Genomic DNA, 55,085 nt, shown 5'->3' on the forward strand with positions numbered 1-55,085 from the left:
TCACGCTGTTCTCGTCGTCGGGCTACATCAACGATCTGGCCGGCGGCTCGCTTTGTCTGTCGATGGGCTTCTCGGGCGACATCAACATCGCGCGCCAGCGCGCCATCGACGCGAACAACGGCCAGAAGATCGAGGCACTCATCCCCAAGACCGGCGCGGTGCTGTTCTTCGACGTGATGGCGATTCCGGCCGACGCCGAGAACGTCGACAACGCCTACAAGTGGATCAACTACATCCTGCGGCCCGAGGTCGATGCCGGCCTGACCAACAAGGTGTTCTACGCCAACCCGAACAAGGAATCGCTCAAGTTCGTGGCGGCCAATGTGGCGAGCAACAAGACCGTCTTCCTCAGCGACGAGGACAAGGCAAAGATGGTGGCGCCCGACGCGGTCAACAACGACGTGCGCCGCACCGTCACGCGGCTTTACACCAGCTTCAAGACGGGGCGCTGACCGATGGCTGCCGTCCTCGCCACGCCGCCCGCCAGCAAGCCGGGCGACGAGCATTTCCTGCGCATCGATCACCTGACCAAGCGCTTCGACGACGTGGCCGCGGTCGACGATGTTTCGCTGTCGATCCGCAAGGGTGAAATCTTTGCGCTGCTCGGCTCCTCGGGCTGCGGCAAGAGCACGCTGCTGCGCATGCTCGCCGGCTTCGAGACGCCGACCAGCGGCCACATCCTGCTGGAGAACCGCGACATCTCGACCGAGCCGCCCTACGAGCGGCCGATCAACATGATGTTCCAGAGCTATGCGCTGTTCCCGCACCTGACGGTGTGGGAAAACATCGCCTTCGGCCTGCGCCGCGACGGCCTGCCCAAGGCCGAGATCGCCCAGCGCGTCGACGAGATGCTGGCGCTGGTGCAGCTCGGCAAGTTCGCCAGGCGCAAGCCGCATCAGCTTTCGGGCGGGCAGCAGCAGCGCGTGGCGCTGGTGCGCAGCCTGGCCAAGAAGCCGCGCGTGCTGCTGCTCGACGAGCCGCTCGGCGCGCTCGACAAGAAGCTGCGCGAGCAGACCCAGCTGGAGCTGGTCAACATCATCAAGCAGGTCGGCGTGACCTGCGTGATGGTCACGCACGACCAGGAAGAGGCCATGACCATGGCCGACCGCATCGCGATCATGAGCGCCGGCAGCTTTCTGCAAGTGGGCGCGCCGCACGAGATCTACGAGACGCCGGCCAACCGCTTCGTCGCCGACTTCATCGGCAACGTCAACCTGTTCGACGGCAGCCTCACGGTCGACGAGCCCGACCATGTCGTCATCGACACGCCGCAATGCCGCTTCTACGTGAGCCACGGCATCACCGGCACCGAAGGCATGCCGGTCACCGTGGCGCTGCGGCCCGAGAAGATCGCGCTCGCACGCGAGACGCCGGCCAGCACCGAGTTCAACGCCGCCCAGGTCACGGTCGCCGACTATGCCTACTTCGGCAGCTTCACGCTCTATGTGCTGGCCTTCCCGGGCGGCCTCAAGGTGAAGGTGAGCGTCGCCAATACCGACCGCCACGGCGAGTACTTCGCCATCGGCGACAAGCTCTGGGCCAGCTGGGCGGCCGAGGCGCTTGTGGTGCTCACCAGCTGACCGCCATGAGCGCCCTCCCCAACTCGTCGCCCGCGCCGGGCCGCGTCGCGCGCATTGCCGCCGCGCTCGGCAGCCGCACCGTCATCGGCATTCCGTTCGCGTGGCTGATCGCGTTCTTTGCCGTGCCCTTCCTCATCGTGCTGAAGATCAGCGTGTCCGATTCGGACGGCATCAACTTCATGCCGCTGTTCGGCTATGAGGACGGCGTGGCCCAGCTGCGCATCAAGCTGTCCAACTACCTGTTCATCGGCACCGACGAGCTGTACTTCGCGGCCTATCTGTCGTCGATCAAGTACGCCGCCATCACCACGGTCATCTGCCTGTTCATCGGCTATCCGTTCTCGTACTTCATGGCGCGCTCGCCGGCCTCGCGCCGGCCCGCGCTGCTGATGCTGGTGATGCTGCCGTTCTGGACCTCGTTCCTGCTGCGCATCTACGCCTGGAAGGGCCTGCTCGACGACAACGGCGTATTCAACAACATCCTGACGGGCCTCGGCATGATCCACGAGCCGATCCACATGATGCATACGCCGTTCTCGCTGGTGGTCGGCATGGTCTACGCCTATGTGCCGTTCATGATCCTGCCGCTCTACGCCAACCTGTCCAAGATGGACCTGCGGCTGCTGGAGGCCGCCGCCGACCTCGGCACCACGCCGTTCCGCGCGTTCTGGCTCATCACCGTGCCGCTGTCGCGCGCCGGGATCATCGCCGGCGCGATGCTGGTGTTCATCCCGTGCATCGGCGAGTTCGTCATCCCCGAACTGCTCGGCGGACCCGAGACGCTCATGATCGGCCGCGTGCTGTGGGACGAGTTCTTCAGCAACAACGACTGGGCCATGGCCTCGGCCGTGGCGGTGCTGATGATCCTGCTCATCATCGTGCCGATCGCGGTGTTCAACCACTACCAGGCCCAGGCCGAAGGAGCGGGCAAATGAGCAGCGCCAGCGAACGCGGCCGCCGCTTCGGCAACCTGTGGCTCACGGGCGGCTACGCCTTTCTCTACCTGCCCATCGTCACCCTGGTCGTCTTCAGCTTCAACGCTTCCAAGATGGCCTCGGTGTGGGGCGGCTTCAGCACCCACTGGTATGCGGAGCTGGCCAACGACACCGAGCTGATCGGCGGCTTCTGGCTGTCGCTGCGCATCGCGCTGATGACCGCGACCGCGTCGATCCTGCTCGGCACGCTCGCGGCGTTTGCGCTGGTGAAGTACCGGCGCTTCCCGGGCCGCACGGCATTCAGCGGCATGCTCAGCGCGCCGCTGGTCATGCCCGAGGTGATCGTGGGCCTGTCGCTGCTGCTCATGCTGGTGTCGGCGCAGCGCGCCTTCGGCTGGCCCGAGCGCGGCATGCTCACCATCTGGTTCGGCCACACGCTGCTGGGCATGGCCTATGCCACGGTGGTCATGCAATCGCGCCTGCTCGAGCTGGACAAGTCGCTGGAAGAAGCGGCGATGGACCTCGGCTGCCGGCCCTATCAGGTGTTCGGCCTCATCACGCTGCCGGCCATCGCGCAGTCGCTGCTGTCGGCCTGGCTGCTCACCTTCACCATCTCGCTCGACGATGTGGTGATCTCGGCCTTCCTCTCGGGGCCGGGCGCCACCACGCTGCCCATCGTCATCTTTTCGCGCGCGCGGCTGGGGCTCAATCCCACCGTCAACGCCGTCGCCACGCTGATGGTGGCGGTCGTGAGCGTGGGCGTCATCGCCGGCAGCCTGTGGCTGGCCCGGCAAGAGAAAAAACGTGCGGCCGAGCAGGCTGCTGCCTATCGCAACGCCGGCTGACCGGCGCCGCCACAAGCAGAACACCCATCCAAGGAGTGCAACGATGTCCCGACTCAACCCCGTCGTCCGCGCGCTGCGCATCGGCGCCGTCGCGCTGCCGCTGGCCTGCGCCGGATTGCCCGCGCAAGCCCAGAGCAGCAGCGATCTCATCAAGGAAATCCAGGCGCTGAAGAGCCGGCTGGAACAGCTCGAAAAGCAGGTGTCGGAGCAGAAGACGCAGATCGAGGCGCAGCAGGCCGCGCCCAAGGTCGATCCGGTCGAGTTCAACCGCATCGCGCTCAAGACCGAGGCGATGGAAGACGCCAGCACCGACTCGGGCTTCAAGGGCCTGAAGGTCAGCGGCTTCATCGACCCGACCTACATCTACAACCGCAACACCAACTCGGGCAGCTTCGTCTTCCTCAACAACTTCGACGCCCGCGACGCCAACAGCAACTACACCTACGACAACTCCTACTTCGGCATGGCCGGCCTCGACTTCCAGAAGGAACTCGACGACGGCACGGCCTTCCGGCTGACGCTGGTGCCGCACAAGAGCACCAGCTCGGGCTTCAACCTCGGCTCCATCGTTCATGAAGCCTCGGCCAGCATTCCGCTCGGCAACGACCTGAGCCTGCTTGCCGGCGCCATCCCCGACTGGAGCGGCTACGAAGCCTTCCTGCCGATCGACAACAAGTTCATCACCCACAACCTGCTGTTCGACTTTGCCGCGCCCACCTACTACACCGGCGCCGGCCTGCAATACGCCGTGGGCAAGTGGACCGCCAAGGCGCTGGTCGCCAACTTCAACTCGGCGCGCAATCCGTCCAACACCAAGTCGCCGGTGTTCACCTACCGCGTCGACCGCGAGATCAGCGAGTTCACCGGCTTCGGCTTTGCCGGCCAGCACGGCCGCGTGAACGGCCAGGGCCTGAACATGTTCGAGGTCGACGGCTTCTACACGCGCGGCGACCTTGACCTGAAGGGCCAGATCGGCGCCGGCGAATGGCAGCACAACGCCTTCAACGGCCGCCAGGCGCAGTGGTGGGGCGCGTCGCTGTTCGCGTCCTACCAGCTCACGCCCGCCTGGGAAGGGCTGGCGCGCTTCGACTACCTGAACAACCGGCGCAACGGCGGCGGCACCATCGGCGCCCTGCCCGCCAGCGGCTGCGATGTGCCGCTCGACGCCGACGGCACCTGCACCGGCAACGCCACCGTCATCGCCGACGGCCGCAACGGCTTCGGTCCCGGCATGACCTTCGACAGCACGACCGGCGTGTGGGCCGCCAGCAATGGCGACAAGGGCGCCAACCGCTGGGCCGCGAGCTTCGGCCTCGGCTACCTGTTCAGCGACAACGTGCGCTTCAAGCTCGAATACCGCTACGACCGCGCCAACCTGCCCGTCTTCATCGACACCCGCGACGGCAGCTACGGCAAGGACAACCATCTGCTCGGCCTGTCCAGCGTCATCAGCTTCTGATCGGAACACCGCCATGACCCAAGCCCGCCCCACCTTCGACGGCCGTGCCTTCATCGACGGCCAGCGCGTCGACGCCGCCAGCGGCGCCCGCTTCGACTGCATCTCGCCGGTGGACGGGCAGGTCATCGCGCAAGTCGCGCGCTGCGATGCGCAGGACGTGGACCGCGCCGTCGTCGCCGCGCGCCGCGCCTTCGACGACCGGCGCTGGGCCGGCCTCGCGCCGCGCAAGCGCAAGGAAACGCTGATCCGCTTCGCCGACCTGATGGTCCGCGAGCGCGACGCGCTGGCGCTGACCGAAACCCTCGACATGGGCAAGCCGCTGCGCAACGCCCGCAGCGCCGACGTGATGGGCGCGCAGAACTGCATCCGCTGGTACGGCGAAGCCATCGACAAGCTCTACGGCGAAATCGCGCCCACCGGCGACGACGCGCTCGCCCTCATCACCCACGAGCCGATCGGCGTGGTCGCGGCCATCGTGCCGTGGAACTACCCGATGCTCATGACCAGCTGGAAGATCGCGCCGGCGCTGGCGGCCGGCAACAGCGTGATCCTCAAGCCCAGCGAAAAGAGCCCGCTGAGCGCGCTGCGCATGGCCGAACTGGCGCTCGAAGCCGGCATTCCGCCCGGCGTGTTCAACGTGCTGCCCGGCTACGGCCACGAAGCCGGCGAAGCGCTGGCCATGCACATGGACGTGGATTGCATCGGCTTTACCGGCAGCACGCGCATCGGCAAGCGAATCGTCGAATGCTCGGGCCGCAGCAATCTCAAGCGCGCCTGGACCGAATTGGGCGGAAAGTCACCCAATATCGTCTGCGCCGATGTGGCCGATATCGACGCGGCGGTGGAAGCCTCGATCGGCTCGATCTTTTACAACCAGGGCGAAAGCTGCAATGCGCCGAGCCGGCTATTTGTCGAAAGCAGCATTCGCGACGACTTTCTGGAACGCGCACTCAAGCTGATTCCGCGCTACGAACCCGCCGACCCGCTCGACATGAGCACGACCATGGGCGCGCTGGTGGACGACATTCAAATGCGCTCGGTGCTCGGCTATATCGAGGCCGGCAAGGCCGAAGGCGCGGCGCTGATTGCCGGCGGCGAACAGGCGCGACTGGAATCGGGCGGCTATTACGTGCGACCGACCATTTTTGCCGGCGTGCGCAACGACATGAAGATTGCGCGCGAGGAGATTTTCGGGCCGGTGCTGAGTGTCATCAGTTTTGATGATGTGAACGAGGCGGTTCGGCAGGCGAACGACACGCCCTATGGCCTGCATGCGGCGATCTGGACGCGGGATATTTCGAAGGCGCATCGGATTGCGCGGGCGCTCAGGGCTGGGACGGTGCATGTCAATTCCTATGATGAGGATGACATCACGGTGCCGTTTGGCGGGTTCAAGCAAAGTGGCAACGGTAGGGACAAGTCGCTCCATGCGTTTGAGAAGTACATGGAAGTTAAGACGACGTGGGTGAGGCTTTAAGGAGAAACTATATGAACTGGAAAGTAACTGACATCAAGTCACAACTCAACGAACTTCTCGACTCAGGTGATATATCCGATCGCATACCTCTCTTACTCATCAAGGAAGGATTCTGTGCCCCAATCGAATGTGAAATACTGGACTACAAAGAAAATTTCGAAGAGGATGATAAAAGCTACGCAAAGCTTATCAAAAAGATCGCCAGCTTTTACAATTCCTATGGCGGCTACCTAATATACGGCGTTACTGAAGTCGAGAGCGAGACAGTATTCGCCGTCACGTCAAAACAGCACACCGCACCAAACATAGAAAAAGTTAAAGCCCTCTGCAAGTCATATCTAGATGAGCGCATCGCTGTAACCATGGCTCAACATACATGCAAGAACACCAGCGACCAAGAATCAACAGTAAGCGTTTTACACATTCCAAGACGAACAAGCCAACTACCAGTTGCCTTTATTAAAGATGGCCCCAAGGACACTTTTACAAAGAAGCAGATTTACCATCGAAGTCGCGACGAGTGCATCGAAGCAAAGGGTCATGAGATATTCGATCTCGCAGGGGAACGGCCTTCACCCTTCAGAATCAACGGCACGCCGTTTCGATACGGCATACTCGCAACCAGGCGCATTCAAACAAAACTCCCAGACAAGAATATCATCTGCCCAAATTTCATTGGACGAGCAGACCCCTTAAATCAACTTTGGAACTGGCTAGGAGATGACTTGAGCAGCATCAAACTACTTACCGGCGAAGGCGGACTTGGAAAGTCCAGCCTTGCGTACGAATTTGCTGTTCAAACATCAAAGCTCATCAAATCGCCATTCGAGCAAATTGTTTGGCTAACCGCAAAGCAGAGACAATTTGACGGCAGCAAAGACAGCTATACAGATCTAGCAAACGCAGACTTCGCGAGCTATAGAGAACTACTAGAGTCAATTGCAGAAAACCTACCAGAGCCACTTACCACTCCGCTCAAAGAAATCTCCGATCGAGATTTGAAGCGAATAATAAAGAGCGGACTCACTCAATACCCATCACTATTCATTCTCGATGACATTGACTCGTTGACAACAGAAGAACAAAAGCAAGCCAGCGAAATAGGTCTTATGCTTGGAGCGATGCAGTCAAAAATACTACTCACAAATCGCCACGATCAAACTTACTCACCAGATACCACTATCCGCCTACACGGATTCTCCAGCCCAACGACTGGAGATGAATATGCACAGTACGTTGACAGCCTTTTCTTGCGAGGAATTCTTAGGAAAGAACTTTCGAGCAAGCAGTTGAGAGAATTACATTCGACCACCGAAGGCAGCCCGTTATATACGGAATCACTCTGCCGTCTATTTCGCTTCTCATCATTTGAAGAAGCGCTTAACCGATGGAAAAAGGAAGGGGGAGAAGGTGCACGCCGAGCCGCACTAGATCGAGAAATTCAACAACTCTCGCCAGAGGCGAAGAGAATATTGCTCGCCGCCGCCTTAGTAGGAAGAGCGTCCGTACCAAATCTTTCGGAAATAACCGAATGCAGCCTTGAAAAAGTTGAACAAGCCATTCAGGAGTTAAGCACCCTCCATTTAGTTAGTGGCGATCCGATCGGCGACACACCAAACTTTATCGTTCCGTCAAACACCATCCGCTTAGTCAAGAACAGCGCCCAACTCTTAGCAACCGACCACAAGAAGATAGAGTTAAGAATAAAGGACTTAAGCCAACCCCTTAAGCATGGCAAAGGAAGAGATGATGTATCCCGACTTGCAATTACACAAGCACAAGCGCAAGTGCGCCAACACAAGCACATGGACGCGATTGCAACACTCACGGATGCAATTAAGCTCCGCCCCAAAAACGGGGATCTGAAGGGAGTAAAGGCAGAATTATTCATGCAAATACAACCACCGAGACATGAGGAAGCTCGCCGACTCGCAAGAGATGCAATTCAAATCGGATGCAATCGCCCAACAACATTTGACACATGGTTTGACGCAGAAATGCAAAGCGGCCATTATCCTGGCGCAATCGAAGCTGCAGAAATGGCACTGACCCGAGAAATTGGGCACAACCATGAGTGGCTCATGAAAAATGCAGCCGCACTTTTCACAAAAGCCACTAACAGTGGCATCGGAACCTCCCCCGCTGACAAATTATCGACACTCATACGAGCCAGCGAACTTATACACGAAGCAGTTAAGACAACCCGTGGAGAAACAAGCACAAAATATCAAAATGTCCGCTTCGATGTGCATGACCAAATTTGGTCAGTCATTATTGATGATGGATTGACCCGTCTAGATGAAATACGTATAGCGAGAGGGCAGCTCGAGAAATTTTGGCGCACTCAAGATGTGCGTTTGACGAACGCATCTCGCTGCATTGAAGTAGTCAACGCACTCATCAAGATTGCAAAATCGTCGGTGACGAATGAACGCGAAAACCGCATTGATCTGTATACAGAGGAGTTCAAGCTCTGCGAAAAACTCATTGATGCCAGACTCACTGAATACCCACAAGACACACGGCACCCGCAGTTAATCGAGCGTTGGGAAAAGGCAAAGAACAAATTTCACGACACCCTAACAACATCAGGACAGTGATAAACGTCGACGGCCACAAATACGCCGAGGCAATTAGTAGACGATTTGAAATTCCCAACATTTCACAGGACCCTACTGTTGCACAGGTACTTCTATGTACGTTTGGAGGAGCATCTTCACACCCCTTGCATCGTACTTCAGCCAATTAAATCAATTGGTAGCAGGCTTGCAGAAGATTAATAGCCTGTTTGAAAATGCCCCTCAAAAGCAAATGCGCCGCATGAGCATGCTGCTTATGGCGATCTGAATCATCGCCTCGGCGGTATCGATGCGGCGCTCGTAATCGCGCACGAGGCGGCGCCAATGCGCCATCCAGCCGAAGGTGCGCTCGACCACCCAGCGGCGCGGCAGCACTTCGAAGCCGATCTGGCCTTCGCGGCGGCGCACGACTTCAACGACGAAATCAAGCATTGCCGCCTTGTTCATCAGCGCGGTGCGGTCATACGCCCCATCGGCGAAGAAATGCTTGATGCCGGGCCAGCGCTTCTTGAGGGCATCGAGCACGGCAATCGCACCGGTGCTGTCGGCAATGTCGGCGGGCGTGAGATTGACCATCAGCAGGCGTCCGTCGCTATCGACGGCGATATGGCGCTTGCGACCGACGATTTTCTTGTTGGCGTCGTAGCCCTGTTTGCCTGCGTGCGGCGCCTTGACGCTCTGGCTGTCGAGCACGCCCGCCGTGGGCCAGTCGCGCCCGTTGGCCTGTCGGTCGATCATGAGGACAACTTCGTGCAGCGTCGCGAACAGGAAGCGCCGCAGTAGTTGCCGGAACCACCAGTAGATCGTCTGCCAGGGGCCGAAATCGTGCGGCAGCATTCGCCAGCCGCAGCCCGAGCGCACGAGATAGCGCAAGGCGTTGATGACTTCGCGAAGATCCATCCGGCGCTTGCGGCCCGTGCGCCCGACCGCCGGGAGCAGGGGCTGCAAGGCTGCCCATTCCGCGTCGGCCATGTCGCTCAGGCAGGGATTGGTGTTCTTCGCCGGATTGAATAGACCGCAACGCTCATCACGGCATATGCTGCTGCATATGCCACATCCACGACAGGTCGCATCATGACGCTCGAAGAACGCACCGTTTCCATCTTCCGCAATGGACGCAACCAAGCCATTCGCATTCCGCGCGAGTTCGAACTGTCGGGCACTCAGGCGCTCATGCGGCGCGAAGGCTCGAAGCTGATCATCGAGCCGCTGCAAACCGGCAATCGCCTGCTTGCCTTTCTCGACGCGGCCGAACCGCTCGACGAGTCCCTGCCCGAGATCGAGGACACGCCCGCCGCCGACGAGGACGTGCTGTGAGCGATGGTCACGCCTTCCTGCTCGACACCAACATCCTCTCGGCTCTCACCCGCGATCCGCACGGTGTGGTCCGCGACCGGCTTTGCGCCGCGCTGCCGCTGACCGCCTGCACGAGCATCGTCGTCGCGGCCGAACTGCGATACGGACTCAGCAAGGGCGTGTCCGCGCGCCTGCGCGAACGCGTCGAGGGTCTGCTGGCGAGCATCGATGTGCTGCCATTCGACGCCCCGGCCGACGAGCATTACGGCGACATCCGCGCGACGCTGCAACGGCTCGGTCAGCCGATCGGCCTGAACGACCTGCTCATCGCCGCGCATGCCCGCGCGCTCGGACTGACGCTCGTCACCCACAACACCCGCGAGTTCGAACGGGTGCCGGGACTGAAGGTCGAAGACTGGCTTTCGACCGGCGCAGGGGGATGATGGTCGGGCGCTACTCGCATCACGCCGCGCCGCCCGCGCGGCGCCGCCCGCCGCCGCCATGTACCTCCCCGCCCACTTCGCCGCCCCCTCCCCCGACGCCCTGCACGCGCTCATCCGCGCCCACCCGCTCGCGACCGTCATCCTCGCCGCCGCCGACGCGCCCGACGCCGACCACATCCCGCTCCACCTGCACCTGCCGCCCGACGGCCCGGCGCTGCTGCGCGGCCATGTCGCGCGCGCCAATCCGCTCTGGCGCCGGCTCGCCGACGCGCCGCGCGCGCTCGCCGTCTTCCACGGGCCGTCGGCCTATGTGTCGCCGGACTGGTATCCGTCCAAGCATGCGCACCACCGCGCGGTGCCGACGTGGAACTACGCGGTCGCGCATGCGCACGGGCGGCTGCGCGCTATCGATGACGCCGGCTGGCTGCGCGACTTCCTCGCCGGACTGACGGCCGACCACGAGGCGGCGCGCCCGCGTCCGTGGGCGCTCGGCGACGCGCCGGCCGACTACCTGGAGAAGATGCTCGCGGCCGTCGTCGGCATCGAGCTGACGGTCGAGCGGCTGACGGGCAAGTTCAAGCTGAGCCAGAACCGGCCGGCGGAAGATCGCGCGGGCGTGGCGGCCGGCCTGCGCGCCGAGACCGGCGCGGCGGGCGAGGCGATGGCGCGGCTTGTCGACGGAGAGCACGACTCCCCGACCTGACCGCCAACAACACGCCACGGCACAAGCCGGTCACGCACCGCGAGGAACACGCTTCATGTCAGACGCCAGCCCCACCACCTGCCCGCTCTGCCACCAGCCCAATCGCTGCGGCATTTCCGACTTCGCCAACTGCTGGTGCCGCGCCCTGCCCGTCCCGCCCGCGCTGCTCGCCACCCTCCCGCCCGAGCTGCGCGGCAAGGCCTGCCTTTGCCGCAACTGCATCGAATCCTGGCTCGCCGCCCATCCGCCCGCCGGGGATGAAAAAAAGGCGGCCCCGGGCAACCCCGGCTGACCGCCTTTCGCGTTCCGCGCCGCCGTCATGGCGCGCGGCCGTGTTCAGCGCGGCTTGCGCGCCCGTGCCGCCCGCTTCGGCGCGGCGGCAACGGCCTCCGCCGATACCGCGCCCGCATCCGCCACGGCCGGCGCCGACGCCGCGCCCTCCTCCGACGGCGCACCGATCGTCGCGGCGCCCACCGCCGGCAGCGGCTCCACATGCGCGGCCGACTTGCCGATCACGCCCACCGCGGGCTCGATGCCCGGCGCGGGCTGGGGTGCGACGGCCGCGTCGTCCTCCACGCCATCGACGCGCCCCGCCGCCGACAGCCGCTGCTCGGCCCAGTAGGCGTAGTTGACCTGCACGTTCTCGATCAGCTCGGCATAGCTCGCGGCCTGGGCCGCGACCAGCGCGCCGAACTGCGAGAACACGTTGTATTCCTGGAGCACGAACTTGGAGAGCGTCTTGGCCTGCTGGAGCTGCTCGTACTCGGCGGCGAGCGCCGAGCAGCCTTCGAGCCACAGCCGCTGCTGGTCTTGCAGCCGGCCGGCGATGGCGGTCTGCATCTGGAGCAGCTCGGCCCAGGTGCCGCGGTCGGCGTGGAAGGGCAGCACGCTGGCGCTCATCACGCCGTTCTGGAAGCTGCGCGCGCCGACCTGGCCGAGCATCTGGGCGAACTTGTAGGCGCGCCGCGCGGGCGACGGCAGCGTGCCTTCCAGCTCGGCTTGCAGGGAGGGCGGGGGATTGTCATGCGGCATGGGCTTCTCCTGAGGGGGCGCGGCGGTCAGCCGCCAAGGCGTTCGAGCATCCGCGCGATGGCGGCGATCTGGTAGGCGTTCTTGCTGAAGTAGTCGCCGCCGGTATAGCCCCACCAGTCCCAGCAGCCTTCGGGGTTGAGCGTGTTGACGTCGTCGAGCCCTTCGGCCTGCGGGTAGAGAACGATGATGTCGTTGGCGTCGGCGATTTCGTTGTAGCCGGTGGTGGTGATGTAGCGGTTGCCGTAGGGCGGCATGTTCTGCACGTCGGCGCGGCCGTTGACGTAGTTGGTGTAGTTGTAGCCCTGCTTGCAGCCGTGCAGCGCGATGTGCACCCGGGCCTGGGCGCCGGCCGCCACCGCCGCCGGGATGTAGGCATAGCCGAAGCTGCTCATGCTCGGGCCGGCCAGCCCGAAGAACTCGCTCTGGTCGAAGCGGATCAGCTTGCCGGTGAGCCGCTCCGACGCCGGCTTGAGCCAGGGATAGATGTGGTTGAGCACGTCGTGCGACTGGATGAAGTCGCCGCGGTTGATGTAGGGCGGCTGGTTCAGGCCGAGCGGCACGTCCTCGGGATTGGTGGTGATGATCGAATGGCCGGCCGGCACATGGTCGATGTAGCGCAGGCGCTCGCCGGTCACGCCGAGCAGCTCGTACAGCCGGCGGGTCTGGGCCACGACCGACGAGGCCACGACCGTGTCCTTGCTGCCGGTGAAGACATAGACGCGGTCGTCGGCAATGTTGGCGAGCGGATCGATCAGGCCCTCGGCGGCGGTGTTGCGCGCCAGGCGCAGCGAATGCTCGGCATCGGGCCCCACCGACGGCACCAGCGGGCTCATGCAGATGTAGAGCGCGTTCTGGGTGCGCGCGTCGTCGGGCGTGAAGGCGGCCTTGGGGAAGGATTCGGAGCAGCGGTAGGGGCCGCCGGCAATCACGCCGGCGCCGCAAAAGCGCGCCGAATGGGCCAGATGCAACTGCACGGTCATGAACGCGCCCGAGGACAGCCCCGAGACCGAGCTTTCGCCGGCCACGACGTTGTACTTGGACAGCTGTTCGACCTTGGGATCGATGCCGATCATGTTGACGCCCCTCCTGGCCCGCTGCGGGGCCGCTGACAGGTTTGGTGGATGTGCCGGTCGGGCCGGCCACGCCGGCTGCTGCGGCGCAGGACGATCATCGCGGCGCGGCATGGCAGCCATGTCGCGCGCTGCTTGCCCGAGCGGTAAAAAGTCGCGTGCTGCGACGCAACGCGGCGCGCCATTGGTGCGCCAAACCACGCCGGGTCGCCAGTAACAGGGCCAATTTGTCCGTGGCGCCCCCAACGTGGAACAGTCGCGCGCCTGCCTCTGCCGAAGAACGTCATGTCATTGCACAAATCCACCACCGAGCGCGTGCTTCAGGCGCTCGGCTTCGAAGCCCTGGCCATCCTCATCGCCACGCCGCTGTTTGCCTGGGCGATGGGCACGCCGCTGATGCAGATGGGTGTGCTCACGCTGGCCAATTGCGTGATCGCGATGCTGTGGAACGTGGGCTTCAACACCATATTCGACCGGGCCTTGCGCCGGGCCGGCCGGGCCAAGACGGTGCCGCTGCGGGTGCTGCATGCGGTGCTGTTCGAGGCCGGGCTGTTTGCCGCCACGCTGCCGCTGGCGATGTGGTGGCTGGGCGTCGGCCTGAGCGAGGCGTTTGCGCTGGAGGTGGGCATGGTGCTGTTCTTCATGCCCTACGCCTACGTCTACCACTGGGGCTATGACGTGGCGCGCGCCCGGCTGGTGGCGCGACGCGCCAGGCGATCGAGCGCGACCAGCGCATAGCCGGTGGCGGCAAACACGCCGAGCAGCACGCCGGCATTGAGCAGCGTGCGTTCGGTGCCGAGCGCCGGCAGCTCGATGAAGGGATACGGATACAGCCCGGTGATCGCGCCGCGCAGCAGCGTCAGCACGAAATAGCCGACCGGATAGACGCACCACATCGCCGCGTCGGCCCAGGCCAGCGGCTGGCTGCGCGCGGCCAGCCACCACCACAGCAGATAGGCCGGCGGCGTCACGTAGTGCAGCAGTTCATCGGCCAGCCATTGCGGCCCGTCCTGGGCCGACAGCTGGCGCAGCAGAAAGTGATGGCCGAGCCCGACCAGCACGATGCCGGCCGCGATGCCGCCCGACACGCGCGGCCGCAGCAGCCAGCGCCCGGCGCGCGAGACCGGCGCCAGCGCGGCAAAGCTGCACGCCAGCGCCACCAGCAGATTGGTCAGGATGGTGAAGTAGCCGAAATACACGCCGAGCGCCGCCACCAGCGTGCGACCGAGGCCAAAGCTGTAATCGAGCGCCAGCACCAGCTGGAACACGAGGCTGGTCCAGGTGAAGGCGGCGAGCAGCGCGGCGAAGGGCTTGAGGGGCATGACGGGGCCGGGGACGGTTGGCGCGCATCAGGGAGCGACGGCGCACGCCACGCTTAACGGCCGGTGGCTGCGCTTTCCGTAGCCGCCCGCCGCGTTCAGCCCGCCAGCAGCGAATAACCCGCGAGCCGCCCGAGGCTGTCGTCGACCCAGGCGGCGACGTGGGCGCGGCGCAGTCTGGCGTCGGCGGGCGTCTCGGCGGTTTGCGGCAGCGCGAGCCGGCCGGCGGCCACGTCGGCGTCGAGCGCATCGACGAGCTGGGCCCGGCTGCGCGTGCCGTCGAGCAGCAGCAGCAGCGCGCGGCTGAACGGCACCAGCTTGATGACCTCGTGGCGCAGATTGGTCACGAGGTCGAGCGTCTGCGCCTCATGCCGGGCCCAGGCGCTGGCCACGGGCTTGGCGGCGATTTCGGTGGCGCAGGGCGGCTGCCAGCTGCGCAGCTCGATCAGCCCCGAGACGAAGCATTGCAGCAGCTCCTGCATCAGCAGCCGCGCATGCACCGGCGCGAGCGCGGGCGGAACCCATTGCGCCACGCGCGCGCCGGCGGCGGCGGCCAGCTCGTCGAAGCGCCAGCCGAGCGGCCAGCGTTCGGCCAGCAGCGCCAGCGCGGCCTTGGTCAGCGGGTTCTGGCTGGCGCCCTGCCTGAGCACCTGCGCGCCCTGGCGCAGCGAGAAGCTGGCCGGCACGCCCGGGCGCAGGTCAGGGCCCTCGCCTTCCGCATCGGCGGTGGCGGCCGAGGCGATCCACAGCCCCGGCAGCACCGCCGGCGACAGTCCGCGCTGCGGCGCGAGCGCGGCCTTGCACAGCAGCGTCTGGCGGAAATGGCGGTTGCGGATGAAGTCGAGCTTCTGCTCGAAGGCGACGATGTCGGGGCTGGCCTCTTGCAGCCGCGCGACGATCTCCGGCGCGATGCCCGTGGGCAGCATGGTCTGGAAGTCGGCCTCGGCCAGGTATTGCAGGCCGTGCGCGGCGGCGCGCTCGACGAACTGGTGGAAGTACATCGGCGCGTTGTTCGGCTCCAGATGCTCGTGGAACAGATACCAGTCGGCGGCGCGGTTGAGCTGGTCGAGCTCGGCGTGGAGCTGGCGCGCGTGGGGGCTGCCGTCGGCCGGCACCGCGTCGAGCATCAGCGCGAGGGTGGCGCGCGCGGCGGCGACGCGCTCGGCCGGCGTGGCGCCGGCATCGCCGGTATAGCCGAGCAGGTGGCGCACGCTGCCGCGCAGATGCCAGCCCGGGAAGGTGTTGTAGCTGATGTAGGCGATGCCCTCGGGGCCGAGGCTGCGCGCCGCGAGGTCGAGCACCTTGTCCTGCACCTCGAGCGGAATCCAGCTGAACACGCCGTGGCAGATCAGGTAGTCGAACTCGCCCCAGCCGGCGTCGATGTCCATGATCGATGCGTGCTCAATGCGCACATTGGCAAGGCCGAGCGCGCGGATCGCGGCCTGCCCCTCCTCCACCTGGCGCAGCGACAAATCCACGCCGACGAACTGCGCCTCCGGCAGCGCGACCGCCATCGGGATGAGATTGCCGCCGGCGGCGCAACCCAGCTCCAGCACGCGGCAGCGCGCCAGCTCGGGCGGGTTGAGGCCGAACACCCGCGCGAGCGTGGCGAGCCGGTCGGGATGGGTCTGGACGAAGGCCTGACTGTTGTAGGGAACTTCGTCGTAGCCGTTGGGATCGACGGCGGGCGTGGCGGTGGCAGGCATGGCGGGCGGCTTGAGAGGAGGCCCGGCGATGATAGGCCGGGCCGGCGTGGGGGCTTTGCCGCGCGCGCGCCGACCCGGGCAGCCCGGGCCGGCGGCCGCCTCAGTTCTGCTTGACGACCTTGAGCGAGCCGGCGCTGCCGCCGGTGGCGAGGTACACGTCGCGCAGCGTGGCGGCGCCGCTGGCGCGCAGGCCCACCAGCGTGAACGGCTGGCCGACGCTGCCGGCGGCGCTCACCGCCAGCGTGCCGCCGGTCACGGTCGGCAGCGTGCCGAGCGCGGTGCTGACGGCGCTGGCCGGGTCGAGCTGGGTGAGCGCGGCGCCGGCGCAATCGGTACGGCCGGCGGCCGGCTGGCAGAACAGCACGGCGCCGAGCTGGCCGCCGAGCGAATGCGCGACATCGGGCGCGGCCGGAGCGCGGAAGCGCTCGTTCACGCCATAGCCGGGGCCGTCGATCGGCGTGTCGAGCGGGCTGGCGGCAAGCGGCCGCAGCACGCCGGCCGGCACCACGCCAGCGGCCAGCGTGCGCGGATTGCTGCCGTCGGCCTCGATCGCGACCACGTCGCTCAGGCCCGAGGCCAGCTTGCGCGTGGCGATGAGGGTGTCGCCGACCGCGTCGAGCGCGCGCGGATCGCTGCCGCCGTTGGCGGCAGTCCAGGGCAGATCGAGCTGCACCAGCTTGCCGCCGGCCTTGGGCAGCGACCACACCGTGTCGCTGCCGTCGGTGGCGCGGTAGCGCAGCACGATGTATTTGCTGGTCGCGCCCAGGTCGACGATGCTGCCGCCGCCGCTCAGCGTGGCCACGGCCGCCGCATTGGCGCCGCTGCGCAGCCGCAGCAGCTTGGCGCCGTCGGCAAACCAGGCGTAATCGCTGCCGCCCAGATGCGGCAGGCTCTCCGGATGCTTGCCGCTGGCAAAGTTGTAGACGCTGGCGCCGAGGCTGGCGCCGGTCGCCGTGTAGCTCAAGGCGCGCACCGAGGTGGTATTGCCGTTGACCAGCAGATAGACGAGGTTCTGCCCGGCCAGCTCGCCGAGCCACGAAAAGCCCCAGAAGCCGCCGCCGCTGCCGCCGTCCACATCGCCGATCAGCTGGGACGACCAGTTGTAGTACTTGAAGCTGCCCGACACCAGATCGACGAAGCCCAGCGCCTTGCCGGTGCCGTCGGTGACCGACTCGACATGCATGGTGCCGGTCGGGAAATAGCTCGGCGCGACGGTGGCGCTGTAGCTGTCGCGGACCACGGCAAACAGGTTGTCGGCGCTGGTGGCGCAGTTGCCGTCGGCGCCGGCCTGCACCACGCCGATCCAGTTGTCGAGGCCGGCCGCCGTGCCGCGGTACTGGTGCTCGACATAGCAGGCGTCGGTCACGCGCGACAGCTGCACCGGCGACTGGCTGGCGCTGCCGCGCAGGTCGGCGCGGTAGATGCGCCCGGCGTTGACGAAATAGGCGCGCGACTCGCCGAGGTAGCCGTAGACCGAGCTGGTCGGATCGAGGCTGTAGGCGGCGACGGTATGCACGCTGCCGGGCGCGCCCTGCAGGTCACTGAGGCTGGCGCTGAAGGCCGGCGCATCGGTGGCCAGCGGATTGACGCCGACCAGCGCGGCGACGGTGGCGGTGTTGGCGCTGGTCACTGCCGGCAGGTAGTAGTCGGGCACGGTGCCGGCGGGCGTGGGGCTGGGCGTGGCCGGCGTGGGCGTGGACGTCACCGGCTTGCCGCTGCTGTCGACCCAGACGCCGTTCGAGCCGCCGCCACCGCAGCCGGCCAGCCCGCCGCCGAGGGTCAGGCCGAGAGTGATCGCGGACCAGACTGCGCCGGTCTTGTGCTTGCGGAGGGTCATCGGAAAGCTCTTGAAAATCGGTTGCGCCGGGCAACGGGCCCGGTCGTGCGCGCCGCACTTGAGCCTGCGTTATCCCTTGCCCCGCCTTTCGACGCGCACGATGCCGTCACGCGCGGCGGCGAGTGCAACGCGCCGGGCGACGAACGGCACCGGCCGCCGCGACCGGCTCAGCCGAGCGGCGGGCTGGCGGGCGGGTCGGTCACCGGTGGCAGATCGCCGGGCACCGGCGGCTCCTGGATTGGCGGCGGCTGGTCGGGCGGGGTTTCCGGCTCGGTCTCCGGAATGGGCGGGATGTTGGGCGTGTGGGCCTTCATGGCGACGGTCTCCTGCGGGGCGGGAGCTTCCATGCTCGACCCGGCGCACGCCGGCGGCTGTCGGCCTCGTGGCCGTGCGGCTGTCGGCGCGGGCGCGGCTCAGCCCGCCTTGCGCAACCTGAACACCGCGATGGTGCCGAGCAGATTGGGCAGCCGCCGCACCGGCTTGCCGTGGTTGAGCGCCACGCAATCGAGGATCTCGAAGCCGGTCTTGCGCGCCAGCACTTCAAAGTCGCGGATGGTCGCGCAGCGCAGATTGGGCGTGTCGTACCACTCGTAGGGCAGGCTTTCGCTCACCGGCATGCGGCCCAGCGCCAGCGCCGTGCGATGCCGCCAGTGGCCGAAATTGGGAAAGCTGATGATCGCCTCGCGGCCCACGCGGCCGATCTCGCGGAGGTTCTTTTCCACCTGCACGATGGCTTGCAGGCTTTGCAGCTGCACCACGGTGTCGAAGCTGTCGTCGCCGAACAGGCCGAGCCCGTGGTTGAGGTTGAGCTGGATGACGTTGACGCCGTTGCGCACGCAGGCGGCGACCTTGGCGTCGTCGCGGTCCACGCCGTAGCCGGTGCAGCCGCGTTCGAGTTGCAGATGCGCGAGCAGCGTGCCGTCGCCGCAGCCCAGGTCGAGCACGCGCGAACCGGGCGCGATCCAGTCGGCGATGAAGGCGAGGTCGGTGCGCAGCGGGCGGAGCGCGGGCTTCATGCGGCGGCTCCGGCGAGCTTGGGATTGCGGTTCATACGGCCAGCCCGCGCAGGTCGACGGTGGCGGGCGCTGGCGGCCGGGCGCGGGCGGCGTCGGCGATGGCATCGGCGATCACCTCGAACCAGTTGCGCACCACCAGGTGATAGCGCGGGTCTTCGAGCAGGAAGGCGTCGTGGCCGTGCGGCGCGTCGATCTCTGCATAGCTGACGGCGCGGCCGTTGGCGACCAGCGCCTGCACGATCTCGCGGCTGCGCTGCGGCGAGAAGCGCCAGTCGGTGGTGAAGCTGGCCACCAGAAAGCTCGCGCGCGCCGGCGCCAGCGCTGCCGCCAGATCGCCGCCGTGGCGGCCGGCCGGATCGAAGTAGTCGAGCGCCTTGGTGATGAGCAGATAGGTGTTGGCGTCGAAGTAGCGGCTGAACTTCTCGCCCTGGTAGCGCAGATAGCTCTCGATCTCGAACTCGACGCCGAAGCTGTAGCCATAGCCGTCGGCCGGCGCGCCGCTGGCCAGCGCGCGCAGCTCGCGACCAAATTTTTCGGCCAGGCTGTCGTCGCTCAGGTAAGTGATGTGGCCGATCATCCGCGCCACCCGCAGGCCGCGCGCCGGCACCACGCCGTGGGCGTAGTAGTTGCCGCCGTGGAAGTCGGGGTCGGACAGGATGGCGGTGCGCGCCACGTCGTTGAAGGCGATGTTCTGCGCGCTCAGGCGCGGCGTGCTGGCGATGACGGCACAGTGCGCCACCCGCTGCGGATAGCGGATCGACCAGCTCAGCGCCTGCATGCCGCCGAGCGAGCCGCCCATCACCACCGCCAGCTTCTCGATGCCCATCGCGTCGAGCAGGCGGGCCTGGGCATCGACCCAGTCCTCGACCGTGACCAGCGGGAAGTCGGCGCCATAGGGCTTGCCGGTGGCGGGGTTGAGGCTGCGCGGCCCGGTCGAGCCGAAGCAGGAGCCGAGGTTGTTGACGCCGATGACGAAGAAGCGCCGCGTGTCCACCGCCTTGCCGGGGCCGACCATGTTGTCCCACCAGCCGCGTTCGCCGTTGGCGTCGATGCCGGCCACATGGTGCGAGGCGTTGAGCGCATGGCAGACCAGCACGGCGTTGGCGCGGTTGGCGTCGAGCTCGCCATAGGTTTCGACGACCAGCTCGTAATCGGCGAGCGCGGCGCCGCAGGCGAGCGGCAGCGGTTCGCTGAAGCGATAGGTGCGCGGCGTGCTGTGCAGGGTTTCGTCGGCGTCGAGGGCCGGTGCGGGCAGGGCTGACATGGGGCCGGATTCTAGCCCCGGCCTCCGGGCGGCTCGGCGGGCGGCGTGGCGTCAGGTGCAGCGCTTGCAGCCGGCGCCGCGTTGGGCGCGGTGACGGCGGGCGGCAGCGTGCTGTCGGGCGGCGGCGTCCAGCCGTCGAGCTTGGTCGGGCCGGCGGGCGCGGGCACCGCGTCGCCGGTCATGCAGACGCAGGCCTTGCCGGCGGCCTTGGCGGCATACATGGCGCCGTCGGCGCGTTGCAGCAGCTCGTCGGCGCCGCGCGCATGGGCCGGAAACAGCGCGATGCCGATCGACGGCGTGACGGCGACGCGGCGGCGCTGGAGCGTCATGGGCGGCGAGATGGCGGCCATGATCGCGGCGCCGAGCGAGCGCGCATGCGATTCGAGCGCGACGCTGCGCGGCAGATAGGCGATGGCGACGAACTCGTCGCCGCCGAAGCGCGCCGCCACATGGCGCGTGCCGGCCGCATCGAAGATCGGCGGGCCGCCGAGTGGATCGTGTGCCGGCGCCGGCGCCACCAGCCCGGCGCGCGCCAGCTTGCCGCCGGCGCTGTCGGCCGGCAGCGCGCGCTTGAGCCGGTTGGCCACGGTGCGCAGCAGCTCGTCGCCGGCGATGTGGCCGAGCGAATCGTTGATGCGCTTGAAGCCGTCGAGATCGAGGAACAGCGCGCAGACGCCGGCCTGCTCGCGCCGCGCGGTATCGATCATCGCGGCCAGCTCGACCCGCAGCGAGGCGCGGTTGGCCAGCCCGGTCAGCGCATCGAAGCGCGCGAGATAGCTGATGCGGCGCTCGGCGCGGCGGCGGTCGGTCACGTCGCGCACCACCGCCACCACCTCGCTGTCGGCGCTGCGGAACACCCGCGCCTCGAAGTCGAGCGTCTCGCCCCGGAGCACCAGGCTGTAGTTGCAGACCTCGGTCGCGCGGCTCTGGTGGGCGCGGTCGAAGCAGTCGAGCTGGGCGCGCCAGACCTCGGCCGGCAGGCCCGAGTCGCGGATGTTGCGGCCCAGCAGCAGCTCGGGCGCGGCGACCAGATGCTGCAAATTGCCCGAGATCTCGCGCAGCGTGCCGTCGAGGCCGTAGCGCAGGATCAGGTCGGGCAGCGCGGCCACCAGCGCGGCATTGCGCGCCGCCAGCAGGCTCAGCTCGATGCCGCGCCGCTCCAGCTCGGCGGTGCGCGCGGCGACGCGGCTTTCCAGCTCGGCATTGAGCCGCGTGAGCGCGGTCTCGGCCTCGTGGCGCGCGGTCACGTCGCGGAAGTTGAGCAGGATCGCGCCGATGTCGGGATTGCGCAGCAGGTTGCTGGCCGTGCCCTCAACCAGCGCATAGCCGCCGTCGCCGCGCCGCAGCCGCAGCCGGCCGGAGCTGCGCGCGCCGGGCTGGGCCAGCAGCTCGCTGGCCAGTTCGCGCGCCAGCCCCAGATCGTCGGGATGCAGCCGCGTCGCCAGCGACCGGCCGACCACCTCGGTCGCGCCCAGGCCCAGCAGCCGCTCATGCGAACCGCTCACGTAGAGCACCACGCCGTGGGCGTCGAGCACCATGAAGATGTCGTCCGACCATTCGACCATGGCCTGGAAGCGGTTCTGCACCGCCCGCATGCTGCGCGCGCGCTCCTTGTGCGCGCTGATGTCGGTGCAGATGCCCATCACGCGGGTGACGCGGCCGGCCTCGTCGAACAGCGGGAAGGCGCGGTCGCGCACCCAGCGCACCACGCCGTCGGGCGTGACGATGCGGTACTCGTCGTCGAAGCCGCCCTCGGGCGCGCGCAGCATGGCGGCGCCGACCCGGCCGCGATCCTCGTGATGCACCACGTCGAGCCAGTCGGTGCGGCCGGACAGCAGATCGGCGGCGCTGTGGCCGGCGATCGACTCGACCGTGTGCGACACGTAGAGCAGCCGGCGCGCATCGGCGGTCTTGACCCACAGCACATCGGGGAAGGCGCGCGCGAAGCCGACCAGCACGTCGGCATCGTCGGGGCCGGCGCCGAGGCCGGAAACGATGTAGCTGCCGGTTGCGCCTGGATCGAATGCCATGGTCGCCTTCCGAAGCGCGGCCCGGGATCAGGCGGCGGCGCGCAGGGCGGCGGGTCGGGCCGCCGCCAGCAGGTTGCGGATGACCCGCGAATCGGTCTCGGCCAGCACCGCCTCCGCAAGCTGGCGCGCATCGTCGTGGCGGGCCGCCAGCAGCGCCTGCTTCACATAGGGAATCTGCGCCGGATGCATCGAGAAATTGCGCAGCCCCATGCCGAGCAGCAGCGGCGCCAGCGCCGGATCGCCGGCCATCTCGCCGCAGACCGACACGCTCAGGCCGGCGCGCTCGCCCTCCTCGATGGTGTGGGCGATGAGCGCCAGCACCGCCGGATGCAGCGGATCGTAGTAGTCGGCCACGGTGGCGTCGGCGCGGTCGATGGCCAGCGTGTACTGGATCAGGTCGTTGGTGCCGATCGACAGGAAATCGAGCGTCTGCGTGAAGGCGCGCAGCGCGATGGCGGCCGCCGGAATCTCGATCATGCCGCCGACCGGCACGTCGTCGGGCACCGGCAGGCCGCGCTGCGTCAGCTCGGCGCGGGCGCGCGCGATCTGCTCCAGCGCCGCTTCGACCTCGCGCACCGAACTGATCATGGGCAGCAGGATGCGCACCGGCCCGTAGACCGCCGCGCGCAGGATGGCGCGCAGCTGGGCGCGGAACATCTTGGGCTCGGCCAGGCTGTAGCGGATGGCGCGCAGGCCGAGCGCCGGGTTCTCGGTGCCTTCCATGCGCCGGTCGGGCACGCGCAGCATCTTGTCCGAGCCGACGTCGATGGTGCGGATGGTGACCGGCCGGCCGGCCATCGCCGATACCGCGCGCCGGTAGGCGTCGAACTGCTCTTCCTCGTCGGGCAGGTCGTCGCGGTCGAGGAACAGGAACTCGGAGCGGAACAGGCCGACGCCCGAGGCGTTGACGTTCATCGCGGCGATCGCGTCCTCGGGCAGCTCGATGTTGGCGTGCAACTCGATGGTTCGGCCGTCGACCGTCACGCAGGCGCGCGAGCGCAGCGCGCCGAGCGCGGCCTTCTCGTCGGACTGGCGCAGCACGCGGGCGCGATACCAGTCGAGCACCTGGCGGTCGGGCTGCACCACGATCACGCCGGCCTCGCCATCGATGACGATGAGGTCGCCGTCCACCAGCCGATCGAGCACGCCGCGCACGCCGACCACCGCCGGCACGCCCATGCTGCGCGCGAGGATCGCGGTGTGCGAGGTCTGACCGCCCGCCTCGGTCACGAAGCCGGCGGCGCGCTGCTGGCCCTCGGCCATGTGGCGGTACTCGATCATGTCGGCCGGCGCCACGTCGCGCGCGATGACGATGGGCGGCAGATCGTCGAGCGGCGGCGCGGTGACGCGGCGATGCCCGGCCAACGCCTTGCGCACCCGCGCCACCACTTGCAGCACATCGTGCTTGCGCTCGCGCAGATAGGGGTCGTCCATGCGGTCGAACTGCTCGGCGAGCAGATCGGCGGTCTCGACCAGCGCCCACTCGGCATTCATGCCGCGCGCCTCGATCAGGCCGATGGCGGCATCGACCAGCGCCGGATCGTCGAGCAGCATCATGTGCACTTCGAGGATGGCGCGCAGTTCGTTGGGCGCCTTGCTCGGCACATGCAGGCGCAGATGCTGGAAGTCCTCGCGCACCGTCTCGAAGGCGCTGCGCAGCCGCTCGGATTCGCTGCCGCGTTCGGGCAGGCCGACCTGGCTGTGGGTAATGTCGTCGTGCGCGTCGTCGATGCACAGCACGCGGCCGATGGTCACGCCCCGCGACACGCCGTTGCCGTACAGCGCGAAGCTCATGCCGACCTCACTCGCCTTCGCCGAACTTGTCTTCGATCAGCGCCAGCAGCGCCGCCAGTGCCTCGGCCTCGTCGGGCCCCTTGGCTTCGAGCTGCACCTCGGTACCCTGGCCGGCCGCCAGCATCATCACGCCCATGATGCTCTTGCCGTTCACGCTGCGGCCGTTGCGCGCGATGGTGATTTCGCTGCGGAACCTGCCGGCGGTCTGCGTGAACTTGGCCGATGCACGCGCATGCAGGCCGAGCTTGTTGGGGATGACGGTGGTGGCGCTCGCCATGTCGAATCTCTCCCGTCCGGTGCCGGACTTATTGTTGTTGCTGCTGCTGTTGATGGTAACTGCGCAGCGAGTCGCGTGTCCCGTCGGGAACCATGGTCTGGCGCTGGGGCGCGCGCGAGCCCACCTGCACGATGCCGAGCGTGCCGCCGGTGACGACCTTCTCGGTCACGACCGCAAGCGGCTCGCGCCGATACGAGATGGCGCGCAGCAGCATCGGCAGATTGGCGCCCGAGATGACCTTGGTCTGGCTGTCGGCCACATGCGAAGCGATGTTGCAGGGCGTGGCGCCGAACAGATCGGTGAGCACGAGCACGCCATCGCCGTCGCCGACGGCTTCCACGCTGGCCGCGACGCGTTCGATCATCGGGCCGGGCGGCGCATCGGGCAGCACGTCGATGACGGCCAGCCGGGGCACCTCGCCAAACACATGGCGCGCCGCGCTGGCAAAGGCTTCGCCGAGCGGGGCGTGGGCGACGAGAACGATTCCGATCATGGATGGCCCTGGGAAAGTCCTTGGGTCGGCGCCGGTCGCTGCCGGCACCAGACAAGCCGTGCGGCTCAGCCGCCGACGGCGCGCTCGATCGCGTCGAGCATCGTCCCGGCAACGTCGAAGCCGGTCTGATCCATGATTTCACGGAAGCAGGTGGGCGAAGTCACGTTGATCTCGGTGAGGCTTGATCCGATCACGTCGAGGCCCACGAGCAGCAGCCCGCGCGACCACAGCGTGGGCGCGAGACCGGTGGCAATTTCGCGGTCGCGCGCGCTCAGCGGACGCGCCACGCCGGTGCCGCCGGCGGCCAGATTGCCGCGCGTCTCGCCGGCCATCGGAATGCGCGCGAGGCAGAACGGCACCGGCTCGCCGCCGATGAGCAGCACGCGCTTGTCGCCGTCGACGATCTCGGGCAGGTAGCGCTGAACCATGATCGTGCGGGCGCCGTCGCGCGTCAGCGTCTCGAAGATGCTGCCGAGATTCAGCCCATCGTCGCGCACCCGGAAGATGCCCATGCCGCCCATGCCGTCGAGCGGCTTGAGGATGACGTCGCGATGCTCGGCATGAAAGGCGCGCACGCGGTCGAGGCTGCGCGTGACGATGGTCGGCGCCGTGTACTGCGGAAACTCGGCGATCGCGAGCTTCTCGTTGTGGTCGCGGATGGCGCGCGGCTTGTTGAACACGCGCGCACCCTCGGCCTCGGCGCGTTCGAGCAGGAAGGTCGAGTAGACGTATTCCATGTCGAACGGCGGGTCCTTGCGCATGACCACCGCGTCGAAGTCGGCCAGCGCGATGTCGAGCGTCTCGACGGTGCGGAACCAGTCGGCGCGCGGGCCGTGCGGTTCGCTGTCGTGGGCCACGCCGGTCAGCTCGATGCGCCGCGCCGTCGCCACCACCCGCCCGCCGACGATGGCCATGTCGTGCTGGAGGATGACGTGCAGCGCATGGCCGCGCTTCGCGGCGGCCTCCATCATCGCGAAGGTCGAGTCCTTGTAGATGCGGAACTGTTCGGGCGGGTCGACGATGAAGGCAAGGCGCATGGCGGGCGTTCTTTGAGGGTTAGGCAGCTTCGGTGACGAGCGTGGGCACCAGCCCGCCGACATTGGCCGGATCGGTCATCTGCAACTCGACCGCCGCCGCCAGCAGCGCCAGCCGCGCCACCACGCCATACATGTAGAAGCGGTTGGGCGCCGCATCGCCGGGTCGCGCCAGACAGTCGGGCAGCGAACAGTCCGACGCAAACGGCAGCGGCACGAATTCCATGCCCGGCGCGTTGAGGTTCTCGTCGGTGCCGCGATCGGCATGCACGCGGTAGAAGCCGCCGACCACATAGCGGTCGATCATGTAGACCACCGGCTCGGCGACGCCGTCGTTGACGCGCTCGATGGTGTGCACGCCTTCCTGGATGATGACCTCGGTCACCTGCATGCCGTCCTTCACCACCGACATCTTGTTGCGCTGCTTGCGATTCAGCTCGCGCACCTCGGACGGGTCCTTCACGGTCATGATGCCCATGCCGTAGGTGCCGGCGTCGGCCTTGACGATGACGAAGGGCTTCTCGGTGATGCCGTACTCGCGGTACTTGAGCCGGATGCGGAACAGCAGCTCTTCCACATTGGCTTCGAGGCATTCGTTGGCCGTGGTCTTGTCCTGGAAGTTGACCTCGCCGCAGCGCCCGAAGTACGGATTGATGAGCCACGGGTCGATGCCCAGCAGCTGGGCGAACGACTCGACCACCACGTCGTAGGCCGCGAAATGCTTGCTCTTGCGGCGCTGGGTCCAGCCGGCATGCAATGCCGGCAGCACCAGCTGCTCGACGCCCTGCAGGATGGCCGGCGTGCCCGCCGACAGATCGTTGTTGAGCAGCACCGCGCAGGGATCGAAGCCGGCCACGCCAACGCGATTGCCGTGGCGCTGCACCGGCGCGATGTCGAGCGCGATGCCCTCGGGCAGCTCGACGCGGAAGGGCTCGGTCACGTCCTCGGCCATGGTGCCCAGGCGCACGTCGAGCCCGGTCTGGCGCAGGATCGCCAGCAGCCGCGCCACGCTGCGCAGGTAGAACTGGTTGCGCGTGTGGCGCTCGGGGATGAGCAGCAGCCGGCGCGCGTCGGGGCAGATCGAGTCGATCGCCGACTGGGCCGCATGCACGGCCAGCGGCAGCATCGCCTCGCTCAGATTGTTGAAGCCGCCCGGATACAGATTGGTATCGACGGGCGCGAGCTTGAAGCCGGCATTGCGCAGATCGACCGACGTATAGAACGGCGGTTGATGTTCCTGCCATTGCAGGCGAAACCAGCGCTCGATGGCCGCGTTTGAATCGAGCAGCTTCTTTTCGAGCTCCAGGATCGGTCCGGGATTGGCGGTGACGAGGTGGGGAACCATGGATCGCCTGGGTATGTAAGGAGGATCGATCCAGTGTAGCGCAGTCATTCCGGTGCTCCGGCGGCGCTGCCGGGCGGCCGAAAGGCCCTGCCGTCGGGCCGGAATTCGTTCCGCGCGCCCAGCAAAAAGGGGCGCCGAAGCGCCCCTCTTGCAGATGACGAGCGTGCCTTGCGGCAGTGCTCGTCAGCGCGACCGGGCCCTGGCGGGCGCCGGTCGCAGCCGATCACGAGTGATAGGCCGATTCGCCGTGCGTGGTCAGGTCGAGACCTTCGCGCTCTTCCTCTTCCGTCACGCGCAGACCGACGACGACCTTGACGATCGAGTAGCCGATGATCGACACGACGCCCGAGACGATGATCGTCGTGAGCACGCCCTGGGCCTGGATCCAGACCTGGCCGGCGATCGAGTAGTCGGGGTTCACGGCATTGGCGACGTAGTCGTACACGCCGGTGCCGCCGAGCGACGGGGCAGCGAACACGCCGGTCAGCAGCGCGCCGACGATGCCGCCGACGCCATGCACGCCGAACACGTCGAGCGAGTCGTCGGCGCCGAGCAGGCGCTTGAGACCGTTGACGCCCCACAGGCAGATGAAGCCGGCGACGAGGCCGATGATGAGCGCGCCGTTGATGCCGACGAAGCCGCAGGCCGGGGTGATCGCCACCAGACCGGCGACGGCACCCGAAGCGGCACCGACCATCGAGGGCTTGCCCTTGCCGAGCCATTCACCGACGGTCCAGGCGACGCAGGCGGCAGCGGTGGCGAACAGCGTGTTGCTGAAGGCCAGCGCGGCAACGCCGGTGGCTTCGAGGTTGGAACCGGCGTTGAAGCCGAACCAGCCCACCCACAGCAGCGCGGCGCCGATCATGGTCATGGTGACCGAGTGCGGAGCCATCGATTCACGGCCGAGGCCGACGCGCTTGCCCAGGAAGTAGGCACCGACCAGACCGGCGATACCGGCGTTGATGTGAACGACCGTGCCGCCGGCAAAGTCGAGCGCGCCCTTGGCCCACATGAAGCCGGCGTTGGCCGTCACGGCTTCGAGCGTGGTGGCGTCGGTGATGGCGTCGGGGCCGTCCCAGTACCAGACCATGTGCGCGACCGGGATGTAGGCGAACGTGAACCAGATGACGATGAACAGCAGCACGCCCGAGAACTTCACGCGCTCGGCCAGCGAGCCGAGGATCAGGCAGGGCGTGATCGCGGCGAAGGTGCCCTGGAACACGATGAACGTGAGTTCGGGGATGCCGACGCCCTTGCTGAACGTGGCGGCGATCGAATCCGGCGTCACGCCCTTCAGGAACAGCTTGTCGAGACCGCCGAAGAACGGGTTGCCCGGCGTGAACGCCAGCGAGTAGCCGTAGATGGCCCACAGCACCAGGATCAGCGAAGCGCCGACGAAGACCTGCATCAGCACCGACAGCATGTTCTTGGTACGGACCAGGCCGCCGTAGAACAGCGCCAGACCGGGGACGATCATCATCAGCACGAGCAGCGTCGAGACCATCATCCAGGCGGTGTCGCCCTTGTTGACGGTGAGGACGGGCGCGGCGGCAGCCGGGGCTTCGGCAGCGGCGGCGGCGGCGGGCGCTTCGGCCGCCGGAGCGGCCGGCGCTTCGGCGGCAGGCGCCGTGACGGCGGGAGCGTCAGCCGGCTTGTCCTGCGCCTGCACCGACGAGAAACCGAGGCCGGCGGTGAGGACCGCGGCAGCGAGGAGTGAACTCAGGGTTCGGGTCATTTTGGATTTCCTCGGTCAGAGCGCGTCTTTGCCGGTTTCGCCGGTTCGGATGCGCACCACCTGTTCAAGGTCGTAAACGAAAATCTTGCCGTCGCCGATCTTCCCGGTGCGGGCCGCACCTTCGATCGACTCGATCGCGCGTTCGACGAGGCTGTCGTCCACCGCTGCCTCGATCTTGACCTTGGGCAGGAAATCGACGACGTACTCGGCCCCGCGATACAGCTCGGTGTGGCCTTTCTGGCGACCGAAGCCCTTGACCTCGGTCACGGTGATGCCTTGCACACCGATGGTCGAGAGGGCTTCACGGACTTCGTCAAGCTTGAAGGGCTTGATGATGGCAGTGATGAGTTTCATGAGAAGCCTCGGGAGAAAGCGCGCCGAGAAGACCGGCGCGCGGGAAATCAGAACGTCTTGGAAACCGACGCGACGACACCGGTCTTGCCACCGTTCTTGCCGGTTTCGCCGGTCACGAACAGGGCCTTTTCGGAGGTGCCGATGACCGACAGGCCGAGCAGCCAGCCGCTCACGTCCTTGGTCGCGCCGACCTTCCAGTCGGTCACGTTGTCGGCGATCAGGCCGACCTTCTTGCCGTCGCTGATCTTCTGGTAGCCGACATGGCCCAGGACATTGACGCCTTCGATGACTTCGTAGGCGCCGTTCAGCTCGCCGTACCACGAACCCTTGGTGTCGGCGCCGTTGCCCTTGAGCGAGAAGAAGTCGGTCGTGGCGTACCAGAACTTGGCGGCGATGGGGCCATAGCTGCCGCCCACGTAGAACTCGCCGTTCTTGTAGTGCGTGGCGCCGTTGGCGCCGGTGCCCGGGTAGGCGTAGTAGTAGTAGCCCACGTCGTAGCCGAAATCGCCGAGCGTGGCCTTGTAGCCGCCGTAGAAGTCCATTTCGAGCGAGGCGCCGGAATACAGCTTCTGCTCGACATTCGAATTCCAGTTGCCGATGTAGAAGCCGCTGGCATGGCCCAGATCGAAGCCGCCCTGGAAGGCCGGCTTGTAATTGGTTTGCGTAAACCCGCGGAAACGGTAGTCGCTGACGAGGCCTGCATTACCGGCAAAGGTCCATTCCGGGGTTTCTTCGGCATGGGCAATGCTGGCGATACCGCCAAAAGCGGCGGCCATGGCGACAGCGAGGACGATTTTCTTCACGTGTTTTTTCTCCGTATGTGATGGGGACAGCCGCGGCGGCCGCCCCTGGGCGAGCCCGGCAACAAGTCGCAAGAGCTGTGCCAAGAAAGTCACGACTAACCGTCTCCATCGGGTAACAGGGTACAACTTTGTGTCAATGCACTTTTCTTGTGCGCGCACACAAACGGAGTTCCGGATTGGTGCGCAAGTCTGATTCGCACCAATTGAATGCAAAAGCTGAATGAAAGCCGTCATAAAAGCCCGTGCTGGCGCGCCGTTACACTGCAAATCCCCGAATTCGTTCAAGAAAGTCACTCATGTCGAAGCCCGCATTCCTCGACGACTTCCAGCAGAAGCTCGCCGATTTCATGCGCAATTCACCGGTTGCCGAGGTCGATCGCAATCTGCGCGCAACGCTCACGCAAGGCCTCGCCAAGCTGGATGTGGTGACGCGCGAGGAATTCGACGTGCAGGCGGAAATCCTGGCCCGCACCCGCGCCAAGGTCGCCGAGCTGGAAGCGCGCATCGCGGCGCTCGAAGCGGAGCGCACGCCGCCTGCCGCCTGACCGGAGCCGCCCGATGAGCCTCGCCGTGGTCCGCAGCCGCACCCTGCTCGGGATGACGGCGCCGGAAGTGCTGGTCGAGGTTCATCTGGCCAACGGCCTGCCGGGCATGACGCTGGTCGGCCTGCCCGAAGCCGAGGTGCGCGAGGCGAAGGATCGCGTGCGCGCCGCCCTGCTCAATGCGGGTTTCGAATTTCCGGCGCGCCGCATCACGGTCAATCTGGCGCCGGCCGATCTGCCCAAGGAAAGCGCGCGGCTCGATCTGCCGATCGCGCTCGGCATCCTGGCCGCGAGCGGTCAGGTGCGCGGCGACGATCTCGACCGTTTTGAATTTGCCGGCGAGCTGTCGCTGTCGGGCGAGCTGCGGCCGATTCGCGGCGCGCTGGCCATCGCCCTGGCCCGCCGCGAGGCGCACGCCACGCGCCGGCTGGTGCTGCCCGAAGCCAGCGCGCGCGAAGCCTGCCTCGTCGCCGACGGCAGCGTGCATGCGGCGCGCACGCTGGCCGAGGTCTGCGCCGCGCTCGACGGCAAGGGCGGCCTCGAACGGCTGGAGCCGACGTTTGCGCCTGCGCCCGCCAACGGCCCCGATCTGGCCGACGTGAAAGGTCAGGCCCAGGCCCGGCGCGCGCTGGAAATCGCCGCCACCGGCGCGCACAGCCTGCTGCTGGCCGGGCCGCCCGGTACCGGCAAGAGCATGCTGGCCGCGCGGCTGGCGTCGATCCTGCCGCCGCTCGACGAGCGCGCCGCGCTCGAATCGGCGGCGCTGCTGAGTCTGGCCGGCCAGTTCGACGCCAGCGCCTTCGGCCGGGTGGTGGTGCGACGGCCGCATCACAGCGCGTCAAGCGTGGCGCTGGTCGGCGGCGGCAATCCGCCGCGGCCGGGCGAGATTTCGCTCGCGCATCGCGGCGTGCTGTTCCTCGACGAGCTGCCGGAATTCGCGCGCAACGTGCTGGAGGCGCTGCGCGAGCCGCTCGAAGCCGGTCGCATCACCATCTCGCGCGCGGCGCGCCAGGCCGAGTTTCCGGCGCGCTTCCAGCTGGTGGCGGCGATGAACCCCTGCCCTTGCGGCCAGCGCGGCAATCCGCGCGCCGCCTGCCGCTGCACGCCCGAGGCGGTGCTGCGCTATCAGGGCCGCATCTCGGGGCCGCTGGCCGACCGGCTCGACCTGCATGTGGAAGTGCCGGCCGTGCCCGAGGGCGAGCTGATCGCGCCCGGCGCCGGCGAACCGAGCGCTGCGGTGGCGGCGCGCGTCGCCATCGGCCGCGATCGCGCGCTGCAACGCCAGGCCAAGCCCAATGCCGACCTCGAACCCGGCGAAGTCGAGCGCCATTGCCGCGCCGGCAGCGCCGCGCTCGAACGGCTGCAAGCGGTGAGCGCGCGGCTCGGCTGGTCGGCGCGCAGCTTTCATCGCGTGTTGAAGATCGCGCGCACGGTGGCCGATCTTTCGGGCGATGCCGACGTGGCGGCAACCCACATCAACGAGGCGGTGCAGTATCGTCGGGGCCTGTTCGCCTCGGCCTGACGGCCGCCCTCACTCCCCCAAGAAACATCATGCTCAGCCGCGACAATCCCCCCGTCTTCGACCCCGCCGCGCTCGACCGGCTGCGCATTCCGGTCGGCTCGGGGCAGGTGCCGCTGGTGGTGACCACGCTGCGGCTGTTCATCGAGACCACGCCCAAGCTGGCCAACGACGTGGTGCGCGGACTGCGCGAGGGCGAGGTAGAACTGGTGCGGATCGCGGCGCACACGCTCAAGTCCAACAGCGCCATCGTCGGCGCCGAAGCGCTGGCCCAGCTGGCGCGCGAGATCGAGGAAAAGGCGCGCGACGGCAAGCTCGAAGCCGCCGCCGGCAGCCGCTTCGAACGGCTGTATGCCGAGAGCGTGGCCAAGCTGGTCGGCGCGCTCGCCGACGAATCGCGCAAGGCCGGCATCGCCTGAGCGGCGGCCTGACCCGGGCCCGGCGCGCGGCCCGACCGGCCGGCTCAGGCCACCGGATACCAGCGCGACATCAGCTCGAAGGACCGCGCCAGCAGATCGCTGCCGGCATTCACCGCCACCGTGCGGCCGTCGTTCAGCCGCAGCAGCAGCCGCGCGCCGCCGTTGATGCGCACCAGCCGCACCGCCTCGATCTCGTCCCAGCTCACCTGGCGCTTGGCCATCCAGGTCTGGCGCAGGCCCTCGCCGTCGATGGTCATGGTCGAGCGCAGCAGCGCGTAATAGCTCGCCAGCAGCAGCACGCCGGCCACGCCGAGCCCGGCGCGCACATTGCCGTCGAGCAGGCCGGCGGTCTGGTCGAAGGCCCGCGCGGCGGTGAAGGCGATGCCGATCATCACCGCCGTGGCGAGGCCTTTCATCATCGGACCGTAGGCCGGCCCGGTGATGGGCTGGCGCGCAAAGCGTTCACGCGGATGGCCGGTGGGTTTGCCCGGATCGAAGGACTTCATGGGGTCTTCCTTGCTCGTGCGCGCGCCAGGGCGGCCTGCGCGATGGCGTCGACTTCCTCGGCGGCACGACGCAGTTCGGCCTCGTGTTCGCGCGCAAGCCGGTCGAAGCGCAGCGGCAGCTGGGCCCAGAGCGCGCGCTTGGCCGCCGGCGACAGCGCCGACCAGCCGGCGATCTCGTCGAGCGTGCGCAGGCAGCCTTCGCACAGGCCCGAGGCGGCATCGATGCGGCAGACCGCGCGGCAGGGGCTGGGCAGGCGATTGCCCTCGTCATAGCAGTTGCGCAGCTCGAGCCAGCGCCGCTCCAGACCGAAGACCTGCCCGTGCACGGCCGGCGCCCGTCAGCGGAAGACCACGGTGCGCCGCCCGTTGAGCAGCACGCGGTCTTCGAGGTGGTACTTGAGCGCGCGCGACAGCACGTTCTTTTCAACGTCGCGGCCGTAGCGCACTAGGTCTTCGGCGGTATCGCCGTGGTCGATGCGCACCACGTCCTGCTCGATGATCGGACCGGCATCGAGCTCGGCGGTCACGTAATGGCTGGTCGCGCCGATCAGCTTGACGCCGCGCTCGAAGGCCTGGTGATAGGGCCGCGCGCCGATGAAACTGGGCAGAAAGCTGTGGTGGATGTTGATGACGCGGCCCGAGTACTTGTCGCAGAGCTGCGGCGACAACACCTGCATGTAGCGCGCAAGCACCATCACGTCGCCACGATGTTCCTCAAACAGCCGGTCCACCTCCTGATAGGCCGCCGCCTTGGTGTCGGGCGTGACCGGCACATGGAAATAGGGCACGCCGTGCCATTCAACGTAGCCGCGCAGGTCGTCGTGATTGCTGATGACGCAGGCGATGTCGCAGGCCAGATCGCCCGAGCGCCAGCGGTACATCAGGTCGACGAGGCAGTGATCCTGCTTGCTCACCAGCAGCACCACGCGCTTCTTCTGGCGCGAGTCGGACAGGCGCCAGTTCATCTCGTAGCCGGACGCGATCTGGCCGAAGGCGGTCACGAAGGACTCGATGCTGCCCTCCAGCGAATCGGCCTTGATGACGTTGCGCATGAAGAAGCGCCCGGTGTCCTGGTCGGCGTGATGGTTGGCTTCGACGATCGAGCCCTGGCGGTCGGCGATGAAGCGGCTGACCGCCGCGACGATGCCGACCCGGTCGGGGCAGGACAGCGCGAGCGTGTAGGTGTGTTCGTTGTTCATGATGGCCGGGCGATGCGGGAAGCGGCGCAGTTTACCGGCCGCCCCCGCGCCGCTTCAGCGCAGCGGCAGCCCGGCCTTCTCGCGGTACACCGCCGCACGCCGCCGCACCGCCGCGTCGCGCAGCGCGAGCAGATCCTCGGGCGGACGGTCGATGGTGAATTCCATGTCGTGCGCCAGCCCGTCGCGGATGCCGTAGCACCAGCCGTGGATGACCAGCCGCTGGCCGCGCGCCCAGGCCGCGCGCACGAAGGTCGTGCGGCAGACGTTGCGCGCCTGCTCGATCACATTCAGCTCGCAGAGCAGGTCGTGCGCGGCCGGCTCGTCAAGGCCGTCGAAATGCTTGGTGTGGCGGAACAGCACGTCCTGCACATGGCGCAGCCAGTTGTCGGCCAGCCCGTCCATGCCGCCGCGCAGCGTGGTCAGCACGCCGCCGCAGCCGTAGTGGCCGACCACCATGATGTGTTCCACCTTCAGCACGTCGATCGCGTATTCGAGCGTGGACAGGCAGTTCATGTCGGTGTGCACGACCACATTGGCCACGTTGCGATGCACGAACAGCTCGCCCGGCGCCAGATCGACGATGTCGTTGGCCGGCACCCGGCTGTCGGCGCAGCCGATCCACATGTACTTGGGCTTCTGCTGCGCCACCAGGCGCGAGAAGAATTCGGGATCGCGGTCGGTCTGGCGCCTGGACCAGCGGCGGTTGTTGGCAAACAGCTCGCCCAGGTAGGTGTCGTAGCTGTCGTAGGCGTCGTCGTTGCTGTCGGTCATGGTCTTCTTCTTCGGTTGACGGGGGGAGGATCGGCCGGCGTCAGCGCGCCGCTTCGGCCTGGAGCATGCGGATCAGATCGAGCTCGGGCGCCGGCCGGCCAAAGCCGGTGAGCGCCGCGCTGATCTGGCCGCGATGATGGGTGCCATGGTTGAACACATGGGCCAGCGTCGCGCCGAACGGCGTCCGCATGGCCTCGCCATTGACGCGCGTGTAGACGAGGACGGCGTCGAGCCGCGCCGGATCGAGGTCGGCAAGCCAGCCGCTCCAGCCGGCGCTGGAGGTCAGTAGCGCGCGCGCCAGCGCCTCACGGTCGGGCTCGACTTCGGCGTCGAGCGCCAGCACGGGCAGCTCGGCGCCGGCAAAGCGCGCGAACCACAGCCGCTCGGCCACCAGCAGATGGTTGAGCGTGCCGTGGACGCTGCCGAACACCAGCCCGCGCTCGGCGCGGTACTGCGGCTCGGGCATGGGCGCCACATGGCGCTCGATCAGCTCGCGCGTGGCCCAGGCGTGATAGCGGGCCAGCGTGATGTAGGGCTCGGGGATCATTCGGTCCACCTTCGATGCGGTGCAATGCGCGCCGGCGGGCGGTGCAGCGGCTCCGGGCCGGCGCGGGTACCGGAGCTTCGGGCCGCCGAGGTCAGCCCTGCTCGAACAAGTCGCCATCCACATAGAACCAGCGCCCGCCATCCTTCACGAAGCGGCTGCGTTCGTGCAAGCGGTGCGCGCGGCCGGCGCCCTCGCCCGGCCCGGCGGCGCGCCAGCGGGCGATGAATTCCACCGTGCCCCACTCCGGCGACGACTGCGCCGCGGCCTTCACCGTGAGCCCGAGCCAGCGCGTGCTGCCGTCGAGGTCGAGCGTGGCCGGGCGGGTGCTGGCATGCCAGGTGTCGCGCAGCCAGTCGGCGCGGCCGAGCGTGTAGGCGCTGTAGCGCGAGCGCATGAGCTGCTCGGGCGTGGCGGGCAGTTCGCCAGCGTCGAGGAAGCGGCCGCAGCAGCGCGCGAAGGCGCCGCCGCCGCAGGGGCAGGCTGCGGGCGCCATCAGAAACCGCCGCGTTCGAGCCAGGTTTCGAGCATGCCGAGCCGGTCCCAGCCCCAGAACGGCTCGCCGTCGACGACGAAGTAGGGCGAGCCGAACACGCCGCGCGCCTCGGCCTGCCCCACCACATGGCGCAGCTCGTCCTTGACCGTGGGATCGGTCATCGCGGCCGCGATCCCGGCCGCGTCGAGGCCTTGCTCGGCCGCCACCGCCGCGACCACCTCGGCCTCGCCGATGTTGCGGCCCGCGGCGAAATAGGCCGCATAGAGCGCGAGCGCGAAGCGCCGCGCGCCGCCCTCGTCGCGGCGCGCCAGCCACAGGAAGGCGCGCGACGGATTGGCCGCCGAAATCGGGAACAGCGCCGGCAGCCTGAACGGAATCCCGGTAAGCCGCGCGATGCGGGCCCAGTCGTGGCGGCTGTAGTCGCCCTTGTAGGGCACTTCGGCGAGCGGCCGCGCGCCCGTGGTCTTGAAGATGGCGCCGAGCAGCACCGGATGCCAGTCGACGCCGCGGCCGAAGCGCGCCGCGAGCGCATCGATGCCCTGGGCGGCGAAATATCCGTAGGGCGACGAGAAGTCGAAATAGAAGTCGATCGATGCAGTCATGCTTTCTCCGTCGGGCCGGGCGCCGTCACACGCCCCATTGCGCCGCTGGCTCCATGCCGGCCAGCACCGCGAGCGTCTGCTGCATCAGCGCCACCGACTTCTCGACGCCGTCCTTGACCGAGACGATGTCGACCGTGGTGACGATGAGCTGGCGGCCGGCGCGCGCCACCTCGGCGCGGCCGATCAGCTTGTCGCCGACCGCCGGCGCGAGGAAGTTGATCTTGAATTCGACCGCGACGATGCCGTCGTCGATGCCGGCGCGGGTGCAGCCGGCCGCGCCGCCGGCGGCGTCGCCCAGGGTGGCGATGACGCCGCCGTGGTAGTAGCCGTGATGCTGGGTGACGGCGTCGGAGAACGGCAGCTCCAGCACGGCGCGGCCGGGCGCAAGCTCGACGATCGTCAGGCCCAGCGCGCGGGCCGGGCCCTGGTTGCCGTAGGCGATGCGGATCTTGGCTTCGAGGCGGGAATCGAGTTCGGTCATGACGGGCAGACAATGGTTGGGCCGCAGCGGCGGCCGGGATTGAAGCAGGCGCGCGCGGCTGCCGCGCCGTTGGCCGCACAGGTTACAAGGGCGTTCCGGCGCTGATCTATGCTCCGTACTCCCCCGCACGTCAAAGCCCCATGAGCCACGCCGTCCTCGACTATCCGTTCTCCGAACCGCCGCCGCCCGCCACGCTCCAGCAGGTGGCGCCCGGCATCCACTGGTTGCGCATGCCGCTGCCGGTGGCGCTCGATCACATCAATCTGTGGCTGGTCGAGGACGAGATCGACGGGCGCCAGGGCTGGACCGTGATCGACACCGGCATCGGCAACGACGCCACCCGCGCGCTGTGGGAGGAAATCTTCGCCGGCTATTTCGACGGCCATCCGCTGCTGCGCGTGATCTGCACCCACATGCATCCCGACCATGCCGGTCTGGCCGGCTGGCTCTGCGAGCGCTGGGACGCGCCGCTGTGGATGAGTGCCGCCGAATACCTCACGGCCTTCATCGCCTCGCACGGCGCCGGCATGAACGACGGCGCGAGCATGGTCGAGCACTTTCGCGCCCACGGCCTGCCGCCGGCCGACCACGAAACCATCCGCCATCGCGGCGGCTTCTACGGCCGCATGACGGCGCCGCTGCCGGCGCGCTACCGCCGCGTGATGGCGGGCGAGGCGATCCGGCTGGGCGGCCACGACTGGCGCGTGATCGTGGGCGTGGGCCACTCGCCCGAGCATGTGTCGCTGTACTGCGCCGGGCTGGATGTGCTGATCGCCGGCGACATGCTGCTCCCGCGCATCTCGGCCAACGTGATGGTGGCGGCGCATGAGCCCGAGTCGAATCCGCTCGCCGATTACCTCGCCAGCCTGCGCGGCTTTCTGAGTCTGCCAGCCGGCGTGCGCGTGCTGCCGTCGCACGGGCTGCCGTTTGGCAATGCGCACGGCCGGGTGCACGACCTGCTCGATCACCATGCCGAGCGGCTCGATGAAACCCGCGCCGCCTGCGCCGCCCGGGCCGAGGGCATCACCGCCACCGAGCTGGTGCCGGTGCTGTTCCGGCGTCAGCTCGACATGCATCAGATGACCTTCGCGCTCGGCGAGGCGCTCGCGCATCTGCACTGGCTGTGGTTTGCCGGCGAGCTGACCCGAGTGCAGGCCGACGGTGTCTGGCGCTTCAAGGCCGTGGCCGGCTGAGCCGACGACGGCGCATGCCGCGCTGTCACGCGACAGTGCGCGGCGCCGTCGGTGTCGCCGCGGCGGCTAGCTCGCCGCCGGCGCAACGGTCGCGCCACACGCCGGGCAGAAGCGCGCGCCGGCCGGCAGCGGCGCCGCGCAGTGCGCACAGGCCGGCGCCGCCTCGACGACGGCGGCATTCGCGGTCGCCGCGCGCAATTGCGCATGCAGGCTCGCCGCGCTCGCCTCCGACAAGGCCGTCGCGGCCAGCGCCGACGGATCGATCATCGCCCGCTCGCCGGCCTGCAAGACCGCCAGCCGTTCGGCATCGGCGGCCGCGCCCGGCGCGACGAACACGCTCTGCGCCTGACCGAAGCCGGCCAGATGGTCGACCAGCGCGCGCGCCTCCTTCTGCGTGGAGAACATCGCCACCACCTGGCGCGCATCGTCCTTCGCAAACGTCACCGACTCGATCCGCGCGCGCCACACGCGCAGCGTCATCGCCTCGGTGCGCACGACCTGGTTCTGGGTGTTGAGCCTGCTGTTCCACGCATTGCCGGTGCCGATGCTCGACGCGGTCCAGCTGCCGATCATCTCGACCCAGGTCAGCGTCGATTCGAAGTCGAAGCGCCCCCACACCGCCGCCGACGCGCGCGTGCAGAACGCCGCCACCAGCCCGAAGATGAGCGCCAGCCCGACCGGCACATGCCCCGGCGCCAGCGCGAAGAAACCGCTCGCGCCCTCGCCGTCCGCCTGCGCCCGGACCCAGCCCAGCGCCAGCAGCACCGCCGCCAGCGTCAGCAGCAGCGCATAGGCGTCGAGCGCCGCCAGCCAGCGATGGCGCGGATGCGAGAACGCGCCGTGAAACCCCGGCGCGGTGGTCGAGGCCACCGGCATCGGCTGCGTCTCCTCGAACAGCTCGGCCGCGAACTGGCCGGCGCCGCGCGCAAGATCGATCTGCGGCTCCAGCCGGATGTAGCGGCGATTGGGAATGCCCTCGGTCCAGCGCGACTGGAAATGCCGGTCGAGTTCGTCGAGCAGCGCGCCGGGCGGCGCATTGAGCGCCAGCGTCGCCTGCTCGCGGCTGCGCTCGGTGCTCGGCTGGGCGCCGGTCTGGGCCAGCAGCGCAGCCAGGATGAGCAGCACCGCCACCAGCGCCGTGCCCAGCAGCGCGAAGGTCTGCACATGCAGGCTCAGCGGCAGCGGCGGCAGAGTGGGGCCGGCCAGCGCCACCAGCACCGGCGCCAGGATGGCCAGCGCGATCAGCGCCACGAAGGTGGCCGTGCTCATGCGCGCGCGGTCCTCGGTCACCAGCGGCCGCAGCACAAACCAGGCGCCAAAGGCGCAATAGCCGGCCGCCACCCAGGGCCGGCTTTGTGCCGTGCCGAACAGGAACCAGCTGGTGCCAAAGCTCGCCAGCGTGGCCAGCAGCGCGATGGCGTTGAAGAACTGCTTCTGCATCTGGTTCTGCACGCCGAGCGGCGCGGTAATCAGGCGCGGCAGCAGGTGATAGAGCACGCCGTTGAAGGCGCCGCGCGGCTCGGGATATTCGATGCCGCCCTGGCGCAGCATCTCGCGCAGCGCGTCGGCCTTCTTCGAGCTGCCGGTCACGCCGGCGCCGATCTCGGGCGCGAGCGACGCCGGCCGGCCCCGGCCAAAGAAAAAGCGCAGCCGGCGCGCCGCGATCGCCGCCGCTGCCAGCCCGCTGGCCAGCAAAGCCAGCCCGACGACGAGCGGCGCCAGCGCGCGCGGCCCGGCGCTGCCGAGCGCGCCGCCTTGCAGCACGTCGCGCGCGAGCAGCAGCGCCAGCACGCCACCGCCGATCAGCGCCGCCGCGCCGAGGAACAGGAACAGGTTCTGCACCCGGTAGGGATTGGGCAGCTCCAGCCGCCGGCTTTCGGAACTGTAGTCGTAGCTCATCGCGCTGCTCCCGGGGCGCTGGGCCCGTCGGTCAAGGGCTCGCGCGGGCGGCTGCCGGCGAGTGCGGCCGATTGTGGTCAGGGCAGGCGCGCAATCCCAAGCGGCTTGGGATTTGGTTTCGCGTTGGTCGCCGGGCGGCGGGGGATGGCGCGGCCCGCGGGGCGGCACCCACCGGCTGAGTCAGTCGCGCAAGGGCTGGGTATCGCCGCTGCGCCGGGTCGGACTGCGCGCCGGCCGGGTGTCGGCTTCGGCGGCATCGATGGCTTCGCGCACGGTGTCGGGCGTGGCGGTATCGCGCATCGCGCCGTGGCGCGTGGCCGGGCCGCGCGGCGTCAGGCGCGGATGGCGGATCTTGCGCAGGTCGATGCGCGGCTTGCGCGGCGCATTGGCGAACAGCAGGTCGTAGAGCGCATTGGGCAGCAGCCGCAGCAGCGTCGCCACCACGCCCATGCGCCACGGAATCACCTGGAAGCTCGCGCCACGCGCGATGGCCTTGGCGGCCGCCTCGGCGAAGTCGTCGGGCTGCATCAGGAAGGGCATGGGATAGGGGTTGTCGCGCGTCATCGGCGTGGCGACATAACCCGGCGCCAGCGTGACCACGCGCACGTTGTAGTGGCGCATCTCCAGCCGCAGGCTTTCGGCATAGGCGATGGCCGCCGCCTTCGATGCGCTGTAGGCGCCGGCGCCGGGCAGGCCGCGCACGCCGGCCACGCTGGCCATCGCCACCAGGGTGCCGCGCCGCTTGGCCTTCATGGCTTCCAGAAACGGCTGGAAGGTGGCGACCAGGCCGACCACATTGGTCTGGAGGATGTGCTCGAACACGCCCAGGTCTTCCTGCAACTCGGTCAGCGTGCCGGCCGAGATGCCGGCATTGGCGATGACGATGTCGGGGCAGCCGAAATTGCGCATGTGGGCCAGCGCCGCCTCGCGCAGCGCCGCCGCGTCGTTCACGTCGGCGATGTGGATGCCGTAGCGCGAGCGCGTGAACGGCGCATGCGTGGGCAGCGACGCGACCAGGGTGTTGAGCTTGTCCTCGCGCCGCGCCACCAGGCCGATGACCGCGCCCTCGCGCGCATAACGCCGCACCAGCGCCGCGCCGATGCCGCTCGACGCCCCGGTGATGAAGACGTTGAGCGGCCGTCCACCCCGGCCGAAGTCGGCAGACATGTCGAGGAAGGGGATCAGCGACCGGAACGAAGCTGGGCGACGAGGAAGTCCATGACCTTGATCGTGGCCTCGCGTGAGCCCGCCATCGAGGGTGCCGTCAAGTACCGGCCACCGAGGCCGACCGAAGGCGTGCCCTCGATCTTCCAGGCGTCGACCACGCGGCGCTGGTTCTGCGTCTTTGCCTGAACGCCGAAGGAATTGAAGGTATCGGTCCATTTCTTCCTGTCGATCCCCTGCTTCGCGACGAAATCGGCGATCGCCTCGGGACTGTTGAGCACGACATGGTCGCGGTGCATGGCGTTGAACACCACGTCATGCAGCCGGTCGGCCTCGCCGAGCGCTTCGAGCGAGTAGTAGAGCCGCGTGTGGATCTCGGCGCGCGGGTCGAAGGCCACCGGGGCACGCTTGATGACCACGTCGGCGGGCTTGTGCGCGATCCAGGCGTCGAGCGCCGGCAGAAAGTCGTAGCAGTGCGGGCAGCCATACCAGAAGAAGTCCATCAGCTCGATCTTGCCGGCCGGCGTGCCGACCGGCTGCTGCGGATCGACGCGGCGGTAATCGCGCCCCTCGACCGGCGCCGGCTGGGCCAGCGCAGGCAGGCTGGCGGCCAGCGGCAGCGCGGCGGCGCTGGCCAGCAGACGGCGGCGGGCGGTTCCGGAAACGGACAGGCTGATGACTTGGTGTGCGGGCATGAGAGCGTGACCGCGCGAGGCGGCATCGATTGAAGTTAGAGGACAAGCGACGGCGGAGTTCATGCCGCGTCGCCAGGACGGTCGCGCGGTCAGCGCAGCCCGACAAGCGTAGAAGCCGCCCGGGACGGACGGTGCCATGTCGCGCCTGACGGGCGGCTGTCGCCGCGCAAGCCGGGCGCCGGCATCACTGCGCGCGCACCACCGAGGCGTCGATGCCGTTCTGCGCCAGCGTCTGGCGCATGCGGTTGAGATCGTCGAGCTTGACGACCGGGCCGATGCGCACGCGGTAGATCGGGTCGCCGGCGCCTTCGCGCGGGCTGACGCGGGCGTCGTAGCCCAGCAGCGCGAGCCGGGCGCGCATCGCGTCGGCATCGGCCTCGTTGCGGAAGGCGCCGGCCTGGAGCAGGTAGCGCGATTCGGGCGCGGCGGCCGGCGCGGGCGCGGCGGCGCTGCCGGTGGGGGCGGCGGGCGTCTCGCCGGGCTTGCGGCCGGGCATCAGGTCGTAGAACGAGAACTGGCGATCGCCCTGGGGCTGGCCGGCGGCCGGCGGCGCGGCGGGCGTAGCTGCGGCGGGCGCCGGGGCCGGCGCAGTGACGGTCGCCGACCCCGGCGGCTGGGCCGGCATCGGTGTTTCGCGCGAATAGAAGGGCTTGTTCGGATCGGGCGGCGCGCTGCCGATGGGCTCGCTGTCGGCCTTCACGCTCGGCCGGTTGACGAAGGGCACTGGCGCCTTGGTGATGAACAGCGCCACGCCGACGGCGACCGCCAGCCCGGTCACGAGCCCGAGGACGAAGCCGAGGAAGGTGCCGCCACGCTGGCTGCGCGGCGATGCGGAGGGGATTCGTTTCATGGCTTTCCTTCTGGGCCGGGGCGCCGCGAACGGGCGCCCGCCGCGCGGCTTTTTCAGGCCGCGCAGCTGGGCATCACATCTTGTCGGGCGCGCTCACGCCAAGCACCGCGAGCGCATTGCGCAGCACCGTGCGCGTCGCCAGCAGCAGCGCGAGGCGCGCGGTCTTGAGCGCCGCATCGTCCACCAGCACCCGCTCGGCGTTGTAGAAGCTGTGGAAGTCGGCGGCCAGCTCGCGCAGATAGAAGGCCACCAGATGCGGCGCGAAATCGGCCGCGCCGGCAGCCAGCGTGTCGGGGTATTCGGCCAGCCGCTGCATCAGCGCCAGCGCCTTCTCGTTGCCCGCGCCGGCCAGCGGCGAAATGTCGGCCGACGCCAGCACCGCTTCATCCACGCCACCGGCCTTGAGCACCGAGCAGATGCGCGCATGCGCGTACTGCACGTAGAACACCGGGTTCTCGTCGCTCTGCTTCACGGCCAGATCGACGTCGAAGATGAATTCGGTATCCGCCTTCCGGCTGGCCAGAAAGAAGCGCACCGCGTCGCGGCCGGTCCAGTCGATCAGGTCGCGCACCGTCACATAGCTGCCGGCGCGCTTGGAGATCTTCACCTCCTCGCCGCCCTTCATCACCGTGACCATCTTGTGCAGCACGTAGTCCGGAAAGCCCTCGGCGATGCCGATGCCGAGCGCCTGCAGGCCGGCGCGCACCCGGGCGATCGTGCCGTGATGGTCGCTGCCCTGGATGTTGACCGCCTTGGTGAAGCCGCGCTCCCACTTGGTGACGTGATAGGCCACGTCGGGCACGAAGTAGGTGTAGGTGCCGTCGGACTTGCGCATCACGCGGTCCTTGTCGTCCTTCACCTTGCTGCCGGCAAGCGCGCCCAGCTCGGCAAAGTCGGTGGTGCGCAGCCACAGCGCGCCTTCGGCCTCGTAGGTCTTGCCCGAGGCGATCAGCGCATCGACCGCCGCCTTCACCTTGCCGTCGGTGTAGAGGCTCGACTCCAGGTAGTAGTTGTCGAAGCGCACGCCGAAGGCTTGCAGGTCCAGGTCCTGCTCATGGCGCAGATAGGCCACGGCGAACTGGCGGATCGAGTCCAGGTCCTCGGCATTGCCGCTGCCGGTGAATTCGCGGTCGTCGGCCTGCACCGTCTTGCCGGCGAGGAAGTCGGCGGCGATCTCGGCGATGTAGTCGCCGTTGTAGGCCGACTCGGGCCAGCTTGCATCGCCGGGCTTGTGGCCGCGCGCGCGCGCCTGCACCGACAGCGCCAGATTGCCGATCTGCACGCCGGCGTCGTTGTAATAGAACTCGCGGTGCACCTGCCAGCCCTGGGTCTTGAGCAGCGTGCAGATGGCATCGCCGAGCGCCGCCTGACGGCCGTGGCCCACATGCAGCGGACCGGTCGGATTGGCCGACACGAACTCGACGATCACCCGGCCCGGGCTGGCCGCGGCCGGCGCCAGACCGAAGCCCGCGCCCTGCTCCAGCACCTGCCGCACCACGCGCTGCTTGGCGCTCGCGCGCAGCCGCAGATTGACGAAGCCCGGGCCGGCCAGCTCGGCCGATTCGATCAGCGCAGCGCTCTCGGCGTCTTCCTGAAGCGCCTTGACGATGTTTTCTGCCAGTTCGCGCGGGTTTTTCCTGAGCGGTTTCGCGATTTGGAGCGCGACGTTGGTGGCAATGTCGCCGTGCGCGGCGACCTTCGGGCGTTCGAGCGCGATGTCGGGGGTGGCACCGGGGGCTGCAACCGTCACCGCGCGGCCGAGGGCGGCGATGAGGGCCTGTCTGAGTTCGGGAAGCATGGGCAATCGCGGAGGTCGGCGCGCAAGGGCGGCGCCGGGCCGTGGATTGTAGCGAAGGGGTTGGGCCGAATCGGCCGGCAGCTTCGCCCCTTATCGCGGCTTTGCCGGCCGCGCATCGCCCCGATGATTCGTCTCACGGCAGCGGCGTCGCCAAGTCCACCCGTCCGCGCCAGCAACGCAACCCGTTTTTTTCGCCCAGCAGGGGGCCAGCCATGATCGAAGAACATTTCCCGTATGCCGTCGGCGCCATCGTGTTCGCGCTTGCCGCGAATGGCATGTGGGTGCCGGCCATCTTCGTCGGCGCGCTGGCACTGATGGCCTCGCCGCTCATCTACGCCCGCGATCCCGACGCCGAGTACGAAGTCGAGGACCGGCTGCGCCGCGAAGACCGCCTGCGCCGTCAGCACCGCGAGGACTGAGGCCGCACCGCAAGCCGACACATCCGCGCCGCAGCGCGCATTGCACGCGGGCGCACAATCGCCGCCATCCGGCAACCAGGAGGCGGCGATGTCTTTAGTCAGGTTTTCCAGCAAGGCAGCGGCCGAGGTCTTCATGCTCGAAGACCATGCGGCCCGGCTGATCCAGGCCATCGGCAAGACGGCCGACGCCCGCGGCGTCATCACCGCGGCACAGATTCCGGGCGCCCTCGCCGCCCTGCGCGGCGCGATCCGCGCCGAACAGCAGGCCGAAGCCGAAGCCGCCGCACGCGGCCTGCCGCTGGCCGACGAAGACAACGACGAGGCGAAGGAACGCCGCGCCAATCACGTCAGCCTCGACCGCCGCGCCTTCCCGCTCATCGAGATGCTCGAAAAGTCGGGCGCCAAGGGCGTCGACGTGCTCTGGGGCGTCTGAGCCGCCCGCTTCCAACGACAAGAACATCGCACCGCAAACGACAAAGGCCCGGCCCCGCTGCGAGGCGGGAGCCGGGCCTTGTCTTGCTGCGGTCCTGCGTGGTGACCGACCGCGCCGCAACTGCGTGTTCCGGGCGCCTGCGCGCCGGACGCTCAGCGCACGCTGCCGCGCCGGAACAGATTGATGATGGCCAGCAGAATCACCGCGCCGAGCAGCGACACCACCAGGCTGGCGAGACTGAAATCGCCGGCATTGATGGTGCCCGCGCCCAGCATCGGGCTGAGCAGCCAGCCACCGAGCAGCGCGCCGATGATGCCGACGATGATGTTGAGGAAGATGCCCTGCTGCGCATCGGTGCGCATGATGAGCGAGGCGATCCAGCCGAGAACGCCGCCGACGATGATCCAAGCGATGAAGCCCATGCGTCTCTCCAGAGGTTTGCAAGGTTGAGGGGGATGTCGCTGCCTGGCGGCGTCGACGTGCAGGCAGTGTGGTCGCCGCGCCGCTTCGCACCTGTAGGAATGGCTGCCGTCGCGCTGTCGGGCGCGCGGCCTGCGATGCCGACGATTTGCCCGACGCCCACCGCATCCGTTGTCGAGGTCGTTGCATGAACCCGCCCCGCCCGCCCTGTCCCGACGCCGAGCGCGCCGACGCCGATCCACTCGACGCCTCGCTGCCCGAACTCGATCTGCCGCCGGCCCTGGCGCGCGGCGAACGCCGGCTCGCCGGACTGCTCGGCGCGCTGCGCCAGCTGGTCGCCGGCGTGGCGTTGCAGGGACTGCGCACGCTGTTCTTCGAGCAGCACGGCGACCGTCTGCCGACGCGAGACGGCCCGGCCATCACCCTGCTGTTCGTGGCCGCCGCCTATGCCGCCGCGCTGCGCTGGGTGCCCGAATACGGACTCGCCGCCGGCAGCGGCTATGCCGCCTTCTCGCTGCTGGTGGTGGCCTGCGTCAGCGCCAGCCAGCGTCAACGCTTTCGCGTCGCCGCCGCGCTGTGCAGCGGCCTGCTGGTGCTGGACCTGTTCGCGGCCACGCTTTACGCGCTGTTTGCCGGCCAGGACTGGACCGTGCTCAACCTCGCCACGCTCGGCTGGGAACTGCTGGCCGCCACGCTGGCCGCAAGACGCATCGCGAAGCACCAGCCGCAACGCGCCAACTGAGCCCCAGCACATTCACCGAGGGGCGGCGCGGGGTTCGGCCGGGGCGGGACGTCTGGCGCGCCGAGCGAAGGCGACGGGCGCCGGTGAACGCCGCAGGCGTTCAGGTCCGCATGTTTGAGGCCGAAGGCCGAGTTGGCGGACCGGGCCGGCGCCCGTCACCGCAGCGAGGGAAGCCTTGCGCAACGCGCAAGGCCGCGCCAGTCGTCCCGCCCCGGCCGAACTCCGCGCCGCGCCGCCATCAGGCCAAAGCAGCCAGACCGCCGCTCACCCGTTCGCCGCATGAATCGTGTCGCGCACGATCGGATAAATCCCGCTCGTCCACTTGCGCCCGCTGAACACGCCGTAATGCCCGACGCCGGTCTGGATGTGATGCGTGCGCAGATACGGCCGCACGCTGCGGCACAGCTCCTGCGCCGCCATCGTCTGGCCGATCGAGCAGATGTCGTCGCGCTCGCCTTCCACCGTCAGCAGCGCGCTGCGGCGGATGGCGCCCGGATTGATGCGCCGGTCGCGCCAGTTCATCAGCCCGCGCGGCAGCAGATGCTCCTGGAACACGTCGCGCACCGTCTCCAGATAGAACTCGGCCGGCAGGTCGGCGACCGCCAGATATTCCTCGTAGAAGTCGGCCACCTGCTTCGCCGCCGCCTCGTCACCCGCCACCAGATGCTCGTAGAGCGACTTGAAGCTCTGCATGTGGCGATCGAGATTCATGCTCATGAAGGCCGTGAGCTGCACGAAGCCCGGATACACGCGCCGGCCAAAACCCTTGTGCGGCGCCGGCACCGTGCTGATGAGCTTGGTCTCGAACCAGTGCATCGGCTTGCTCATTGCAAGCTCGTTGACCTTGGTGGGATTGATGCGCGTATCGACCGGCCCGGCCATCAGCGTGAGGCTGAGCGGCTGGGCCGGATCGTCGTCCTCGGCCATGAGCGCCGCCGCCGCGAGCGACGCCGGACAGGGCTGGCAGATGCTCATCAGATGGCTGCCCGCGCCCATCTCGCGCAGGAACCAGATGATGTGCTCCACATACTCGTCGAAGCCGAAGCGGCCGGCCGTGAGCGGCACGTCGCGCGCGTTTTGCCAGTCGGTGATGTAGACCTCGTGGTCGGTGAGCATGGTGCGCACCGTCTCGCGCAGCAGCGTGGCGAAGTGGCCCGACATCGGCGCCGACAGCAGCACGCGCGGCTCGCCCGTCACGCCCTCCTTGCGGAAGCGCACCAGACTGGCGAAGGGCGTGGTCATCACCACCTCCTCCACCACCGCAAACCGGCCGCGCGGCGTGTCGACCGCCGTCAGGTTGAACGGCGGCCGCTTGTGCGTGAGCCGGGCCCGGTTGAACACCTCGCAGGCCGCGCCAAAGCGCCGCAACTGCGATGGCTGCTCGACCGGAAAGCCGCTTTCCTCAAGGCTGCGTTCCAGCACCTGGGCCCAGGCGGCGCCGGCCTGGGCCAGCATGCGCCACGGCGCGAGAAGGTCGGTCTGAAGCTGGTAGGCGGTGTAGGACATCGTTGAGCTTTCTGACGCGACGCGCGTGCTTGCGCGCCGTTTGCGGAAGGTCAGCAAATACTGCGCCACTCACCCCGAATGGCGCGATGTTTGCGAGGCCGTCCGTCGGCAGATACGCGCGAGCAATGCCGGTGCAGATGCCGATGCCCGGCTTCATTTCCCGCGCGTAAGCTCGATTTGCCCACCCGGAACCCCCGGGCCGGACCCGGCGCGACGCCACCCGCACCATCCGCGCCACGACTCAAACGGAGACCCCCAATGCCCCAGGCCATTTCCCCTGCCGTGCTCACGATCAGCAGTCGCAACTATTCGTCGTGGTCGCTGCGCGGCTGGCTGCTCGCGCGCCTTGCCGGCATCGAGTTCACCGAGAACGTCATCTCGCCCGACGACCCGTCGGCGCGCGCCGAACTGCTGCTGCTGTCGTCGTCCATCCTGGTGCCCAGCCTCAAGCACGACGACGTGCTGGTGTGGGACACGCTGGCCATCGCCGAATACCTCAACGAGCTCAAGCCCAAGGCCGGTCTGCTGCCGGCCGACCGCGTGGCGCGCGCGCATTGCCGCGCCATCAGCGGCGAGATGCATTCGGGCTTCACCGCGCTGCGCTCGGCGCTGCCGATGAACCTGCGCGGCCACTTCCCCGGCTTCAAGGTGTGGACGCGCGCCCAGGCCGACATCGACCGCATCTGCTCGATCTGGAACGACTGCCTGAGCAAGTACGGCGGCCCCTTCCTGTTCGGCGCCAAGCCCACCGTGGCCGATGCGATGTACGCGCCGGTGACCACGCGCTTTCGCACCTACGACGTGAAGCTCGACCGCGCGAGCTATGCCTATTGCGACACCATCCTGGCGCTGCCCGAGATGCAGGAATGGATCCACGCCGCCAAGACCGAGCCGCTCGAATTCGACGAGCTGGAAGCGGAATTCTGAATACGGGTTCGGGACGGCCGGCGCCGCCCGGCGCGGCCGACGACACGCTGCCGCGCGAGGCGCTGTGGCGGCGCGACGAGCTGGTCAATCTGCTGACCGCCGCCGGCACCCTGGCCGGCCTGTGCATCACCGTGGTGGCGCTGATGAAGACGCTGGTCAACGCCGCCCACGCGGCGACCATCGTCGACGACCTGTTCGCACTCGGCGCCCTGCTGTTCCTGCTCTGCGTCTACGTGATCTTCTGGGCCCTGCGCACGCGCCGGCCCGGGCTCACGCTGCGGCTCACGGCGGTGGCCGACACGCTGTTCCTGGCCGCGCTCACGCTGATGACGGGCGCGGCCTTCGTGCTGGTCTACACGGTGTGGTGAGCGCGGCGCGGCGGGCGAACCGCGCGCCGCGCCGCCACTCGGGCGCCAGCCGCTGGGCCGCTCCGCCACCTAGCCGCGCGCGAGCGCGCGCAGCCGGTCGGCCAGCCCGGAATGGCGCCGCGTCGCGCGCCTGACGCAGCTCTCCAGCACCGGCCGCGCGGCCCACAGCCGCAGCTCGCGCCGGCTGCGGGTGATGGCGGTGTAGAGCAACTCGCGCGTGAGCAGGCGCTGGGTCGTCGAGCCGTCGGCGGCATCGGGCAGCACGATTTCCACGCGGTCGAATTCCGAGCCCTGCGACTTGTGGATGCTGAGCGCCCAGGCGGTTTCGCAGGCCGGCAGCCGCGCGACCGGAAATGCGCGCAGGCCGTCGCCAAGCCGGAACCAGGCGCGCGCGCCATCGGCGTCGTGCAGCACCAGACCCACGTCGCCATTGGCCAGCCCGGTGCCGGGATCGTTGCGGGTGATGAGCAGCGGCCGGCCGTGCGGCCAGTCGCCGTTGCCGGTGGCGTCGGGCCGGCCGGCGGCGGCCAGCCGGGCGGCGGCGAGCCGGGCCAGCGCCGCATTGAGCGCGCGGGTGCCGCGCGGGCCGTCATGCACCGCGCAGAGCACGCGGGCGCGCTCGAAGGCGGCGAGCGCGGCATCGGGGTCCACGGCCGGCTCGGCGAGGCAGGCCAGCACCGGATCGAACAGCGGCAGCAGCTCGCGCGCGAGCGCCTGGGCGCCGAGCGGGCGGCTGTCGAGGCTGACGCTGGCGGCGGGCGCGGCAGCGGCAGGCGCATCGGCGGGTGCATCGGAGGCGGATGCGGCGGAGGACGGCGCGCCGTTCGTCGGCTGGCTGGCGGGGGCGGCGCCGAACAGGTCGCCCTGGGCGCTGGGCGCTGCTGGTGCCGGCCTGCGCCGCGACGGTGCGGCGCGTCGCGCTGCGTCGGATGCGGCGGTTGCCGCGTGGGACGCCACGCCGCTGGCAGCCGCGCCAGCCGCGTCCGCCACGCCGCCCGCATCGAGCGCCGCGAACACCGCCGCCACATCGGCCCGCCCCACCTCGGCGGCGAGCCGGCCGACCGGGCTGTCGGCGGCAAAACGTTCGCCGGCGCGCAGCCGGGCGATGGCCTGCGGCAGCGGCGGATCGTCGCCGGCGGCCAGCTCGGCCAGCACCAGCCCGGTCTCGACCGAGGCGAGCTGGTCGGGGTCGCCGAGCAGCACCAGCCGCGCGCCGGGCCGCACCGCGTCGGCGAGCCGGCGCGCGAGCGTGAGGCCGAGCATCGAGGCCTCGTCGACCACCACCAGATCGGCATCGAGCGGCCGGCCGGCGTGATGCCGGATCGCGTCGGCCTTGCCCGGCACCAGGCCGAGCAGCGCATGCACGGTGCGCGCGGGCGGCAGATGGCGCCGGCGCACCACCAGATCGGCCGGCAGCAGGTCGAGCTGGCTGGCGAGCGCCTCGTTCATGCGCGCGGCGGCCTTGCCGGTGGGCGCGGCCAGCAGCACGCGCGCCTCGGGCTCGGCCTGAAGCACGGCGGCGATGCAGCGCGCCACCGTGGTGGTCTTGCCGGTGCCCGGCCCGCCGGTGATGACGACGAAGCGCTCGGCCAGCACCCGCTCGACCGCCGCGCGCTGGGCCGGATTGGGCCGCAGATTGGCGAACAGCCGCTCGACCAGCCCGGCCGGCGCTGCCACGCCCGGCGCACCGGTCGCGAGCGCATGCAGCGCCAGCGCCAGCCGGCGCTCCGAATCGAAATGGCGCGCGAGATAAAGCCGGTCGGCCGCGTCGAGCACCAGCGGGCGGTCGGGCGGCGGCAAGGCGGCGGTGGCGGCATCGCCCGCCTCCGGCGCCGCCACGCCGGCCGCGCCGACGCGCAGCACCACCGGCGAGCCTTCGAGCGCCGCGCGCAGCCGCGCCGTCGGCAAACCGGCCTGGGCCGCGACCGCCTCCAGCGGCAGGCAGGCATGGCCGAGCGCATGCGCCGCCACCAGCGCGCGCGTGGCCGCCTCGACCGCCGCCGCATCGCCATCGCGGCCGCCGAGCGCGCGGTGATGAAAGCCGAGCAGCCGCCCCAGCGCGCCGTCGAGACCGCCGCCCTCGGCTGAAACGGAAGCGGAAGCCGCAGCCGGCGCCAGCAGCGTGGCGATGTCGGGACGGACGGCGCTCATGCGCGCTCCTCGTGATGGGCGTCGCGCGCGAGGGCGCGGTCGAAGGCGAGCAGCGCCGGCAGCTCGACCGCCAGCGTCAGCACGCCGGCGCCGGGCAGCGCCGGCGTCATGCCGCGCACAAACAGGTAGAGCGCGCCGCCCAGATCGCGCGCCGGGTCGTAGCCGGCGCCCAGGCGCAGCCGCAGCCAGCGGTGCAGCGCCAGCAGATAAAGCCAGGCTTGCAGCCGATAGCCCTCGGCGCTCATGGCGGCGGCCAGCGCCGGCGCGGCGTAATCGGCCAGCCGCTCGCCGAGCCAGTTGGACTTGTAATCGGCCAGCCACCAGCGGCCGTCGTGCGCAAACACCAGGTCGATCACGCCGCGCAGATAGCCGCCGGCAATGCCGAGCCGCGCGGTATCGACCGGCGGCAGCGCAATGCCGTGCTGGCGCAGCGCGGTCAGGCCGTGCTCCAGCGCGCGGCCGCCGAGCGGGATGGCGAACTCGACTTCGCGCGCGGTGTGGGCCGGCGGCAGGCTGGCGAGGCTGGCCGGCGCGGCAATGCCCGAGCCGAACAGCGGCGCCGCGCCGATCGCATCGATCCAGCCGGCAAAGGCGGCGCGCACGTCGATGTCGGCATCGGCTGGCAGGCGCGGCCAGGGCAGCGCGGTCTGCGCCGCCGCCGGCCGAGTCCAGTCCAGGTTCTCGACGAAGGCGTGCAGCTCGACGCCGGCTTCGGGCCCGCGCGGATAGCGCCAGCGCAGGTCGGCGGCGGCGGCGGTTTCGGCGACCGGGTCGGGCGCGGCGGATGCGGCGCGCGGCGGCTCGGCGTCGGCATCGCGGCCGGCGGCGCCGGCGAATTCATCGCGCTCGGCCGCATGGTCACCGGCGTCGGCGCGGCCGTGCAGCAGGCTGGTGAAGCTGGTGTAGCGCCAGGCCGCCGGAATCCGCGCCGGCGCCGGCGCCGCATGCAGCCCGACCGCCGAGGCGCCCTCGGCCAGCAGCGCGCCCACATTGCGCCAGTCCGGCGCGGCGGCGATGCCGATGGCGGCCGGCGCGCGGTCGCGCATCGCATCGAGCGCGGCGCGCACCGCCTCGGCCGTGCTGTCGCCCTCGGGCAGGCCGAGCAGCCAGCCGAGCGCCGAATTGCCGATGCCGCCAAGCGGCCCGGCCACCGCCAGACAGGCCTGCTTGGCGCGCGTGACCGCCACGTAGAGCAGCCGCAGCGCCTCCTCGCTTTCCTCGTCCCAGGCGGCCTGGACCGCAGCCTCGTCGGCCGCGAAATGCAGCGTCGGCTGACGCTCTGCCGCCGGGTCGTGGAAGAACACCGGGCCGGCGGCGGCCACCGGCGACCTGGGCTTGCCCTTGTCGTCGCCGGCCTTGGGCGGCTTGCGCGCGGCCCACAAAAACGGCAGCAGCACCACCGGGTACTCCAGCCCCTTGCTCTTGTGGATGGTGACGATCTGCACCAGGTTCTCGTCGCTTTCCAGCCGCAGCTGGGCCGCCTCGCCGGCGCTGCCGGGCGCCTCGATGCGGGCGGCGAGCCAGTCGGCCAGCGCCTCGGGGCCGGGCAGATCGCGCGCGGCGGCGTCGGCCAGCTCCATCAGATGCGCGAGGTTGGCGAGCCGGCGTTCGCCGTCGGCCAGCACGCCGAGCCGGCCGGCCAGGTCGTGCGCCAGCGCTAGGCTGCGCAGCATGGCGAACACGCCCTGGGCCAGCCACAGGTCGCGCGCGGCGGACAGCAGCTCGAAGCCGTCGGCATGGCCGGGCGCGCCGTCGGCGATCAGCGCGCGCCGGCCGTCGAGCACCTCCTCGGCGCTCCAGCCAAACCACGGCCCGGCCAGCGCGGCGCGCGCGGCGACGCTGTCGCGCGGATTGGCGACGCCGCGCAGCAGGTCGAGCAGCGCATGCGCCTCGGGCGTCTCGAACACCGCGCGCCGGGCGCTGAGCGCGCAGCCGATGCCGGCGGCGAGCAGCGTGCGGCGCATGAGTTCGCCCTCGGCATTGGTGCGCACGAGCACGGCGCAATCGCCCGGGCCGAGCGGCTTGCCGGCGATGCTGGCTTCGGCGGCGGCGCCTTCGGCCAGCAGCTCGGCCAGCGCCGCCGTCGCGGCCTGGGCGGCGGCCGCGAGCTGGGTCGCCTTGGTCGCGCCCTCCTCGGGCGCCAGCCACAGCCAGCGCAGCGGCGGGCCTTCCGCACCGGCGCGCAGCAGCGGCGCCACCTTGGCGCCGGCGGCCGCCGGCGGATAGCGCAGCGCCTCCAGCCGAAACGGCCGCTCGCGCGCGAACAGCGCATTGAAGCCATCGAGCAGCGGCGCGGTCGAGCGCCGGTTGGCGACCAGCTCGCCGGCCTGCGCGGCACGCGCGATGGCGGCGTAATAGGCATCGAGGTCGGCGCCGCGAAACGCGTAGATCGCCTGCTTGGGATCGCCCACGAACAGCGCCAGCGTGGTCTGCGGGCGCGGGCCGTAGATGGCCGAGAAGATCGCGCTCTGGGTCGGATCGGTGTCCTGGAATTCGTCGATCAGCGCGGCCGGATAGCGCTCGGCCAGCGCGGCGGCCAGCACGCCGCCATGCGCGCCGTCGTCGAGCGCGCTGCGCAGCCGGGTGATGAGGCTGGAGAAGCCGAGTCCCCCGGCGCGTTCCAGCCGCGCCGGCAGCTCGCGGCATACGGTCTCGAACACGTCGCGCAGCGCCCAGGCCACGGCGGCGGCGCCGGCGTCGGTTTCCTCGGCGGCGGCGGCGCAGAAGGCGTCGATGGCGGCCGCGAGCGGCTGGGCAAAGCTGTCGGTCGCGCCCTTCTTGAGCCGCGAATGCAGCCGCTCGGCGCCGAAGCGGGTGAAGGCGTCGAGCGTGTCGGCGTCGGGCAGCGCATCGCTCCACACGGCGGCGTCGATGCGCGCCTGCCAGCCGTCGATCCAGTTGGCGCGGTAGGCGCTGCCGCTCAGGCCCTTGCAGGCGCGCACCGCGTCGACCAGCGCCGCGCCGTCGCGCTGCCAGTGGGCGCGCAGCGCGGCCCAGTCGCGCGCCAGCCCGGCC

55 protein-coding genes and 1 pseudogene (1 of these 56 running past the window's edge) are annotated in these 55,085 nt (G+C 68.9%); 21 read left to right on the plus strand and 35 right to left on the minus strand.

Annotated features, from left to right (window positions below):
* The 7 genes from B9P64_RS16065 to B9P64_RS16095 all read left to right on the plus strand — a co-directional run.
* On the plus strand, positions 1-452 hold a 452-nt coding region (locus B9P64_RS16065), incomplete at its 5' end, for an extracellular solute-binding protein (RefSeq protein ID WP_139826342.1).
* Between the two features lie 3 nt (positions 453-455).
* A complete protein-coding gene (locus B9P64_RS16070; RefSeq protein ID WP_085317044.1) occupies positions 456-1,580 on the plus strand; it encodes an ABC transporter ATP-binding protein in 1,125 nt (374 codons plus the stop codon).
* A gap of 5 nt (positions 1,581-1,585) precedes the next feature.
* On the plus strand, positions 1,586-2,515 hold the full coding sequence (locus tag B9P64_RS16075; protein WP_085317045.1) for an ABC transporter permease subunit: 930 nt from the start codon (positions 1,586-1,588) through the stop codon (positions 2,513-2,515).
* Complete coding sequence (locus B9P64_RS16080; RefSeq protein WP_085317046.1) at positions 2,512-3,360, plus strand: ABC transporter permease subunit; 849 nt, start codon at positions 2,512-2,514, stop codon at positions 3,358-3,360. Before B9P64_RS16075 ends, B9P64_RS16080 begins: the two co-directional genes overlap by 4 nt.
* Positions 3,361-3,403: 43 nt before the next feature.
* Entirely contained in the window at positions 3,404-4,819 is a 1,416-nt protein-coding gene (locus tag B9P64_RS16085) for a DUF3138 family protein (protein ID WP_085317047.1), read from the plus strand.
* Positions 4,820-4,832: 13 nt separating this feature from the next.
* Positions 4,833-6,296: an aldehyde dehydrogenase gene (locus B9P64_RS16090; protein ID WP_085317048.1), complete on the plus strand. Its 1,464-nt coding sequence runs from the start codon at positions 4,833-4,835 to the stop codon at positions 6,294-6,296.
* An 11-nt stretch (positions 6,297-6,307) separates the two neighbouring features.
* Positions 6,308-8,896, plus strand: coding sequence for an RNA-binding domain-containing protein (locus tag B9P64_RS16095; protein WP_139826343.1), 2,589 nt, complete (start codon positions 6,308-6,310; stop codon positions 8,894-8,896).
* A 201-nt stretch (positions 8,897-9,097) separates the two neighbouring features.
* Here the strand turns inward: B9P64_RS16095 and B9P64_RS16100 are convergent, their stop codons facing one another.
* A complete protein-coding gene (locus B9P64_RS16100) occupies positions 9,098-9,913 on the minus strand; it encodes an IS5 family transposase (RefSeq protein ID WP_084545162.1) in 816 nt (271 codons plus the stop codon).
* A gap of 36 nt (positions 9,914-9,949) precedes the next feature.
* Between B9P64_RS16100 and B9P64_RS16105 the strand changes: the two genes are divergently transcribed.
* From B9P64_RS16105 to B9P64_RS16120, 4 genes are read left to right on the plus strand one after another with little or no spacing between them, the layout of a single operon-like run.
* Entirely contained in the window at positions 9,950-10,192 is a 243-nt protein-coding gene (locus B9P64_RS16105) for an antitoxin (RefSeq protein WP_028312148.1), read from the plus strand.
* Positions 10,189-10,614, plus strand: a complete 426-nt coding sequence (locus tag B9P64_RS16110) for a type II toxin-antitoxin system VapC family toxin (protein ID WP_028311866.1) — start codon at positions 10,189-10,191, stop codon at positions 10,612-10,614. The genes B9P64_RS16105 and B9P64_RS16110 overlap by 4 nt, the downstream gene beginning before the upstream one ends.
* Positions 10,615-10,672: 58 nt before the next feature.
* Positions 10,673-11,317, plus strand: coding sequence for an FMN-binding negative transcriptional regulator (locus tag B9P64_RS16115; RefSeq protein WP_028311867.1), 645 nt, complete (start codon positions 10,673-10,675; stop codon positions 11,315-11,317).
* 55 nt (positions 11,318-11,372) lie between these two features.
* Complete coding sequence (locus B9P64_RS16120; protein ID WP_084545094.1) at positions 11,373-11,609, plus strand: cysteine-rich CWC family protein; 237 nt, start codon at positions 11,373-11,375, stop codon at positions 11,607-11,609.
* 44 nt (positions 11,610-11,653) lie between these two features.
* Here the strand turns inward: B9P64_RS16120 and B9P64_RS16125 are convergent, their stop codons facing one another.
* Complete coding sequence (locus B9P64_RS16125; RefSeq protein ID WP_085317049.1) at positions 11,654-12,349, minus strand: hypothetical protein; 696 nt, start codon at positions 12,347-12,349, stop codon at positions 11,654-11,656.
* Between the two features lie 26 nt (positions 12,350-12,375).
* Positions 12,376-13,422 (minus strand): extracellular catalytic domain type 2 short-chain-length polyhydroxyalkanoate depolymerase, encoded by a 1,047-nt coding sequence (locus B9P64_RS16130; RefSeq protein ID WP_176256856.1) that lies wholly within the window; start codon positions 13,420-13,422, stop codon positions 12,376-12,378.
* A gap of 282 nt (positions 13,423-13,704) precedes the next feature.
* On the opposite strand from B9P64_RS16130, the gene B9P64_RS16135 reads away from it, so the two are divergent.
* Positions 13,705-14,157: a PACE efflux transporter gene (locus B9P64_RS16135; protein ID WP_085317050.1), complete on the plus strand. Its 453-nt coding sequence runs from the start codon at positions 13,705-13,707 to the stop codon at positions 14,155-14,157.
* On the opposite strand, the gene B9P64_RS16140 is transcribed toward B9P64_RS16135, so the two are convergent.
* From B9P64_RS16140 to B9P64_RS16210, 15 genes are all read right to left on the minus strand, one after another.
* Positions 14,091-14,741: a Pr6Pr family membrane protein gene (locus B9P64_RS16140; protein ID WP_085317051.1), complete on the minus strand. Its 651-nt coding sequence runs from the start codon at positions 14,739-14,741 to the stop codon at positions 14,091-14,093. The two genes, B9P64_RS16135 and B9P64_RS16140, sit on opposite strands and share 67 nt — an antisense overlap.
* A 95-nt stretch (positions 14,742-14,836) precedes the next feature.
* On the minus strand, positions 14,837-16,444 hold the full coding sequence (locus B9P64_RS16145; RefSeq protein ID WP_085317052.1) for a class I SAM-dependent methyltransferase: 1,608 nt from the start codon (positions 16,442-16,444) through the stop codon (positions 14,837-14,839).
* A gap of 100 nt (positions 16,445-16,544) precedes the next feature.
* Complete coding sequence (locus B9P64_RS16150) at positions 16,545-18,281, minus strand: hypothetical protein (RefSeq protein ID WP_085317053.1); 1,737 nt, start codon at positions 18,279-18,281, stop codon at positions 16,545-16,547.
* 167 nt (positions 18,282-18,448) lie between these two features.
* Entirely contained in the window at positions 18,449-18,628 is a 180-nt protein-coding gene (locus B9P64_RS16155) for a hypothetical protein (RefSeq protein WP_085317054.1), read from the minus strand.
* Positions 18,629-18,694: 66 nt separating this feature from the next.
* Complete coding sequence (gene metW / locus B9P64_RS16160; protein ID WP_085317055.1) at positions 18,695-19,297, minus strand: methionine biosynthesis protein MetW; 603 nt, start codon at positions 19,295-19,297, stop codon at positions 18,695-18,697.
* Positions 19,298-19,328: 31 nt separating this feature from the next.
* Positions 19,329-20,561, minus strand: coding sequence for a homoserine O-succinyltransferase MetX (gene metX, locus B9P64_RS16165; RefSeq protein WP_085317056.1), 1,233 nt, complete (start codon positions 20,559-20,561; stop codon positions 19,329-19,331).
* 11 nt (positions 20,562-20,572) lie between these two features.
* Complete coding sequence (locus B9P64_RS16170; protein WP_085317057.1) at positions 20,573-22,591, minus strand: sensor domain-containing protein; 2,019 nt, start codon at positions 22,589-22,591, stop codon at positions 20,573-20,575.
* 27 nt (positions 22,592-22,618) lie between these two features.
* Positions 22,619-24,385 (minus strand): phosphoenolpyruvate--protein phosphotransferase, encoded by a 1,767-nt coding sequence (ptsP, locus tag B9P64_RS16175; RefSeq protein WP_085317058.1) that lies wholly within the window; start codon positions 24,383-24,385, stop codon positions 22,619-22,621.
* 7 nt (positions 24,386-24,392) lie between these two features.
* On the minus strand, positions 24,393-24,662 hold the full coding sequence (locus B9P64_RS16180; protein ID WP_085317059.1) for an HPr family phosphocarrier protein: 270 nt from the start codon (positions 24,660-24,662) through the stop codon (positions 24,393-24,395).
* Positions 24,663-24,690: 28 nt separating this feature from the next.
* Positions 24,691-25,155, minus strand: coding sequence for a PTS sugar transporter subunit IIA (locus B9P64_RS16185; RefSeq protein WP_085317060.1), 465 nt, complete (start codon positions 25,153-25,155; stop codon positions 24,691-24,693).
* Positions 25,156-25,220: 65 nt separating this feature from the next.
* Complete coding sequence (gene gshB, locus B9P64_RS16190) at positions 25,221-26,192, minus strand: glutathione synthase (protein WP_085317061.1); 972 nt, start codon at positions 26,190-26,192, stop codon at positions 25,221-25,223.
* Positions 26,193-26,211: 19 nt separating this feature from the next.
* Positions 26,212-27,534 (minus strand): glutamate--cysteine ligase, encoded by a 1,323-nt coding sequence (gene gshA / locus B9P64_RS16195; protein ID WP_085317062.1) that lies wholly within the window; start codon positions 27,532-27,534, stop codon positions 26,212-26,214.
* Positions 27,535-27,757: 223 nt separating this feature from the next.
* A complete protein-coding gene (locus B9P64_RS16200) occupies positions 27,758-29,269 on the minus strand; it encodes an ammonium transporter (protein ID WP_085317063.1) in 1,512 nt (503 codons plus the stop codon).
* Between the two features lie 15 nt (positions 29,270-29,284).
* Positions 29,285-29,623, minus strand: a complete 339-nt coding sequence (locus tag B9P64_RS16205; RefSeq protein ID WP_028311879.1) for a P-II family nitrogen regulator — start codon at positions 29,621-29,623, stop codon at positions 29,285-29,287.
* Between the two features lie 47 nt (positions 29,624-29,670).
* Positions 29,671-30,426: a TorF family putative porin gene (locus B9P64_RS16210; protein ID WP_176256857.1), complete on the minus strand. Its 756-nt coding sequence runs from the start codon at positions 30,424-30,426 to the stop codon at positions 29,671-29,673.
* Between the two features lie 296 nt (positions 30,427-30,722).
* Between B9P64_RS16210 and B9P64_RS16215 the strand changes: the two genes are divergently transcribed.
* Genes B9P64_RS16215 through B9P64_RS16225 form a run of 3 tightly spaced genes read left to right on the plus strand, consistent with a single transcriptional unit; the run spans position 30,723 to position 32,906 of the window.
* Positions 30,723-30,971, plus strand: coding sequence for an accessory factor UbiK family protein (locus tag B9P64_RS16215; RefSeq protein ID WP_085317065.1), 249 nt, complete (start codon positions 30,723-30,725; stop codon positions 30,969-30,971).
* Between the two features lie 13 nt (positions 30,972-30,984).
* The gene (locus B9P64_RS16220) at positions 30,985-32,490 is read left to right on the plus strand and encodes a YifB family Mg chelatase-like AAA ATPase (RefSeq protein WP_085317066.1); all 1,506 of its coding nucleotides are present in this window, start codon (positions 30,985-30,987) and stop codon (positions 32,488-32,490) included.
* A 29-nt stretch (positions 32,491-32,519) separates the two neighbouring features.
* Entirely contained in the window at positions 32,520-32,906 is a 387-nt protein-coding gene (locus B9P64_RS16225) for an Hpt domain-containing protein (RefSeq protein WP_085317067.1), read from the plus strand.
* 44 nt (positions 32,907-32,950) lie between these two features.
* On the opposite strand, the gene B9P64_RS16230 is transcribed toward B9P64_RS16225, so the two are convergent.
* The 8 genes from B9P64_RS16230 to B9P64_RS16265 all read right to left on the minus strand — a co-directional run bounded on the left by B9P64_RS16230 (position 32,951) and on the right by B9P64_RS16265 (position 37,505).
* A complete protein-coding gene (locus B9P64_RS16230; RefSeq protein ID WP_085317068.1) occupies positions 32,951-33,412 on the minus strand; it encodes a hypothetical protein in 462 nt (153 codons plus the stop codon).
* Positions 33,409-33,738 carry a DUF1289 domain-containing protein gene (locus B9P64_RS29895; protein WP_139826345.1) on the minus strand — a complete coding sequence of 110 codons (330 nt, stop codon included), beginning with the start codon at positions 33,736-33,738 and terminating at the stop codon, positions 33,409-33,411. The genes B9P64_RS16230 and B9P64_RS29895 overlap by 4 nt, the downstream gene beginning before the upstream one ends.
* Positions 33,739-33,750: 12 nt before the next feature.
* Positions 33,751-34,611 (minus strand): formyltetrahydrofolate deformylase, encoded by an 861-nt coding sequence (purU, locus tag B9P64_RS16240; protein ID WP_085317069.1) that lies wholly within the window; start codon positions 34,609-34,611, stop codon positions 33,751-33,753.
* A gap of 54 nt (positions 34,612-34,665) precedes the next feature.
* Positions 34,666-35,382 carry a carbonate dehydratase gene (gene can, locus B9P64_RS16245; RefSeq protein WP_085317070.1) on the minus strand — a complete coding sequence of 239 codons (717 nt, stop codon included), beginning with the start codon at positions 35,380-35,382 and terminating at the stop codon, positions 34,666-34,668.
* A 40-nt stretch (positions 35,383-35,422) separates the two neighbouring features.
* Complete coding sequence (locus B9P64_RS16250) at positions 35,423-35,929, minus strand: DinB family protein (protein ID WP_085317071.1); 507 nt, start codon at positions 35,927-35,929, stop codon at positions 35,423-35,425.
* Between the two features lie 91 nt (positions 35,930-36,020).
* Positions 36,021-36,422 (minus strand): YchJ family protein, encoded by a 402-nt coding sequence (locus tag B9P64_RS16255; RefSeq protein ID WP_139826346.1) that lies wholly within the window; start codon positions 36,420-36,422, stop codon positions 36,021-36,023.
* A complete protein-coding gene (locus tag B9P64_RS16260; protein ID WP_085317072.1) occupies positions 36,422-37,024 on the minus strand; it encodes a 2-hydroxychromene-2-carboxylate isomerase in 603 nt (200 codons plus the stop codon). The genes B9P64_RS16255 and B9P64_RS16260 overlap by 1 nt, the downstream gene beginning before the upstream one ends.
* Before the next feature lie 25 nt (positions 37,025-37,049).
* Positions 37,050-37,505 (minus strand): PaaI family thioesterase, encoded by a 456-nt coding sequence (locus tag B9P64_RS16265; RefSeq protein ID WP_085317073.1) that lies wholly within the window; start codon positions 37,503-37,505, stop codon positions 37,050-37,052.
* 140 nt (positions 37,506-37,645) lie between these two features.
* Here B9P64_RS16265 and B9P64_RS16270 point away from each other — a divergent pair, with 140 nt between their 5' ends.
* On the plus strand, positions 37,646-38,698 hold the full coding sequence (locus B9P64_RS16270) for an MBL fold metallo-hydrolase (RefSeq protein ID WP_085317074.1): 1,053 nt from the start codon (positions 37,646-37,648) through the stop codon (positions 38,696-38,698).
* Positions 38,699-38,764: 66 nt separating this feature from the next.
* Here the strand turns inward: B9P64_RS16270 and B9P64_RS16275 are convergent, their stop codons facing one another.
* The 5 genes and pseudogenes from B9P64_RS16275 to argS all read right to left on the minus strand — a co-directional run bounded on the left by B9P64_RS16275 (position 38,765) and on the right by argS (position 45,104).
* A complete protein-coding gene (locus tag B9P64_RS16275) occupies positions 38,765-40,597 on the minus strand; it encodes a zinc-ribbon domain-containing protein (RefSeq protein ID WP_085317075.1) in 1,833 nt (610 codons plus the stop codon).
* Between the two features lie 366 nt (positions 40,598-40,963).
* Positions 40,964-41,764 (minus strand): annotated as a pseudogene (locus B9P64_RS16280) (SDR family oxidoreductase); the annotation flags it as partial.
* A gap of 14 nt (positions 41,765-41,778) precedes the next feature.
* Positions 41,779-42,456: a thiol:disulfide interchange protein DsbA/DsbL gene (locus B9P64_RS16285; protein ID WP_085317077.1), complete on the minus strand. Its 678-nt coding sequence runs from the start codon at positions 42,454-42,456 to the stop codon at positions 41,779-41,781.
* Positions 42,457-42,640: 184 nt separating this feature from the next.
* On the minus strand, positions 42,641-43,306 hold the full coding sequence (locus tag B9P64_RS16290; protein WP_085317078.1) for an SPOR domain-containing protein: 666 nt from the start codon (positions 43,304-43,306) through the stop codon (positions 42,641-42,643).
* Positions 43,307-43,379: 73 nt separating this feature from the next.
* Positions 43,380-45,104, minus strand: coding sequence for an arginine--tRNA ligase (argS, locus tag B9P64_RS16295; protein ID WP_085317079.1), 1,725 nt, complete (start codon positions 45,102-45,104; stop codon positions 43,380-43,382).
* Positions 45,105-45,316: 212 nt separating this feature from the next.
* On the opposite strand from argS, the gene B9P64_RS16300 reads away from it, so the two are divergent.
* A complete protein-coding gene (locus tag B9P64_RS16300; protein ID WP_085317080.1) occupies positions 45,317-45,523 on the plus strand; it encodes a hypothetical protein in 207 nt (68 codons plus the stop codon).
* Between the two features lie 88 nt (positions 45,524-45,611).
* On the plus strand, positions 45,612-45,956 hold the full coding sequence (locus tag B9P64_RS16305; RefSeq protein WP_085317081.1) for a DUF1840 domain-containing protein: 345 nt from the start codon (positions 45,612-45,614) through the stop codon (positions 45,954-45,956).
* Positions 45,957-46,108: 152 nt separating this feature from the next.
* Here the strand turns inward: B9P64_RS16305 and B9P64_RS16310 are convergent, their stop codons facing one another.
* Positions 46,109-46,378, minus strand: coding sequence for a GlsB/YeaQ/YmgE family stress response membrane protein (locus B9P64_RS16310; RefSeq protein WP_085317082.1), 270 nt, complete (start codon positions 46,376-46,378; stop codon positions 46,109-46,111).
* A gap of 185 nt (positions 46,379-46,563) precedes the next feature.
* On the opposite strand from B9P64_RS16310, the gene B9P64_RS16315 reads away from it, so the two are divergent.
* Positions 46,564-47,118 carry a hypothetical protein gene (locus B9P64_RS16315; RefSeq protein ID WP_085317083.1) on the plus strand — a complete coding sequence of 185 codons (555 nt, stop codon included), beginning with the start codon at positions 46,564-46,566 and terminating at the stop codon, positions 47,116-47,118.
* Between the two features lie 264 nt (positions 47,119-47,382).
* Here the strand turns inward: B9P64_RS16315 and B9P64_RS16320 are convergent, their stop codons facing one another.
* Positions 47,383-48,624 carry a polyhydroxyalkanoate depolymerase gene (locus tag B9P64_RS16320; protein ID WP_085317084.1) on the minus strand — a complete coding sequence of 414 codons (1,242 nt, stop codon included), beginning with the start codon at positions 48,622-48,624 and terminating at the stop codon, positions 47,383-47,385.
* A 258-nt stretch (positions 48,625-48,882) separates the two neighbouring features.
* Here B9P64_RS16320 and B9P64_RS16325 point away from each other — a divergent pair, with 258 nt between their 5' ends.
* Together B9P64_RS16325 and B9P64_RS24530 are read left to right on the plus strand one after the other, a co-directional pair.
* A complete protein-coding gene (locus B9P64_RS16325; RefSeq protein WP_085317085.1) occupies positions 48,883-49,551 on the plus strand; it encodes a glutathione S-transferase in 669 nt (222 codons plus the stop codon).
* Entirely contained in the window at positions 49,491-49,919 is a 429-nt protein-coding gene (locus B9P64_RS24530; RefSeq protein WP_139826347.1) for a hypothetical protein, read from the plus strand. The genes B9P64_RS16325 and B9P64_RS24530 overlap by 61 nt, the downstream gene beginning before the upstream one ends.
* A 69-nt stretch (positions 49,920-49,988) precedes the next feature.
* Here B9P64_RS24530 and B9P64_RS16335 read toward each other — a convergent pair whose 3' ends face one another.
* Positions 49,989-52,070 (minus strand): AAA family ATPase, encoded by a 2,082-nt coding sequence (locus tag B9P64_RS16335; RefSeq protein ID WP_085317087.1) that lies wholly within the window; start codon positions 52,068-52,070, stop codon positions 49,989-49,991.
* A protein-coding gene (locus B9P64_RS16340; protein WP_085317088.1) for a UvrD-helicase domain-containing protein crosses the window boundary here: on the minus strand, positions 52,067-55,085 show its 3' portion. It continues 794 nt past the right edge of the window; the window shows 3,019 of its 3,813 coding nt (coding positions 795-3,813); its start codon lies beyond the right edge, outside the window — the gene reads right to left on this strand; its stop codon occupies positions 52,067-52,069. Before B9P64_RS16340 ends, B9P64_RS16335 begins: the two co-directional genes overlap by 4 nt.

The sequence above is a fragment of the Derxia lacustris genome (assembly GCF_002105195.1).
In the GTDB taxonomy this organism is placed as follows: Bacteria; Pseudomonadota; Gammaproteobacteria; order Burkholderiales; family Burkholderiaceae_E; genus Derxia; species Derxia lacustris.

Excerpts from the sequence above, each read along its gene's own strand:
- B9P64_RS16070 (WP_085317044.1), top strand. The coding sequence starts at position 456 with ATGGCTGCCGTCCTCGCCACGCCGCCCGCCAGCAAGCCGGGCGACGAG.
- B9P64_RS16075 (WP_085317045.1), top strand. The coding sequence starts at position 1,586 with ATGAGCGCCCTCCCCAACTCGTCGCCCGCGCCGGGCCGCGTCGCGCGC.
- B9P64_RS16080 (WP_085317046.1), top strand. The coding sequence starts at position 2,512 with ATGAGCAGCGCCAGCGAACGCGGCCGCCGCTTCGGCAACCTGTGGCTC.
- B9P64_RS16085 (WP_085317047.1), top strand. The coding sequence starts at position 3,404 with ATGTCCCGACTCAACCCCGTCGTCCGCGCGCTGCGCATCGGCGCCGTC.
- B9P64_RS16090 (WP_085317048.1), top strand. The coding sequence starts at position 4,833 with ATGACCCAAGCCCGCCCCACCTTCGACGGCCGTGCCTTCATCGACGGC.
- B9P64_RS16095 (WP_139826343.1), top strand. The coding sequence starts at position 6,308 with ATGAACTGGAAAGTAACTGACATCAAGTCACAACTCAACGAACTTCTC.
- B9P64_RS16105 (WP_028312148.1), top strand. The coding sequence starts at position 9,950 with ATGACGCTCGAAGAACGCACCGTTTCCATCTTCCGCAATGGACGCAAC.
- B9P64_RS16115 (WP_028311867.1), top strand. The coding sequence starts at position 10,673 with ATGTACCTCCCCGCCCACTTCGCCGCCCCCTCCCCCGACGCCCTGCAC.
- B9P64_RS16120 (WP_084545094.1), top strand. The coding sequence starts at position 11,373 with ATGTCAGACGCCAGCCCCACCACCTGCCCGCTCTGCCACCAGCCCAAT.
- B9P64_RS16125 (WP_085317049.1), bottom strand. The coding sequence starts at position 12,349 with ATGCCGCATGACAATCCCCCGCCCTCCCTGCAAGCCGAGCTGGAAGGC.
- B9P64_RS16130 (WP_176256856.1), bottom strand. The coding sequence starts at position 13,422 with ATGATCGGCATCGATCCCAAGGTCGAACAGCTGTCCAAGTACAACGTC.
- B9P64_RS16135 (WP_085317050.1), top strand. The coding sequence starts at position 13,705 with ATGTCATTGCACAAATCCACCACCGAGCGCGTGCTTCAGGCGCTCGGC.
- B9P64_RS16140 (WP_085317051.1), bottom strand. The coding sequence starts at position 14,741 with ATGCCCCTCAAGCCCTTCGCCGCGCTGCTCGCCGCCTTCACCTGGACC.
- B9P64_RS16145 (WP_085317052.1), bottom strand. The coding sequence starts at position 16,444 with ATGCCTGCCACCGCCACGCCCGCCGTCGATCCCAACGGCTACGACGAA.
- B9P64_RS16150 (WP_085317053.1), bottom strand. The coding sequence starts at position 18,281 with ATGACCCTCCGCAAGCACAAGACCGGCGCAGTCTGGTCCGCGATCACT.
- B9P64_RS16155 (WP_085317054.1), bottom strand. The coding sequence starts at position 18,628 with ATGGAAGCTCCCGCCCCGCAGGAGACCGTCGCCATGAAGGCCCACACG.
- metW (WP_085317055.1), bottom strand. The coding sequence starts at position 19,297 with ATGAAGCCCGCGCTCCGCCCGCTGCGCACCGACCTCGCCTTCATCGCC.
- metX (WP_085317056.1), bottom strand. The coding sequence starts at position 20,561 with ATGTCAGCCCTGCCCGCACCGGCCCTCGACGCCGACGAAACCCTGCAC.
- B9P64_RS16170 (WP_085317057.1), bottom strand. The coding sequence starts at position 22,591 with ATGGCATTCGATCCAGGCGCAACCGGCAGCTACATCGTTTCCGGCCTC.
- ptsP (WP_085317058.1), bottom strand. The coding sequence starts at position 24,385 with ATGAGCTTCGCGCTGTACGGCAACGGCGTGTCGCGGGGCGTGACCATC.
- B9P64_RS16180 (WP_085317059.1), bottom strand. The coding sequence starts at position 24,662 with ATGGCGAGCGCCACCACCGTCATCCCCAACAAGCTCGGCCTGCATGCG.
- B9P64_RS16185 (WP_085317060.1), bottom strand. The coding sequence starts at position 25,155 with ATGATCGGAATCGTTCTCGTCGCCCACGCCCCGCTCGGCGAAGCCTTT.
- gshB (WP_085317061.1), bottom strand. The coding sequence starts at position 26,192 with ATGCGCCTTGCCTTCATCGTCGACCCGCCCGAACAGTTCCGCATCTAC.
- gshA (WP_085317062.1), bottom strand. The coding sequence starts at position 27,534 with ATGGTTCCCCACCTCGTCACCGCCAATCCCGGACCGATCCTGGAGCTC.
- B9P64_RS16200 (WP_085317063.1), bottom strand. The coding sequence starts at position 29,269 with ATGACCCGAACCCTGAGTTCACTCCTCGCTGCCGCGGTCCTCACCGCC.
- B9P64_RS16205 (WP_028311879.1), bottom strand. The coding sequence starts at position 29,623 with ATGAAACTCATCACTGCCATCATCAAGCCCTTCAAGCTTGACGAAGTC.
- B9P64_RS16215 (WP_085317065.1), top strand. The coding sequence starts at position 30,723 with ATGTCGAAGCCCGCATTCCTCGACGACTTCCAGCAGAAGCTCGCCGAT.
- B9P64_RS16220 (WP_085317066.1), top strand. The coding sequence starts at position 30,985 with ATGAGCCTCGCCGTGGTCCGCAGCCGCACCCTGCTCGGGATGACGGCG.
- B9P64_RS16225 (WP_085317067.1), top strand. The coding sequence starts at position 32,520 with ATGCTCAGCCGCGACAATCCCCCCGTCTTCGACCCCGCCGCGCTCGAC.
- B9P64_RS16230 (WP_085317068.1), bottom strand. The coding sequence starts at position 33,412 with ATGAAGTCCTTCGATCCGGGCAAACCCACCGGCCATCCGCGTGAACGC.
- purU (WP_085317069.1), bottom strand. The coding sequence starts at position 34,611 with ATGAACAACGAACACACCTACACGCTCGCGCTGTCCTGCCCCGACCGG.
- can (WP_085317070.1), bottom strand. The coding sequence starts at position 35,382 with ATGACCGACAGCAACGACGACGCCTACGACAGCTACGACACCTACCTG.
- B9P64_RS16250 (WP_085317071.1), bottom strand. The coding sequence starts at position 35,929 with ATGATCCCCGAGCCCTACATCACGCTGGCCCGCTATCACGCCTGGGCC.
- B9P64_RS16255 (WP_139826346.1), bottom strand. The coding sequence starts at position 36,422 with ATGGCGCCCGCAGCCTGCCCCTGCGGCGGCGGCGCCTTCGCGCGCTGC.
- B9P64_RS16260 (WP_085317072.1), bottom strand. The coding sequence starts at position 37,024 with ATGACTGCATCGATCGACTTCTATTTCGACTTCTCGTCGCCCTACGGA.
- B9P64_RS16265 (WP_085317073.1), bottom strand. The coding sequence starts at position 37,505 with ATGACCGAACTCGATTCCCGCCTCGAAGCCAAGATCCGCATCGCCTAC.
- B9P64_RS16270 (WP_085317074.1), top strand. The coding sequence starts at position 37,646 with ATGAGCCACGCCGTCCTCGACTATCCGTTCTCCGAACCGCCGCCGCCC.
- B9P64_RS16275 (WP_085317075.1), bottom strand. The coding sequence starts at position 40,597 with ATGAGCTACGACTACAGTTCCGAAAGCCGGCGGCTGGAGCTGCCCAAT.
- B9P64_RS16285 (WP_085317077.1), bottom strand. The coding sequence starts at position 42,456 with ATGCCCGCACACCAAGTCATCAGCCTGTCCGTTTCCGGAACCGCCCGC.
- B9P64_RS16290 (WP_085317078.1), bottom strand. The coding sequence starts at position 43,306 with ATGAAACGAATCCCCTCCGCATCGCCGCGCAGCCAGCGTGGCGGCACC.
- argS (WP_085317079.1), bottom strand. The coding sequence starts at position 45,104 with ATGCTTCCCGAACTCAGACAGGCCCTCATCGCCGCCCTCGGCCGCGCG.
- B9P64_RS16300 (WP_085317080.1), top strand. The coding sequence starts at position 45,317 with ATGATCGAAGAACATTTCCCGTATGCCGTCGGCGCCATCGTGTTCGCG.
- B9P64_RS16305 (WP_085317081.1), top strand. The coding sequence starts at position 45,612 with ATGTCTTTAGTCAGGTTTTCCAGCAAGGCAGCGGCCGAGGTCTTCATG.
- B9P64_RS16310 (WP_085317082.1), bottom strand. The coding sequence starts at position 46,378 with ATGGGCTTCATCGCTTGGATCATCGTCGGCGGCGTTCTCGGCTGGATC.
- B9P64_RS16315 (WP_085317083.1), top strand. The coding sequence starts at position 46,564 with ATGAACCCGCCCCGCCCGCCCTGTCCCGACGCCGAGCGCGCCGACGCC.
- B9P64_RS16320 (WP_085317084.1), bottom strand. The coding sequence starts at position 48,624 with ATGTCCTACACCGCCTACCAGCTTCAGACCGACCTTCTCGCGCCGTGG.
- B9P64_RS16325 (WP_085317085.1), top strand. The coding sequence starts at position 48,883 with ATGCCCCAGGCCATTTCCCCTGCCGTGCTCACGATCAGCAGTCGCAAC.
- B9P64_RS24530 (WP_139826347.1), top strand. The coding sequence starts at position 49,491 with ATGGATCCACGCCGCCAAGACCGAGCCGCTCGAATTCGACGAGCTGGA.
- B9P64_RS16335 (WP_085317087.1), bottom strand. The coding sequence starts at position 52,070 with ATGAGCGCCGTCCGTCCCGACATCGCCACGCTGCTGGCGCCGGCTGCG.